A 56,194-nucleotide genomic window follows, 5' to 3' on the forward strand; every position below is an offset into this window, starting at 1 on the left:
GAGAGGTTCTATGATATGACAAGCGATTTTTCCGCCGCCCGAGTGCATTTAGATCGAGCGTATGACTACCTTTGTGGGGATGACCCGATGAGTCAAAGGGGCCGCGAAGCCTTGGACCTGCTAATTGAGGCGGTTGCCGTCGAAGAGTTCAAGCAGCCACGTCAAAGCGCTGAGGTGCTAAGGTTTCCGATCGGGCGCCGCTGCTGAGGTAATCTCCACGGCCGCCATGTAGCCTCGCAGGTGAGGCGCTCATCGCAGGGACTCCGCCCCGTGAGGGCCGGCAACGAACGCATTGGCAAACGGAAAGCCCACTTGCCAGACCAGCGCCCGGCCGGCGTGGCAAGTAGGCCGGCGGTTCCAAGCGGAGACATTGATGCCGGACTATGTCGTGCTTTGCATCGCATTAAGCTGCCATTCTGGAAAGTCGCGTTCCTGCCAACGTTATTGGAGCTCTTTGCGAAGCCGCGGCATTTTCACTAATGGTCAGGCTGTGCTCACTCGCAAAACGAATGGCGCAAAGATATCCGTCAACGTCTTCCAAGGTGGGACGGACTGCATCTTCATTCCAGTGAGCCGCAAGTTCCTGTAGCGATGAAGGTCGTCCTTGTCTTGGGACAAACATGTCTGTGACCCGACGCTTTGCTCTCTCTAGAAAGGCGTCCGAGTTGCCGAGCCGCAACCGCCTTACATGCCACTGAAAGCGCCATCCCGATGCTGACTCGCGCATGTGAATTGAGAAGCGAGATCGAGCCGGCTTCGAGGATGAGCCCAGGCTGAGATCTACGCTCAGCCACGTGCATGATCGCTTACGATGGGCAGTCACGGCGTGGATGATGCCCGCGGTTAGGGGGCGTATCCAAGTAAACCCGCTGGATAGATTGCAGTTCGGAATCCAAGGCACGCCCGCTGCCGGAGTGGTGGTCATGCGGCTTGGCGTAGAGCGAGTCGTTTCTTGTGCTCGCGCAACCGAGGCGGAAGATGCATGGCGCGTTCGAACGTCACCCAGCGCCTTAAACTTGCGGTCTCGGCCGCCGCGGAACGTTACCCGCAACTCGCGCGTCGCTCGACGCACCCGGGATCATGAAACGCCCAGCGCCCTCACCCTCGCCGCCGCCAGTGTCGGCGGCGTGGTCAGCGGAATCCGCAGACGCACCTTGCCGGGATCTCCAGCTCGATCACCGCTGGGGGCGCCGCCGGCACCGAAGCGGCGACAGGCTCATCGGGAACCACGATAACTTCGGCAAAGCCCGTTTCGCGGGCTCTCAGCGTGCGGCGTCACTTATAGGTCAGACTGGTCGCGACATCGTACTGACGCGCTACCGCCGCCACCGTGGACAAGGGCGCGAATGCCGCCGCCAGTATCCGGCACTGATCCTCTTCACTCCAACGACGCCGCCGCTCCGGCCCGGTCAACAACGTCACATGGCTCATGCTGTGCTGCTAACTACGCTGGTAAGGACGACCTTAAGAGCGCAGCCTCGCTACCATGCCATCCTCCCGCAAGGCGGCCTCCGCCGGAGGCGTACTTTTCCAGTGACGCTCCGCTTGCGCCGGTTGAATCGGTCCAGCAGCTCAAGCGAGAAGTGCACGACCCAGCGGTGGACAGTGGAATGGTCGACGTGAATGCCGCGCTCGGCCATCATCTCTTCCAGATCACGCAGGCTGAGATTGTAGGCAAGATACCAGCGAACCCACAGTAGGATCACGGATCGATCAAAATGGCGGCCTTTGTACATGACAAAACCCGGAAAAAAGAGCAAGCGTTATGCAGCAAATGACCTTTCCGAAAAGTTTGCGACAGAACCATAATGGCCGGGTGTTGCTGGGAACAGTTCTTGTTCCGGCCCCTTTTAGAGAAGCTGGCGTTGTGCGAGCCGCTTGAAAATCCGCCCCTTCTGCAACAGCTCGAGATAGCTGCCGCTTTCAGCTATGCGGCCGTCATTGATAACGTAGATCAGGTCGGCGGACTCCAGGGTTGACATCCGCTGAGCGATGGCGACCCGGGTGCACCGGAGGCTGCGCAGATTGTCCATGACGCGACGCTGCGTGACATTGTCGAGCGCGCTGGTGGCCTCGTCCATGATCACGACGCGCGGTTTGCGTGTAACGGCGCGCGCAATCAACAGCCGCTGGCGCTGGCCTCCGGAGAATGTCATGCCGCCCTCGGCGATGGCGGTGTGTAGCCCCATGGGGAGATCCTTGACCACATCATCGAGGGCGGCAATACGCAGTGCTTCCATCGCCTCGTCTTCGGAAAGCGGGAGGCCGGCTGCAATGTTGTCGTAGATTGAGCCTGCTAGCAGGCGGCCGTTTTGCAGCACGACGCCGTATTGACGCCGCATATCCCGGAGATCGACAAAGCGGAGGTCGGTACCGTCGAGATAAATATTGCCCGACTCGGGAACGTCGAAGCCCAGCAAGAGTCGGATGATGGACGACTTGCCAGCGCCGGATGAGCCGACCAAGGCGACAAACCGCTCGGCCGGGATGCGCATCGACAGGCCCTTCAGAACAAGCGGCGCGTCCGGCGCATAACGGAAACGCACGTCGCGCAGCTCGATCTCGCCGCTCACCCGCGAGAACTGGCTGCCCTGACCGATCCGTTCCTCCTTCGCCTCGAGGATCGGACGGACACGCTGGAAGTAGGCTTGCAGTATGACGATGAACAGCGACGCGCGGGTCAGCGACATGACTGCGCTGACGAACTGGCCAAGAGCAACGTTAAAGCTCGCAAACTCGGCGACCGACATCAGCGGCGTATAGGGACGCGGGTCGTTGGTCGAGCGGAAGAAGGCGAACAGGTTTCCGCTGTGCGCACCCAGAACAACCAGCACGACCACGGTCAGCAGCGGTCCGAAGCCAGATCGCAGAATAGAGAGACAATTGCTCAGGATGCTCTGCCGCAGGCTGAGGGTCACCGTGCGCCGGTAGGTGCGGAGCCAAACGAGGAACGCCTCGCGCTCGGCGCCGGCCACCCGCAACTTCGCGATAGCGCCCAGCAGCTGCAGGACAGTGCCCTGCTGCTTTCCCGACAGCTCGAGCGATTCGAAATTGTAGCTCAGGATGCTCTTGCCGATCAGATAGGCAACGCCGGCGAACAGCACCGAGACGAGCACCAGTAGCAAGGTCACGCGCCATTCGAAGTAGAGCATCAGGCCGACACTGAAGATCATCGACACAGCGCCCGAGAAGACCGTCATGATTGATCGGCTGATCAGCTTGCGGGTGACGTTGATGCTATCGGCGCGACTGGCGAGGTCGCCCGCCGTGAAGCCGCGGAAGAATGGCACCGGCAGGTTGAGGAGCTTGATCCACACAGCGGCCTGGATGCGGTTGTCCGCGCGCGCCTCCAATCTCAGGCCGCTCAGCGACTCCACGAGATTTGTGCTGGTCATGCCGAGCGCTAACAACAGCAGCAGGCCGCTGATCACGCCGACTTGGTCGAGTTCGGCATCTGGAATGATGGGGTCCAGCAGCCAGCCGAGGGTCATCGGGGAGGCGAGTGAGAAAAGGCCGGTCAGAACCATCGTAGCGATGATGGCGAGCACGTCGGCACGGCAGTTATGCAGGCCGAAGCGCAGGAGGCGCCAACCGGTTAGCATGCCGTCAGGAAGCGGGATGTAGAAGGCGTAGGCGGTGCGGTTGATCGTTGCGCCGGTCTTGGCATCCACTGCCTGCGGGGCGCCACGGCCGTAACACAGGTAGCGATTGCCGGAGCGGATCAGCGCGCAGGGTGCGGATTCGGGTCCCACGGTCGCTAGCAGTGGGCCGAGGTCGCCTTCCCACCAACGGCCCTCCAAGATCAGTTCCCGATACTGTAGGTGGTTGTCCCGAGCGATCTCGTCGATGGCCCGGGCCAGCGGGGGTGGCGTAATCTTATTGCGACGCCGCGGCAGCGCCGGATGGCCGAGCGCACGTGCCACGCGAGCGGCGATCGTGCCGATCGTCTCGGTTTCCTCACTGCCTTCGACCGCAGTTTTGATGCTTATCAGATCAACGAGGTTGCCCAACTCCGTGGCGAAATCGCCTTCCGCCGCGAGACGTGACGCTTCATGCGCCGCGGAGTTTTGGGCAAGTTCCCCTGCACGGCTGGCGATAGCCGCCCTTACGGCTCTTTCGGCAAGTGCCAAGCCTGGGTCTTGGCTAGATGGCCTGGCCTGCCATGGGGCCAGCAACGCAAGCCAGCCGTTCCGGGCTTGTTCGAGCGCCGGCCGGGCCTCCACGTTAGACGCAAGCTCCCACAGCGCCTTGCGCGTCGTCTCGACGATCTCAGTGTCGGCTGATGGCACGCCAATGAAGCGGAACTCATCGCCGGCCGGCAGGGAATCGATTAGCCCACCCGCCTCGACTGACAGAAACGGGTACCGACCGTATCTGTCCACAAGAAATATTTCGACGGATCCCGAAAGCACGAGCCATATCCGGTCCACTGTCGTGACATCGAGCGTGTTGTTTCCGCCCACAATCCGGCGCTGTCCGGCAATGCCCAGCGCCGATGCGAGCGTCGATCCAGGTGCCTTCCAGCTCAGCGTAATGATCGCATTGAGTTTGGCGCTATTATTGAGGAGGACGTCGACGATGTTCATCCAGCCCTCACAAGGGCGGCATAGACGCCGTTGGCCGCCTTGAGCTTTTCATGCGTGCCTCGTTCCACGATGGTGCCATTCTCGAACACGAAGATCTGATCGCAGTCACGAATGGTACTGAGCCGCTGGGCAACAATAAAGCATGTCATGCCCCTCAGCCGCATGTTATGGTCGATCTGCGCTTCGGTGACGGCATCCAGCGCGGCAGTCGCCTCGTCCAGCACGAGAATCGTTGGGTTGCGGGCCAGGGCGCGGGCAATCTCGAGGCGCTGGCGCTGGCCACCGCTCAGATTGGTGCCCCCCTCGCTCAGCATGCCCTCATATCCGCCGGGACGTCCCAGGATCGTTTCGTGAATACAAGCGTCCCGCGCCCCGCGCACGATCGAACGCGGGGCGGTAGCACGATTGAACAAGGCGAGGTTGTCTTGAATTGTGCTCTCGAACAGGCGGATGTCCTGATCCACCCAAGCGACGTTCGAGGTGAAGACGTCGCGGGGCACCTCGGCAACCGGGTAGTTATCGTAGAGCACGCTTCCCGAGCGCGGGGGGTAGAGACCGAGCAGAAGATGAACCAGGGTCGACTTGCCGCTCCCGCTGCCACCCACGAAGGCGACGCGCTGCCCCGGCTCGACCTTTAGGTTGATGTCGTGCAGTACGGGCAAGTCGAAGGCGCCGTAGGCAAAACTTAGGTCAGCTATCTCGACTCGCCCGGAGAGTTGTCGGGGCGGTTCCGCAACCGGTGCTGCCGCCTTCGCCGGATGCCCCTCGATAAGCGGATCGCTCTTCGCCGCAAGGACGTCCTCGAGCCGCGCCCAGTGGCCCTTTGCCTCCTGAAGCTGAAGGCTGAGGTTGACGATCTGCTGCAAGGGACTCATGAAGCTGCCGAGCAGCATCTGGAACGCCAGTAGACCACCTATGGTCATCTCGCCCCAGATGATCAGGACCGCGCCGAAGCAGAGAACCATTGCCGTCATGATCTGCCCGAGCAGGGTCGGCGCCGCCCCCAGCGACAGGGAAATGCGTTCGCGCGACTGGAACTGGTTCACCGCGTGCGCCTGGTAGCCCGACCAAATACGGAAGAAATCCGACTCGGAGCCCATGGCCTTAATGGTCTCGATCGACTGAAGGCCGGACATCGCGGCGGCGGCTATTTTTGCACTGATATTGAGGATGACCATGTTGCCGTCCTTCAATCTGCGGCGCACAAGTGCGACAGCAGCGACGTTGCAGGCCACCAGCAAAATCGAGACGATGGTGAGTGGGAGGCTGTAGGCCGCCATCACACCTGCATAGACAATCACCATTGCCAACTGGGTGGCCGCTGTCGGCAGGGGACCGGAAACCAGAATGGCAAGCTGATTGGCCGAGTGGGCGCGACTGACGATGTCGCCGTGCTGGCTCTGCGTAAGGAACAGCAGCGGGAGGCGCAGGACGTGCCACAGGAAGCGCGCACCGATCATCACTGCCAATTTCAGCTGTAGACGCATCAGCACGCGCTGTTGCAGCCAAGTGACAGTGGCCTCCAGTGCGACTCCAAACAGCAGCGCCACGATGATGGGAAACAGCCAGGTGTCGAATCGGCGTACTAGGACCTCGTCGACGAACACTTTGATGAGCGCAGGGAGCAGAATCGACGGCAGCGCAAGCATGACGGTTGTGGCCGCCATCACTACGAGCGCGGCTCTTGACCCAGATGTCCAGCCGAACAGGGTCCGCAGCATACCCTGCCTGTAGCCGCCTGGTTTGAAATTGGATCCGCGCTTGAACTCTAGCGCGACGCCCGAATAGTTTTCGTAGAATTCTTGGTGACCGACGATGCGTCGGCCGAGGGCCGGATCGTTGATCCGGATACCGCGACCTAACCGGCCTTCGACGACGACGAAGTGGTCGGCCGACCAGTGGGCGATGAATGGCAGCGCAAGGGAGTTGAGCGCTTCAATCGGGAGCTGCTGCCCGCGCGCCTCTAGGCCATAGTCCCGCGCGGCCTTGACTATATTGCTGGCGCGCGCGCCGTCACGCGAGACGCCGCAGGCTTGGCGCAGTTCGTCCAACGGGACAAAACGGTGGAAATACCCCAGGACCATGGACAGCGCCGCAGCGCCGCAGTCCGCCTCCATCTGCAACACTGTTGGCGTGGCGACAGCCCGCCGCAGCCGCAGGGTGAACTCACGGCTGGTCACAGATGCGCCCATGTCCGCACGATGGGCAGCACAAGAGAGAGAGGGGTGACGCGGTCCACTACAATATTGACGGCGGCGGTCGTGCCGGGCGTCACCTCTGTCAGTGGACGGGCGGCAGATGTCCAGTGTAAGCCGTCCGTTGTATCCGGATCTGCCTCAAGCTCGATCTCGATGCGCACCGGAGCGCCAGCGCCCATCAAGGTGTCGACGAGCGCCTCGTTACCGAGAACGGCCAGCAGGTCGCCCCGGGACACCGGCAGCAGGCTCACTTGGCTGACCTGGCCCTTGATCGACCCGTAGATTTGTTCATCGATGGACGAAGGACTGATAAGTGCATGCATGCCCGCAACCACGCGCTTGCCTTGGTCGATCGGCAAGTAGGCGTGAACGATCATGCGTCTCTCCAAAGTACTGGATTCGACCGTGATCAGGTTGATTCCAGCGGCAACCGTCGCATTGGGGTAGGTTGTGATCTCACTGACCGTGCCGTCGACCGGGCTGCGGATCGCGGAGCCGACCTCGAACTGCACCTGTAGATCACGGTAGCTGGCTTCCGCATCGATCACCTTTATGCGCAGTTCGGTTCGGCTGCGATGAACCAAGTCTTCGAATTCGATCTCCTCAGTCTGTAACTTCTGAATCTGGTCGGTCATTTGACGGATGGAGCGCTGCACGTCGATGAGGCGGCCGAACTCAAGCTGTTCCTGGATGCGGGTGGCAAAACCGCGCTTCACTTCCGTCACAAAGGCCTCGTACAGGCCTTGAATCATCTGGCGGTTCTTCTCTGCATCCGCAAGGCTGGCCTTCAGCGATGAAATCTCTTGGTGGAGAGTCTGCCTGCGCCGCTCCACATCTGCATGGGAAGTCTTATCGTAATTTTCAGACTCCCCGCGTTGCGCTTGGACAGCGATCCGCGCCTGCTCAAGGCGCTCCGCGACCTCGTCGAGCTTAACCGTGACCAGAAGATCGCGGCGGGTGACCGTGTCCCCGGGTTTGACGTGAATTTGCGCGACTGTGCCCCCTGTCCGGGCTACCACGTCGGCAACGACGCTACGATCGAGCAGAATAACGCCTTGACCCTTGGCATGGAAGGCGAGCCGGCCAACAAACCCCCAAGCCACCGCGCCACTTACGCAAAGCGCGAGCGCAACAAACAGAATCCACGTCGACCGCGATGTGAGTTGGATCGCTTGGTTCAAATGCTCAGGATCACGAAGGGCACGTGGGCTCTCTGCGCTCGTCGTCACAGGGTTCAGCATTTTCTCTCCCCAAGCAGCTGAGAACACCAACGGGCTGTCGCCCTGCGGATATGCAATCGCAGCTGTCCTCATTCACGTGGCGGCACTCACAGGCCTGACACGTCGGTCGAAATAGCCTCCCGGAAACGCGGTCGGCGCGGGCATTGGCGTATATGGATTCCAGAGCGGGAGCCCAACCAGCCGCGCATCCAGCCGCACGACCAGCTTGCGAGCGATCATGTCGGCTATCGCCCCGTTAATCTCGGTCTGCATCACATTCGGCGTGCTCAGCCGTTCGCGCAGGCGGGCGTCTGGCATGCCTTCGTCAGCAGCTAAAAGAATTTCGCGCGCCAGGCCTTTGACCCGGTGTTCACGGTCCACTGCTATGGCGCGCGTGTCCTCGACCGTTATCTCGTCGCCGCTGTCGCGCATCGACAGCATCGGCAGCTTCGGCTCGTTCCAGGCTTTCAGCCATGAATCGATACCCTGGGTAACGGCATGCAGCCCCGGACGACGGTTCGCGGCGCGCGCAGCGAAATGGCCGCCGACATCGTTGTCTTCACTGTCGTCGAAGTAGTAAACCAGATTCGCGAGATCGGCCTCCGAGAGCGGATAGACGTAGCGAAAAGAGACGGCTGGGCGCAGCTTCAGCCTATGTTTGTCGGCTGCGCGATGATAGAGGCTGTAGCGCTGGTAGCGCAACCGAACCGCACGTCCTGGCTGGAGATGATGCAGCAACGGCAGCCAGGAGGCTATTTCCGCATACCAGGCGTCGCTCTCGCCGGGGAAGCCCCACAGCATGCTCCAACTGACCCGCACGCCATACTGGCGGCACCATTTCAAGAGCTGAACATTGTGCGCTGACGTCGTTCCCTTGCCCATCAGCTTCAAAGCACGGGTATCCAAGCTCTCGATACCTGGCTGGATCCAGCGGACGCCCGCGGCAGCCAACTTCTCGACTTCATGGCGTTTCAGATTGGCTTTGACTTCGAAGAAGATCGCAAGCTTGTCGGGTAGGGCGGTGAGGCGAGGCAGGGTCTTTTCGAGGTAGTCAATGGCTAGAATGTTGTCCACCGCTTCGATGCGCGACGAGCCGTAGCGCGCCGACATCTCTATCATCTCCTCTGCGGCCTGCCCGGCCGGTTTCTGGCGATAGGTAATCGATCCGCCGTTCAGCCCGCAGAACGTGCAGGGGCTGCGCTGCCCCCACCAGCAGCCGCGAGAGAACTCCATCGGCAGCCCCGGATAGACGCGGTCGGCGTAGAGCGATCGTCCGAGTTCGGCAAAATAGTCAGAGAAATCGGGTAGCGGCAGGTCATGCATGTTTTCGACCACTGCGCGGGGCACCAGGTCGCCCATCGACGTAGCGGGATAGCCGGCCTCGCGATGCCCTGGGCCGAAAACGCCGAATGGCAGGTCAGCCGGCGGAATGGCTCTTCCGTGATTGAGGATGTCGCAACACAGCGCGCCGAGCAGTCCGTCAGCCTCGCCCGACACAACGTAGTCAACCCACGGGAAACGCGCGTGAGTGGTACGCCCCATGACCGATTCGCAGTTTGCGCCACCCATGAGAGTCACTAGGGCCGGTGAGCGACCGCTCAGTCGGCGCAGCAACGCGAGTGAGGGAACATGCTGGGCGAAAGTCGAGGTGCACCCAACCATGGCCGGCCCTTGCTCCAGTATCTTGTCGGCTGTCCAGTCGATGAAGCCGCCGATGAGCGAGCGCAGCTCGAGGAGATGGGCACGACGCTCGGCCAAACCGTTGTGTATCGGATTGCGCTCGAAATACCGGTCGAGGAAGACGTCGTGGTCTGCTTCGTAGTCGGGAAAAGCGATGCCTGCGAACAGCCAGTCAACAAGCGCATCCTCAGGGAGAGAACTCTCAAGCAGATTATGGTCGGCGAGGCCGACGTATTCCAGGAACCAGATGTTGGCATACGCTATCCTGGATCGCAGTCCGGCCCGGGTCAGCGCTGACTTCAGCAGACCAAGCGCCAATGACGGCCGTTCAATTGCCGACATCGGCATGTTGACCAAGACGATCGGCACATCGGCGCTCATGTCATGCCACTCTTTTCATTTTGATCCAGGCATGGGCTGAGCTGGCTCAGCCGTGGTTTCATGCGATGGAGTGCAAGCAAGCCATGCGCGGCTCCATGACCGGAACGGTGAACGTGCTGTTGACCAGTTCGGGAAAAGCGCACCGGAGGCGCGCTATTTCGAGCCACATTGGCCGTATCAAGTCCATTGCCTGAAGACTGGCGCGGATGAACGAGCAGGTCCAGCGCAATGTGTCGGAGTGGAGCCGTTGGGTGGATCGCCCAGCCACGGACCGCTCCGCCCTCGGCATCAACCAGCGCCAGGCTCATGTACGGGTCACTTTCCTCCTCGTAGATGACCGGATAGACGTCGTCATTCACGCCGGGCTCGTCGAAATCCCGGATCATCGCTCGCTGGTCGGCGCCAAGCGACCGCCGGCCGACGATGCGGTAGCGGGCCGGCAAGCGCGCCTCGACAAGCCATGGCGTCTCAAACGTGAGCGGCACGGTCGTGTGGCAGACCAATTTGTTGACCATGGGTCGGGTCCAGTCGTTCTTCACGAAAAAGCATGCGGCGTCCTGCTTGTGCTCGCGGACGCGCAGGAAATGAGCCTAGCCTGAAGCCGAGACCGCGGAACTCCCCTTCGATCGCGTCCAGCATGGAACTGCCAAAGCCCGTTCGGCGGAACATAGGCAGGACGTAGACCGAAAGGAATTCGAACTGCCCGGAAGAGCCTGGCACGGCCAAGGCAAGTCCTGCTGTCACGTCGGTTGTGCGCGCCGCGACGCTGCGGACCGTGGCTGCGAAATGGCTTGTCACCGCAGTCCACACTGCCGGATAGGTAAGATGCCGTACGTCCTTTAGACGGACGTAGCCCAGTATCTCAGGTCGCATCGGCATGGTCGACGCCCGTGCGGGAGGCCGCGTATTTGCCCGCTTCGATGCGGCTCGTCGTCCTCTCGCTGGTCTGCCCGGCGAAGCTGTCGTCGAGGTCCTCTTCGATCACCCCGGCCGCGTATAACTGATCGAGCAGATCGGCGACTGCAAGGGCGCTCGCTCCGTCAGCTATGACGCGCAAGACCAACTCCGACGATGTGCAGTCGCCGCACGCGATGAGATCGCCAACGGAGATCGGAGCGACATCATCATCTATCCGGTGTTCAATGTTGCGTGAGCGGAGATGGAAGTGCCGGTTCCCTGCCTCGTATTGCAGATCTCCGCGGAAGCGGATCGGCAGGTTCGCAGGTGGGCTTTCGAACATATGCTCGTCGATGATGCACTGCAGCCCTTCCCGGAACTCGTCGGGCGTGCTGAAGAAACGTTCGTCGACGATGCGGTAACCGAGAGGCCAGCGTTCGCTACCCGGTACCGGCGTCACCAGTTGTAAACGTCCTTGCCGCATATTTACGAGGAAGCCGGAAACACAGGCGATCGTCGTGTGATCGCGCTCGAGCAACTCAATTGCATCGTCGTTGTTGGCTGCCCTGAGTTTTTCCTTTCGCGCGCGCGCGCGCCCGGCGAAAGCCTTTGCGGTCAGCGCCTCCTTGCCCTGCAGGATGAGTTCGACCCCCATCAGGTCCTCGGGCGAAAAAGCCGCGTGAATCTGATTGAGGTGGTTCGTGCTTAGCACGGAGAAACGATTCGTCACGCCACGGTAGCGTTTGAACAGTTCGAGCACGCGCCTGGTGAGTGCCTGATCCTTGAGCGGGGCGGCCGTGGTCGTTTGTGGCAATGCGCCCGTAATTTCATAGTAGTCGAACAGAAAGCGGTCGTAATCCGGATTATCGATCGGATCTGTGGCCCAGTAGCAGAAACCAGTGCGGGCTGCCGAACCAAACATCTCGCTCGCGACACCGACCACGCCGCGCCAAAGCTCGGCATGCTCCTCGCTATACTCATAATAGCCCTTGAACCGGTCGGCCGATAGGCCGCAGAACCAGCAACCGACGGTGCAGCCTTCACTCAGCTCGAAAGCGATGACCGGGTGCGTGACCGACGGTGCCGATCCGCCCAATTCGCCGTTGCAGCGGCGGATTTGGCGCTCTCGCCACGCATGGAAGCGGGGGTTGACCATCGACATTTCGCCCTCGGCGCGCAGCATGTCGCGATGGCGCAACATCTCGCGCATATACTCGTCCCACATCACAGCCAGCGGCCACGACGCACATTCCGGCTCGAAGCGGTATTTCAGGTAGCTATTGCGCCAGAGCGGCAGCATCTCCATCGGGTCAACTTCGATGCCGTAGCGCTCAGTGACCGTTCGAGGGTTGTCGCCGTTCTCCGAAAGCGCGGTGCGGAACGCCATGTCGCCGACCAGGCGCTCCATGAAGCGCTTGATGTGTGCTAGCGTACGAAGTTGTCCGGGAGTGCGTCGGTCAAAGATCTGTCGGTAGTGTTCGGTTGCAGCGTGCGTCATGACGTTACGGACGGCCTCTTGATGCGGCGTTTCGCAGGCCAGCTGCCAAAAGCGATCCCACGATCGCTTCTCGCGAGTGGCCTGATTTTAAGTTTTCTTCACACGTCTCATCGAGCACGGGTGGATGCGCTCAGACTCTAAAGTGAGCGGTTAGATCAGGACCGCAGCGACGACTACAACGGCTTCGGCTGCCTCTGCGACAGTCGTAGCTGCTTCCGCTGCCTCCACAGCGGTGGTAACGACCACAGCGGTCTGCGCAACCTTGGTCGAGGTCGCAACGTTGGGATCATGCTTGCCGCCGAAAATCGCATCGAGTTGCTTGTCGGTTAACTCGCGTGGGCTTCGCGATTGAATGTAACTCTTAGCCTCATCGAGCGTGAAATTGTAGCCGTGGCTCTTTGCTATAGCCACAATCGATGCGAGACCCGTAGCATTCGGTTTTACCTTTTCGAGCAGATTACCGTCTTTCGCCAGATCGTCGACGAATCGTTCTACCTCAGCTTGCGACATCGTTACCCCCCTGCCTCGGCACGCTGCGCCTGCAGCTCTTAGCCGAAATCTTCAGTCGCGCCGAGCAATTCAGTAATTCTGGACCAATTGCCATCGTCATCTCCGTTGGGTCTGGAGAGACCGTCACAACGGCTTCCCAAAATTGACCGTGCAAGCGACGTACCATCTTGAGGACGTAGCTGCGCTGATACTCAATTCGGGCCGGCGCACCTTTGCGTCGCGCTTCTGCTGGCTGGGTACCGTTTCGCTTCTGTTCGATAGGTGACAATTTGGTCGACAGTATTGTTTGCTCGGGATCGAGACACCACGTGGTCGGCAGCTCGGTACGTCGGTTTACGTCAGCGAAAACCCGCCTGAGAGGAATGTGTTGCAAAGTTCTTGGTAACCAAGCGCACGGCATTGGGCTCCGGTGTTCCCCGAAGAGTTGAGATGTTCAAAGGCCGCCATTTCGACCAATCCGTGATCTTGCTCTGCATTCGCGGGTGTCTGGCCTACGGACTGAGCCTACGCGATCTTCGAGAAATGATGGCGGGCGTGGCATTAGTGTCGGTCATTCGACGATCCATCGCTGGGTCGTTCATTTCGCGCCGCTGCTGATGGAACGCTTTACCGGCGCAAGCGCTCCGTGATCGGCAAATGGGATGCGGACGAGACTTACATCGTAACCGCTGTTCTCAGGCCACGGCCTTGAGCGGCGCGGGGGCATAGGCCCAGGGCAGCAGGTCGTCGAGCTGGCTTTGCGGATGGCCTGCGACGATGCGGGTGATGACGTCGGCGAGGTAGGCGTACGGGTCGACGCCGTTGAGTTTCGCGGTTTCTACGAGCGAGGCGATGGTCGCCCAGTGCTCGCCACCGCCGTCGGAACCGGCGAAGAGCGCATTCTTCCGATTGAGGGCGATTGGCCTGATCGAGCGTTCGACGACGTTGGAGTCGATCTCGACGCGGCCGTCGTCGAGGAAGCGACCAAGTCCGGCCCAGCGCGGGAGCGGGTAGCGGATTGCTTCGGCGAGCTTGCTCTTCTGGCTGACCAGGGTGAGCTTCTCGCGCAGCCATGGCTGGAGGGTATCGATGACGGGGCGGCTTCTCTCCTGGCCGGCGGTGCGCCGCTCTTCGGGCGAGCGTCCCCGTATCTCGCTCTCAATCCTGTAGAGCTCGGCGATGCGCTGGAGCGCCTCCGTGGCGATCGGCGCGGGTCCGGACTGGGCCAGTTCGTAGAACCGGCGACGGACATGCGCCCAGCAGAACGCCAGGCTCACGGCATTGCGCTCGGCCAGCGCCCGGTATCCGGCGTAGCCGTCGACTTGCAGGATTCCGACGAAGCCCTGAAGGTGCCGGAGTGGCTGTTCGGCCTTGCGGTCGGGCGCATAGAGATAGGCGACACCGGGCGGATCGATCCCGCCCCAGGGGCGGTCGTCGCGCGCATAGGCGAACAGCTGGCCCGTCTTGGTGCGGCCGCGCCCGGGATCGAGCACCGGCGCCGTGGTCTCGTCGGCGAAGAGCTTGCCGGACGCCTTCAGCCGCTCGAACAGCCGCTCGTGGATCGGCCGTAGCAGGAAGGCTGCCTTGCCGACCCAGTCGGCGAGCGTGGACCGATCCAGGTTCACGCCCTGCCGGGCATAGATCTGCGCCTGGCGATACAGGGGAAGATGGTCGGCATACTTCGACACCAGCACGTGGGCGACGGTCGCTTCGGTCGGGATGCCCCCCTCGACGAGGCGCTCCGCTGCGGGCGCCTGCACCACGACCTCCTCGCAGCTCCGGCAGGCATACTTCGGTCGGCGCGTGACGATGACACGGAATTGGGCCGGCACGATGTCGAGGCGCTCGGAGCGATCCTCGCCCATGACGTGCAGCATTCCCTTGCAGCACGGGCAGATCTTGTCGGGAATGTCGATGACCTGCTCGATACGCAGCAGGTGCGCGGGCAGTGCACCGCGGTTGGTGCGGCGCTTGCTGGCGCGAGCCTCGCGCTTGGCGGGATCGGCGGTGTCCTCTGCGGCGAAGCCCTCCGCCTCGACCTGCTCGGCCTCTTCCAGGCCCAGCAGCAGCTGGTCGACCGGCAGGCTCTCTGCCCTGCGGCCGAAGCGGTGGCGCTGCAGTTCCTGATGATCTGGCGCAGCCGCTCGTTCTCGGCGCGCTCCGCCGCGAGCATCGCCTGAAGCGCGATCGGATCGTTGGTCTGAGGCTCGGCCGGGTTGCTCACAAGGCCGATTCAATCATGCATTCCAATGCTTTGCCAGCGTCTCTGGCCGCCCATGGAATCAACTTGCCGCGACCGGCGCGCGCGTCTCGCGGGCGTCATGCACGCGCCGCCAATCCAACCCTTCCAGGAGCGCCTGCAATTGCGCCGCCGACAACCTCACCACGCCATCGGTGATGGCAGGCCAGCAGAACTCCCGTCCTCCAGACGCTTCGCCAGCAGGCACACGCCGGTGCCATCGAAGTACACCAGCTTGACCCGGTCGGCGCGCTTGGCCCTGAAGACGTAGACCGCGCCAGAGAACGGATCGGCGCCCATCGTCTCGCGCACCAGCGCCGCCAGGCCCTCGGCCCCCTTGCGGAAGTCCACCGGCTTCGTCGCGACCATCACCTTGACCACACTCGTCGGCCCGATCACGACGGCGCCTTCAGCGCACGGATCACCGCCGCCACCGTCCTGGCGTCGGCGCCACGACCGACCCGCATGGCGACGCCGTCAATCTCCAGCTCGATCACGCCGGCTTCTTGCGCGGCCTTCCGCTTCCGTGTCGATCTCGCGCGCTTCCCCGCCGGTTCGGGCTCCTGTGCCGCGACCACTGCTGGAACAAACAACGGCTCCGGTGCCGGCGCATTCGCCAACGGCACCCGCGCGGACCGGCGCCAGGCGAACAGCTGCTGCGGGGACAATGCATGTCGCCGAGCCACCGCGCTCACGGTCTCGCCAGCATCGTAGCTTTCCGCCACGATCCGCGCCTTCTCCTCCGGCAACCATTCGCGCCGCCGTCCAGAACCCGTGAATATCTCAAGCCGTCGAACCGGCTCCTCGTCCCTGGACTTAAGCGTAAGCTCTGAAATCGTCATGTGTCGAAGCCCTCAAAGGCTCCGAGCATCGTGGCTCACGACCACGCGCGAAAGGTGGCGCCGGGACAGCGCTCACCTTACATCAAGGTCCGCGGGCGATGGATGTACCTCTATCGCGCCATCGACAGCATCGAGTTCTGGTTCAGTGAATACCGGGATTTGCCGGCCGCCAAGCGTTTCTTCACAAAAGCGTTGGCACGCCATGGCCGTCCCGATCACATCGTCATCGACGGCAGTCAGACCAACCGGGAAGCCATTGTTTCCTGCGATGCCACAAGTCGATTGCAGGATTGCTCCCGGCGCCGGTCGAAGCCGATCCGCATCCGCCAAAGCCAATACCGCAATCACCGCATCGAGCAGGATCATCGGCGGATCAAGCGCCGGGTGCGGCCGATGCTCGGTTTCATCGATGCACACCCCGCCGCGGTAACCCTGTCCGGCATCGAGATGGTCCACATGATGCGCAAACGACAGGCGCGGTACGCCTTCAATCCGAACCCGTCTCTCTCCGAGCAGTTCGAAAGCCTCGCTGCCGCATGAGGTTGCCACCACTCTGGCAAATTCTCTGACCAGACAAAACTTGCACCCGCCGGGAACGTCCGAGCCATACTACGTGCTGATCGCGATGGGGATTGGTGCTGTGGCCGCCGAGGAATCGATCCGCTTAAGCCTTGGCCGTTCTACGACGCAAATCGATATGGACGAGGCCGCGATTGCCCTAGCGGAGGCGCTCGAAGAGGTCCGGCATAGGCTTGAGTTCTGTAGCTTTCGCCCCTTCCGCATAGGTATAGATGACGTTGACGATGGTGGAGGTGATGTCGGGATATCGCGCGACTAGATGGGCGGCTGCGGCCGTATAGTCACCGGCCGACAGCTTGTCGACAAGGGCGGCGACCTCCCCTTCTGCGTGTCTTGGGATCTCATAGAGGGTGACAGCAAACTCCTCGTTCAGTTCTGGGTCTTGCGGCGGACACCATGCATCCATTTCGGCATAGTGCCGTTCGATCGCCGACGCCGCGTCCGCGCCACGGACCAACGCCCCATAGTCAACCTCTTGGGACATCATCAGGAACATCTTCGTGCTCGTGAGCATCATCAACTCCATCATCATGCGAAAAAGCGGTAGGAGCGAGGGGGCGAACGCCGTTCGCCCCTCCGGGCAGTTCGATCAGGCGGCCATCTTCACGCCCTCCGGGATCGGGGAGTTCGCGGGCGACCTTGGCAGCCTCGGGGTCGTTGACGTCGATGCCGAAAGCTTGATTATAGTTGCGGAGCCCGGCGTCGTGCTCTTCCTCCGTCATGACGTGCCGCGACCATCCAGCAGATCACGTTCGCCGCGCGCGTCCGGGATTCCGAACCGGCGTCGATCGCGCAGCTGACCTTGATGAGTACGCCCTCCCAAAGCAGTGCGTGCATCGCGCCAGTCGTTCTTATTCGCGCGGCTGACCGCCTCAGTGAGTGGCATGCGGCCCTTTGATCAGTGCTTGCACAAACATTCCTTTATGTCTGCGCCCACGTCAAGTTCTGTTGTGCAACACCATAGTAAATTCATAAATGTTGAAGTGTTGAAATGTCGACAGATCAACACCTTGATTACTTATGTTCCTCTTTTATGTAGAGCTCCCGGGAGTTCTTCTTTCGGTGGTGATGTATGGTCGCAAACAAGCCTCCGTCCCGAAGCGGGCGGCGCCAAATTTCCGGTCATTTCGACCCTGAAGTTGTGAAGGCGCTGAAGCGTCTTGCGCTAGAACGAGATAGCACGCTGCAAGCGCTCCTTGGCGAAGCGATCAATGATTTCCTGTCGAAGAACGCGCTTCCGAGATTGGCCAACGAGACGCCGCTACCGCGTGGTGGGGCGGCTCTGCAACGCAGAGTGACCAAGGGGTGAGGCGCCACGCACGCCAAACTGTCCATCGGGCGATGTCACTTTGTTACAGATGAACGCGTTGAGATCTGCGGCCGCTGATGTCAGCTGACCATGGCCACGGCTTTCCATTGCGCCATTGCAGGCGGTGAATATGGGTAGCCAGAGCGGAGCATTTTGAGCGGGGCAGGACGAAGAGATTGCGAAGAGCCGTGAGAAGATCGAAACGAAGCGTTGCAGTGCTCCTGGCACCGGAAGGCACCGTAAAGTTAACGGACGGCTGATGAAGATGTGGGTACACGGGCCATGTCAGAAGTTGCTCGTGATCCGCTCTACGGAGACCGCATCTCGACGAAGAGAATCATCCTCTGATCGGCGTGCCCCTGACAATTACCAAGGGTGACAAGCCGCGCACGATCTACCCGCCGATCCGCCTGGTCGACCGCATGCAATCCTATATCAACGAGGTTCGCATGCCGCAGGTCCGGGCGTTGCGGCGCCAGCGGCCGGATTATCGGCCGCCGTCGGCGCTCCTCCTCAATCTTCAGGGAAACGCGGTCAGCAAGACACGATTGACGGCGGTTTTTGCAGAGGCGTTCCGGGGGACCGGTGTGACGGGAACTTTGCATCACCTGTGGCACACATTCGCGATGACCATGCTGGTGCGGTTGCAGCGGCAGGCATTGACCACTTGTCAGGTCCGGGCGGCGGAGATCAATGGCGAACTTCGCAACCGGCTGCGGGCGCCTTTCCGACATCCAGAACTGAACGTGCCTCCAATATTCAAGCCCAAAACGCCTCTTCTACGCGCCGCCTGACCCCAGAGAAATTACCGGTCGCACACTCACACGATCTACTGGGCCGGATGGTCGAATTTCTGCGCCGCCAGCCAGCGGGCATGTACTGGGCGCCAATTCTTGCGTCCGCTAAAAACTCGGCCAGGGCGCAGCAGGAACGATAAAAGCTGCTGGCGCTTCTCGCGCAGATCCTCGCCCCACCCGCACGCGCACCAGATCGCGCACCGCTTCATGCACCGCGTCGGGAACCCAGATCCCTTCAGTTCCCCGCCCGAAAGTCGCGCCAGGCTGACCGCATCGCGCCGGTGTTCGTCTTGAAGCGCTCGCCCGGGCGCTTGGGAATCAGCGAGGGTGCTACGACATCGCAGCGGTGACCGCCAACTGGCGAGCCCGTAGCCGATCGGGTCGTAGCAGAAATAGAGGCGAGAATGCTTCTTGCCTGTCCTTCCTTTGCTGGGGCTCGGCTCGGCACTCCCGAGCAACCCCGTTTGCTATACAGCTGCAAAGACTAAGGGTGGGGCCGCCAATCACACCACGGTCATAATGTCTAGGTCCCAAACGGTTCGTAGCGTAGCGGCATGCTGTTTGTGATTTCGGCGGCCTTAGGCGGCAGGAGTGCGATGCCGTCGGCCAACGCAACGGCCGTCAAATTGGCCGAGGTTCCACGTTCAGGCATCTCCAGCACAGGTTCACCCATTTCGGTGCGGCCGGATATGCGGACGGGCACAAACTCGGTTCGGCCTTGCCGCTTTTTGCAGTTGAAGCCAGCCACCGCCGAAAACCATTGCGGCTGGGTCTCCGCGAGGCCAGCCAGCCTTCGCAAGGCAGGCAGGACAATCTGCCGGAAGGCTATCAGCGCCGCGTTGGGATTGCCTGGCAACCCTGCAAAGACTGTTTTCCTGATCCTTCCGACCTTCAGCGGCTTGCCCGGCCGCATCGCGACATTGAGGACGCCAAGGTCGGCACCATGGGCCTGAACAGCCACCACCGCATGGTCTTCCTCGCCTGCCGAGACCCCGCCTGTGGTTACCAGGGCATCACAGGACGTGGCGGCGCGAGCGACAACGTCTGTGAGGAGACCCAGGCTGTCAGGGACCATGCCGAAGTCGACGATCTCCGCCCAAGGACAACCCGCCAGCAACGAGCTCAGCATGATCTGATTGGAATTGTAAATCTGACCGTATTCGAGGGGCTCGCCCGGTTCTTTTAAATCGGTTCCGGTGGAGAGCAGTCCTATCCGGATCTTTCGAAGCACCTGAACGTTGACGATCCCCACCGCTGCCAACAAGGTTAGATCCCTGGCGGACAGGCCCTTGCCCCGCCGTACCAGTTCCGTGCCGGCGCTGACGTCCTCGCCAGCAAAACGGATGTGACGACCACGACGGGGCCGCTTGTCCATCGTGACGGTATCGCTAATTCGCTCGCAGCGCTCTTGCATGACCACGGCATCAAGCCCCCGGGACGGGTGCTCCCGTGAATATCCTGAGTGCAGTTCGTGGGTCGAGGTTCTCAAGAGCGCGCACATCGCCGGCGACCACCCGTTCAGCCAGACGAAATGTCCAAGGCCCTTCCCCGTCGAAATCCGCCGTTCGAACGGCAAACCCGTCCATGGCCGAATTATCGAACGCAGGCAGCGAAATAGGCGAGCATATATCGGCGGCGCAAACCCGTCCCTAATGCACCGACGAGCGAGACTGTTTCCCTATATCGAACAGGTTTGGCGAGCGCGATGGCTTTGGCTACCGCCGTCTCGAACGGGATAGCTTCGCCAATCTGCCCGGCAGAACAGTCGGCTTTCAAAACAGGTTTCACGGAGTGACACACGATCGCTCCCTTCTTTGCGTTGTTCTCGACACGCAAAGGCCAAAGGTTTCTAACCTGACACACTCTTGAGATAGGCGATGACGTTTTTGGCGTCGTCGGGATTCTTGAGGCCAGGGAACCCCATTTTGTTCGCCGGCACTTTCGCCTTGGGATCTGCCAGATATTGCATCAGGTTCGGCTCATCCCATACCAGGCCCGCAGCGCCCACATCCTTCATGGCTTTCGAATAAGAATAGCCAAGGACGGTCCCCGCTGTCCGGCCCACGACGCCTTTCAAGGATGGCCCGACTCTGTTTGCTCCGGTATCAGCGCTGTGGCAGGCGGCGCACTTTTTGAAGACCGCCTTGCCTCCCTCGATATCCTGGGCCCGGGCGACCGGAGGCAGTAACGCCAAAACCATTGTGGCACCGACGAACAGATATTGCACGCAGGAACTCCCCCCTCCTCCCCTTAGACATTGACGGCGGCTGACGTCGACCAGCTTGCTCCAGCGATTCATGCGTTTCTCCCATTTGTCGAAATGTCCTCGAAAACAACTCTGCAACGGGTGTGCCAACCGGAAAGCCGGCGATTTCATTACAAGATGCGAATGGACCCCACCTCCAAGTGCCCACCACGTCCCGAGTTGGACCATGCTGCGCTGCCGACGGTTCACGAAGTCGAACGACCCAAGGTCCCGCTCATTCCTAGCGTTACAGTTGCATATTTATCTATGGTCTGAATCTATGGGTCTCCATGATTCGGAGGTCATGGATGACAGGTGCATCAATCGAAACTACGCTTGAGCTTTGGGCATCATCGCTGCGTGACGTGAAAGCGCGTATGCGCGGACTGTTTACGCAAGAGCGAGTTGCAGCATCTGCGAACCTTTTCCTGGACGGCTTGCTGGGTGACGAGCGGCGTAAGACAGGTTGGATGCGCGCGGAGGCGGCCGGTGATCCCGGCCCGTGGCGGCAACAAGCCATTCTGGGTCGCGGGCGTTGGGACGCGGACGGACTTCGCGACATCGTGCGAGAGTATGTTGTAGAAAACCTCGCCACAGATGATGCGGTCCTGGTCATCGATGAGACGGGCTTCCTCAAGCAGGGCAAGACATCGTGCGGTGTTGCGCGTCAATATACAGGTTCGGCAGGCAAGATAACGAACTGCCAGATCGGTGTGTTCTCCGCCTATGTGTCCGCTCGCGGTCATGCCTTTATCGATCGGGCCCTGTACTTGCCCAAAAGCTGGACCGGAGATCCGGTAAGGCTTGCAGCAACCCATGTTCCTGAGGCTATAGCCTTCGCTACCAAGCCAGGCTTGGCTGTCGATATGATACGGCGTGCGCTGGCAGCCGATGTGCCGTTTTCATGGGTGGCCGCAGATGCGGTGTATGGCGTCGGGGACGTCGAAGGAACCCTGCGGCGAGCCTGCAAAGGCTACGTTCTTGGGGTCAAGTCGGACCACCATTTCGGCTCTTGGTCGGGGAAGCCTCCGCTCGCCGGCACAGCTCAGGAGATCGCCCGTGATCTCGATCCAAGTGCATGGCAGCGTCTTTCCGCCGGTGAGGGCACCAAAGGCGCGCGGCTTCATGACTGGGCCTACTGCGAACTCGCCGATCTCGATGCCGACGAATATAACGAGACGAAATCGGGGCTTTGGACCCGTGGCCTCCTGATCCGGCGCAATATCAGCGACGGCGATCTCGCATTCTTCACCACATGGTGCCCGGCCGGGACGGGCATCCAGACGCTCGTTTCCGGGGAAGGCCATCGCTGGGCGATCGAAGACAGCTTCGAGACCGCCAAGAACGAGCTCGGACTCGATCACAACGAAACCCGGTCATGGCATGGCTGGCATCGCCACGCCTCCCTCGTCATGCTCGCCTTCGCCATGATGGCGGTGATCCGATACCGCGCCAATGACGCGACGCCCCAAAATAGACCGCGGATGCCGACCATCAGGATTTGAACCGCTGGTCTATCCAGGAAGTCCGGCGCATCGCCACCAGACTCGCCCAGCGTCGCATAAGCCCCGCCTACGTCATCGCATGGTCATGCTGGAGGCGCGCCCATCAGGCGGCCGCTCGACGAGCTCATCTGAGAACTAAAATGCAACTGTGATACTAGGCCGGGCCTGCGTTGTGAAGTGCTTGACGTGCAAGACAGAGTCCCTTTGGCCCGGAGGGAGAACAGGGTTGGAGCAGCGATCGCTATCGCCATCAAGGCGACGGATGATTTTAGGAATGTTCTGCGTTGCATGTTGGTACCTCCCTTGGTTCAAGAAATTGCATGGTCTTTCCGAACTCGGCTTTCGATTGGATGGCGGCATGTCACTGGCTGATGTCGCCCGCCACCGGACCAACCCCGGCCGGATGTGCGTTGATGTAAATGGCGTAGAGGGATGCCTGTGCGGTGATGTAGAGGCGGTTGCGCTTAGGACCGCCGAAACAGACACTGGAAACGAGCTCGGGAACCAGGATACGGCCGATCAGGGTTCCGTCCGGTGCATGGACGCGCACCGAGTCGGCGCTGGAGGCCCAGATGTTGCCGTCGCGATCGACGCGAAAACCATCGAAGAGGCCTGCCCCGCACTCGGCGAAGATGCCGCCTGCGCGCGCCAACCGACCATCGGCGGCAAGGTCATAGGCCTTGATCGCGCGCGCCAGGCCGGGCACGTGGCTGGCGCCGCTGTCCGAAACATAGAGGACCGTCTCGTCGGGCGAAAAAGCCAGGCCGTTCGGCTGCACCATGTCGGTGACAACGGCGCTCAGCTCGCCCGAAAGCTCATCAAACCGGTAGACATGCGAGCCACCGATCTCCGCTTTGGCGATCTTGCCCTCGTAGTGGCTTTCGATGCCGTAGACCGGGTCGGTGAACCAGATCGTGCCGTCGGATTTGACCACCACGTCATTGGGTGAATTGAACCGCTTGCCTGCAACGGTTTCGACAAGCGTCTGCCAACGCCCGTCATGCTCGAGCCGGGAGACACAGCGCCCGCCATGCTCGCAAGCACGACGCGGCCTTCGCGGTCGAGTGTGTGGCCGTTCTGGTAGTTACAATGGGTCTCGAAGACGGTGACGGAACCATCGCCTTCGTCGTAGCGCAGCAGCCGATCGTTCGGGATGTCGGACCACAACAGATGCCTTGCGGCGGGGACGTACACCGGTCCTTCCGCCCAACGGCTGCCGAAATGCCGACCGCCAGGATGATGACACCAGTTATCGTGCCCAGACATTGACGCGTCCGGGTTTGATCGTTGTCGAGCCAAGAAGAGGCCGCCGACGAGTGCCGGGAGAAGATATTGGATGCGGGTCCGAGAAGCGCTTCGTGATCATCGTCTTGCCCATGCTGCTGTCGCCGGAAGGCACTCGCGTCCTCGCGGATAGATAAGCCAGCGCCATGCGGCCCGTCATCCCACCGCTGTTCGGCCAAGCGAAACGGCGTCGAGGTCCTCTTCGATCACCCCGGCCGCGTACAACTGGTCCAGTAGATCGGCGACTGCAAGGGCGCTCGCTCCGTCCGTCGCGATCCGCATAATAAGCTCCGAGGCTGTGCAGTTGCCGCACGCGATTAGATCGCCAACGGAGATCGGAGCGACATCATCATCTATCCGATGTTCAATGTTGCGTGAGCGGAGATGGAAGTACCGGTTCCCTGCCTCGTATTGCAGATCTCCGCGGAAGCGGATCGGCAGGTTCGCAGGTGGGCTTTCGAACATATGCTCGTCGATGATGCACTGCAGCCCTTCCCGGAACTCCTCGGGCGTGCTGAAGAAACGTTCATCCACGATGCGGTAGCCGTGAGGCCAGCGTTCGCTACTCGGTACCGGCGTCACCAGTTGTAAACGTCCTTGCCGCATATTTACGAGGAAGCCGGAAACACAAGCGATCGTCGTGGGATAGCCCTCCGCCAAGGCTATTGCATCATCTTTGTTGGCTGCCTGGAGTTTCTCCTTTCGCTCGCGCGCGCGCCCGGCGAAAGCCTTTGCGGTCAGCGCCTCTTTGCCCTGCAGGATGAGTTCGACCCCCATCAGGTCCTCGGGCGAAAACGCCGCGTGGATCTGATTGAGATGGTTCGTGCTCAGCACGGAGAAACGATTCGTCACGCCACCGTAACGTTTGAACAGTTCGAGCACGCGCCTGGTGAGCGCCTGATCCTTGAGCGGGGCCGCCGTCGTCGTTTGTGGCAATGCACCCGTGATTTGATGGTAGTCGAACAGAAAGCGGTCGTAGTCCGGGTTATCGATCGGATCTGTGGCCCAGTAGCAGAAGCCGGTGCGGGCTGCCGAACCAAACATCTCGCTCGCGACACCGACCACACCGCGCCAAACCCCGGCATGCTCCTCGCTATACTCATAATAGCCCTTGAACCGGTCGGCCGACAAGCCGCAGAACCAGCAACCGACGGTGCAGCCTTCACTCAGCTCGAAAGCGATGATGGGGTGCGTGACCGACGGTGCCAATTCGCCCAATTCGTCGTTGCAGCGGCGGATTTGGCGCTCTCGCCAGGCATGGAAGCGAGGGTTCACCATCGACATTTCGCCCTCGGCGCGCAGCATGTCGCGATGGCGCAACATCTCGCGCATATACTCGTCCCACATCATCGCCAGCGGCCACGGGGCAGACTCCGGCTTGAAGCGATGCTTCACGTAGTCTCCGCACCAGAGCGGCAGCATCTCCATTGGGTCAACTTCAATGCCGTAGCGCTCTGTTACCGATCGAGGGGCGTCGAGGTTCTCCGAAAGGGCCGTGCGGAATTTCCTATCACCGACCAGCCGCTCCATGAAGCGCTTGATATGAGGCAACGTTCGCCGTTCCTGCGGCGTGCGCTGGTCAAAGATTTGTTGCCAGTGTTCGCGAGGGTACGGGTGAGCCCTTGAAGCGGCCCGTTGTACGCCTGATAGCATGATCGCATCCTCGACCGCGATTTGCTTTGATGTTACATTAGACCGGCTCGTACGAGCCAATGCGGTTATGTTGCGACCACAACAACAATTACGACAATTAATACGACCGCAGCGAAGCCAGTTCTTCCTCCGAGTTGCGCAGGGCTCATGGATACATCAGCGGAATTAGCCAACGCGGTGGTCTGTACAAAGCTGGTTAAGGCCGGAACGCTCGAACCGCGCTTGCGGCCTGCAATCGCGCCGAGCTTCTTCGTACTGGACTTCTGTCTGCTGTTGGATCGGATGTAGCTTTTAACCTCGTCAAGCGTGATGTTGTAGTTGAGGCTCTTTCCAATCGCTACGATCGAAGCGAGCCCTCCAACGCGCCGTTTGGCGTTTTCAAGCGGACTGCCTTTTTTTCCTAAATCGTTGACGAATCGCTCTAAGTCAGTTTTCCGCATAATGAATTCGCGCTCTTGCTTAAGTTGCTCGCTCTCACAAGCGATCGGATGATGCTTCCGTGAACAAGCAAGCGCCGTACCAACCTCAAAATTCTGATTTGCGCGTTCTCTGACCGTACGCATTGTCAACTTGCCGACCTTTTGGGTTGGGAATCGACAATTGGCCCGCTCCGTGCGATGCGGGTGAGGATCTCCCCAAACTTGGCCTGCCGTGATAGTGGGTGGTCGAAATCAAGACGCAAATCCGCCAGCGTTTGTCGACATCCTGGCCCCCACCAAGGCATCCTGCGCATCGTTCTCGATCGCATCCGCAACATAGCCCGACGGGCGCCGGACGCCCCGAAAACGAACCCGCTGACCTTTCAATCCGCAAATCCCGCCTTCCATCACAACGGATGATCGCCGGCGCCCATGAGGCTTGTGAAAAGCACCGCAAGGGCAACCAACATCGCCGCTTCAGGCGCCAAAAAACTCATCGCCGTGCATCAAGGGGGCTAGGCGCCACTCGAGAACTTTCGGCGGGCGCAACGTGACCAAACTCATTGTCTTGCCGGAGGCTGCCAAAGTGAAAGACGTATTAGGCCCTCACGCTCGGAACGGAACGGGACCGATCTACGATGTTTCGCGATAGCGGCCCTTCTCGACCCACAAGTCGCGCAATCCCTCGAGCATTGCCTCGCGCGGAAGCGGTTTCGGCCGCCGCTCGTCCAGGCGCTTCCGCGCCCTGATCAAGAATGCGCAGCGAAATGATCCGTGGTAAGATCGTCGTGCCAACCCTTTCGGGGTTGCGGAACGGGCGGCTCTGAAGCTTGGTCGTCTTCTGGTTATTGACGTAACGCCCGATGCAGAGCTCGTTGGTCAAAACGCCGAACAGTGTCACCGATGTTCAAAGTCGGCCGAGATCGCCCGGAATATTCTTCCGTCGAAGGTCGCCCAAGAGGCGCAACTCGACGGCCGCTGATGCGATCGGGGTCGAATCGACCGGCAGTCCCGCGCCCCATAGGGGTTAACTTAGGGGTAGACTGGTGGAATCGAGATGCGAGTCCTCAGCCAGTATGCGAACGAATGATTCGATCGAAGCCGACTGGCAGGCTCTGTTATCTTGTCGCAATCGCTAGACTTGACGCGACGGCGCGAGCGACGGGAGCGCTGGTGTCCTCGCAATGTTGCGGACAAGGCGCTCCGCCGCGAAGACATGCGCCTCGATAAGATCAAAGATTGGCATGAGAGCGGATGTCCCAAACCCGACCTGATCGGCCAGCGTCGAGGTCGAAAGCTCGATGCCCTTGCATTTGAACCTTGTGCTTTGTCGGTTGAGCGGCTTGTGCATTCCCAATTTGCCGAAGAGGATCGTCGCCAGCAGATAAGGGCCGATGAAGCCGCGTGGGCGTGGCATGGACGGTGCCGGCGGCTGGCTGATCGCCTCGCAGTCACGGGCGTCGGTACCGTCTCGATCACTTTGAACCGGCGCGGGATCTCTTCCAGTGTCTTGGTAACGTCCTCGCCCAGTTTCGACAGGCGCGAGCCCCGTAGCATGCACAGGTGGTCGCAGGATCAATGATAACACGCTCTCGCTCGATGTCCTCCGGCCAGCGCTTTCGTACCGGCCGTTTGCGCGTGAACGAACGCACGCTCGGGGTCTGGCAGCAGCAGCCTGCGCGGCAACTCTTCCGTGGCAGCCACGACCAGCTCTTCGAGCTGCAATTCCATCTGGTCGATCAGTCGCGCCGTACGCTCGGATTCTGGCCGCGCAGTTCGGGCCTCAGCTTTTCGCCAGTTCCAGGCGGGCGATTAGGGCCTCGCTGTCCGACAACATGGCCTGCGCATTGGCGGCTTCCGCCACCGCAATGTCCCTGTCATCAATCCGCGCTACGCCACGAGCATTGTTGGGCAGATGCGGCTGGATCACACCCCACTCGAAGTCGCTCAATTCGTATCGACGCATTCAAGCCTCCAAAGGAAGCCTTGAATCAGAACCCGTCACAAAACGGAAATCCAGCTTATGAGTTTGCGACCTAGTCGAAGAAAGGACCACCGCAAGATGGGGCCTTGCAGAAGTAGCTGCCCGTGGCGTTGAATGAATCAACAAAGCAGGATGTCCGACAGAGGTGCAACTTGCTGCAGCGGGCGCAGTCCGGATCAACGACCTTCGGGTTCGCGGTCCGCGCACGAAGGACAGCAAACGCTTCACTGTCCCAGATTGCTTTGAGTCCCGCGCTGAACACGTTACCGTAGGTAAAGGCCTTCACCCCATGCATCTTGTCACAAACTGAGACGTCACCGCTCGGAAATATCGACATCCCCATATTGATGCCACCGCAGGGATACCACTCGCTGTCGTTCCACTTTCCCTTTGCATCCTTCGGCGTATGCACAGTGCAGACTTGTGCATACTGCTCTCGCTTTCGCTCGATCCGATTTCTTATCCGGGCCAGGTCCTTGGAGGTCACCTTGCGAGCGCGATTGGCAGGAGACTTGATGGCCCCACTCTCCATGTAGGAGATGCCGACTTCCGCGACACCCAAATCCACCAGAAGATCTATAGTCTCTTCTACTGTGTTCTGGGTCATTGGTGTCACCACACTCTTGACCACCACCCGAATCCCCGCCGCCCGCAAAAACCGAATCGCGTCGATCACCTTTGGAAAGTGCCCGCGAGACCGCGTAACCTGATCGTGTAACTGCGGTGAAGGCACGTCTAGGCTGATCGTCATTTCTTCCATGCCCGCAGCTGCCAACCGAAGGGCAATGTCCGGACAAGTTCCGATCACCGTGCCGTTGCTGGTCATGGCCGGAAGCATGCCCAGCGAGAGGGTGCGCTCCACTACCTCAAGCCAGCCGTCGAAAAGCGTTGGCTCACCACCTGTAAGCCCGACAAATACGACTCCCCAATCCGCCGCCTCGTGCAGCAGTTCGAGGCACTTGCTCAGGGTCCAGCGTCTGTCGCTCCTCTGGTGGCGATACTGGTAACAATACGAACAGCTGAAATTGCAGTTGAAAGTGAGAGTGAAACTGATTCCCGCAGGAACGGGCCACTTTCCGAAGGTGGCGCGTTCTATGGCGGGGGTATCGGCCGGGTAGAGGAATTTCTGTGGACTAAATCGCTCGGTTGGATTTGGTTTGGCTTCGAACGTGAGAAACTGCCGATAAAGTCTAAGCAGCTGATCTACTTGGGACTTTGCTTCAACATTCGTAAGCCCAAATGTCTGCCCATAGATATAGGCGATTTCGGAGGTGAGGAGTGTTCTGTCGCACAGCGACAGAAAGAACGCGTGAGAGGGATCGACCATGCGAATCTGTGATGGATGGCGAGCATGAACCAAGGCATAGCCATGCATTGGCTTGAGTCGTACCGACTTTTTGAGTTGGGGCAGCAATTCGATATGGCCCATGGTCGGATATCCGGATTTCAAAGCACAGCTGCGCTTTTAAGAAAGCAAGAAAGTAGCTGGCCGACGACAATGCCGGCCAGTGCACCACTTAAAGAGGCTGGACCTGAATGCAGGTAGACAGGACGTTCCAGCAGCCGGGAAGACAGGCGGCTGCTTCAACCCCGTCTGTCAGCCGCTGCGCCCGCGCCTCGGCTCGCGAAGCCTCATCACGAAGCTGAGCAGCCAAGCTCCGCAGAACGTCTGGTTGATGTAGATATCCTGGTTTTTTTTCCTTCGGCATAGGTCAATCTCCTTTGGTTGATCGCAACCCTCAAAGGCTTGCGGCAGATGACCCGCAACGGGCGCACCATGTTGAGGATGTAGCCGCCAATCTCGCCCAGCGAATCGCTATATGCCTTTTTTGCTGGGGTTTTTGATAGGAGGTCGGAGTGTGCTTGATGAATGCACCTAAAATTCCGAGGAGACAAAATTGTTAGGTATCGGACAAATTGTCCTTGATCGAACGGATCGGGTAGATCCGGTCAGGGTGCATTTGAGTGGCCGGAGCACAGATCTGCGCAGCACGGATATCCCCGCTACGCGCCGGAAGTGCTCGACATGATCACGCTGGAAGATGTGGTCGAGGACATGTCGATCCGCGAATTCGCCTATCGCACCGACATGTTTGGCACATCAGGCACGTTTGACGCGCCGCGAAAGATCGATCCGACCGAGACCGCAGCCCTGCTTCACTGGAAAGCTGGACCGGTGGAATAGAGCCCAGCCTATCGTCCATGGTTCTGGCGCGACATCTGGCCGATCATTTTCCGTGCCGATGAATTCTCCTACTTCGCCAACATCCTCCAGCAGTCGAACTTTCCGCACAACCAGTCCAGCCGGGGGGCGTTCGATGCCTATCGCCTCTGCATCCTGCCGCGCATCGCACCACGTGCGCTGGCGCAGAAGGAACTTCGCGCCAAGGATCATGTCGGCGGACGGTTGCTCGAGGCGGCAGTGGAACCTAGCCTGATGCTGCTCGATGCAACGCAGGCGCCGGGCGCGGTAGAGATGCCGTGGTTGGCGATGCCGCCGCCGCGCTCAGGCGGGCAGCAGCGGCGTTTAGCGCGGCTGTATGCCCGCCCCAGGATGATGAAACTCCCGCAGGCCTATATTGTGCGCTGGAAACAGGTTTTCAGCGAGAACGACACAGCGGCGGACACCGCCTATGCGGCAGCGCGCAACGCGTTCCATACAGCGGTCACGGACGTTATCGAAGGCATCGCCGCTGCCGCCGCACCGCCCAAGAAGCGAATGCTCGCGCTTGCCCGGTCGTCTTCGAGGCAGGAGCCGGCCCAGCCGGATCGCACCACTGATCCGGACGAGCCGATTGCGGCAGCGATGCGCCGGCTGGCGTTCAGCTCGACGCCAATCCAGCGACTCGGACGTATCAGCTGCCGCTGATGCCGCTGCTTGCCGGCGACAATCCGATCACCAACAAGACGGTAAGCAAGTTCCTGCGTCTGATCGGCACGCAGCTCTTCCTGCTCAAGCAATGGGCGGCGGGCATCTTCATCGACGAGGTGGATGCAGGCTTCGCGCCGGCCATCGACCCGTGGCAGCCCTACAAGGACTGGAACGTGCCGGGTTGCCTCGGTCTGGACCAGGGCGTGCTCTCGAACGGACTCAGCGGTGCCTTCTGCCCGGGTGGCGAGGTGACGTGGATCATTCGCAACCCAGCGATCTGGCGCGAACCCTATCGCATCAAGGCCGACCCCGAATGGTACAGCTTCGCGCTCACCGCCGCGCAGGAGAATGCCAATCGGTGGGGAGCGGGCGTCAGCGAGGACGGCCATATCGCCTATGCCCCCGACCCGCTGTCGCTCGGCAGCGATCTCGATGTCGGATTGCAGCCCGGTGATCTGACCAAGCTCAGCGGGCTGCCATGGCAGGCTGATTTCAACGAATGCTCCACCCAGACGATCGACGTCACATACGAGGAATGGAACGTCCTTTATCCCGACAGCGTCGGCAACACGCTGATGGAGCGCGAGCGGCGCGTGTGGGAGACTTTGTGGTGGCCTGCGCATCGGCCGATGCAGGCCTATTATACCGTCGGCAAGGACTTCCAGTTCCGCAACTGGGCGCGCGGCATTCCGCAGACGCTTGCCGGCGACATCAAGATGGTGACCGAATGGTCGAAGCTCGGCTCCGTCGTCTGCAATCCGGCGGGCCGGCTCGATCAGCCCTCGCCCGGAAGCAAATACATCTGCGTCGAAGATTCGGGAGAATGACGATGAGCAATCCCTTTGTCGGCAACTGGGCCTATCGCAGCTTCCTAAACGATCCCGATATCAGCAAGGCGGCCAACGATTTGCTATTCGGCGAAGGCACGCTGGCCATCGTCGAGCAATCCGCAATCGAGCTTTCAGGCACGATCGGCGGGCCGGGATGGTCGCTCGATCTGCGCGGCAGCTTCGGTTACGGCTTGCCGATGCAGGTGCGCTTTCAGGGCAAGGGCGTGGTCGGCGGCGAAGAGTGGATGTACGACTATATCGGCTGGCTGGTGCCCGTCTGGCCGACAGCACCGACCTGCTGGAAGTGCCGGCGATCGTCGGATCGGTGGTGCGCACGATCCCGCATTCGGGGCGACGGCGGCAGCACCAACCCGGGAGGGGTGATGGCATCCTTCTATGCCGTGCGAGCAGGCTGATTTCGTCGTCATTGGTGGCGGGCCGGCGGGTGCGGCGGCGGCGTTGACGTTGCGTCGGCACGCGCCTGACCGGCGCGTCGTCCTGTTCGAGGCAGGCCGGCACCACCTGATAAAACCGGGGAGGTGTTGCCGGCGGTGGCGCGTGGGCTGCTGCGCCAGCTCGGCGTTTGAACACCCTTCCTCGAGAGAGCTTTTTTGGCGAGCCGCGCGGTCCTTTCGGCATGGGCCGGCGAGGCGCAGGACGAGCGGCACAGCATATCTCCGCCCAGGGCGCCGGCTGGCAACTCGACCGATCGGCTTCTGGTGCAGGCGGCAGCGGCGGCAGGCGCGCAGGTGCGAGTTGGGTGTGAGGTGCGTTCGGCGGAGCGTGAGGGCCAAGGCCGGCGGCTCAACCTCGCCGACGGGGACATTGTCGCCGGCGCCGTGATCTGGGCGACCGGCCGCAGCTGGCGGCTGGCGCGATCCTTCGGCGCGAAGCTTCGTGTGCACGGCCACCTCGCCGCATACACCCGCTTCTTCGACCGCGCGCCGGGCGCTTGCCGCATGGTCATCGAGGCCCGGCCCGAGGGCTGGTGGTACAGCGCCGACTTGCCTGGCGGACGCCGGATGGTGGCGTGCCTGACCGATCCCACTGGGCAGCGAACTGCGCGATCCGCAATCCTGGTACGGCGCACTGGCGGCGACGCAATTAATCGCCCCGCTCCTACCCCCAGGCGCACGCGAAACCTCGGCGTCGATCAGATCGGCAGGAACGGCCACGATCGATCCGGCCACGGGTGAGCGCTGGGTGGCGGCGGGCGACTGCCTGCTCGCCGCCACCCGTTGTCGTCGCGCGGCATCATGCATGCGCTGCGCTCGGGCATCCTCGCCGCCTATGCCGCGTCGGACATGGCCGACGGACGCGATGACCTCGCCCGCGCGCGCTATGGGATGATCGCCGCGCAAGGCCTTGCCGACTACACGCCCGCGCTTGCTGCCCACTACGCCGCCGCCGCGCGATGGGAGACAGCTTTCTGGCAGCGGCGTCGGCCTCAACTGAAGAACGCGCGGCATGTGAAGAGCGCGGCGAATAAATTCATCACGCCCGTCGAAACCTTTCTTTGGTATACGACGGACCATAATGGAAATGCTCGCCGCGCAATCAGGCTCGATCGCTGCCCTGTCCTTGCAACTGGCACGACGGCGATTGTGGAGCAAAACGTGCCGCCTAGCCTGCTCGCTCATGTCCGCTTTTGCCGCACGGATAGGGTATGCCGAACGACCAAGCTGACGCGCTAGGCGGACCTATGACTTCGGAACCGAGCATCAGTTTTCGGGCACTAAAACGCGCTGAATCTGGCACGCTTGACGATCGGCAGTCCATTCTCTGTCTTCCCGACAATAAGATGGGTGGCCCCTGGAGGCAAAGAACCGTCGGGATTGGCCTGTACGGCTTCGCCCCGTTCGATCATACCTCGCACGAACGCTGCTTTCTCGGAGTCGTTCGGGACTATAAGATCGGCCTTCCTTTTAGACGGCACCTTCGCTCTCTCTATGATTTCGCACGATCATATTGTCTAGCTTATCATAGGCATCCACAATCGCAATCGAATAGCAGCCTATCCAAGCGCGCGCCGCCGGGGGTCGTTACCAGCCGATGTGACTTTAGCTTACGTCCGTGATCCAGCCGAGCCTCAGGCAAGACCACATCGTCATAGTCCACACGACCTCGGCTAAACAGATCGTCGACGAACATCTGAGCCGCGGTCGCTGCGCTGAGAGGTTGTACCGGCGACAAGTCACCGGCGGCGCTTAATGCGACAAAATGGTCTCTCTGTGATGGCGTCCTGACGAAGAGCACCCCGTTGATCCCGTAGTCAACTGCCGGCAACGCTGTCTCGGCCAGGTCTTCCTGTGCGGCAGCAGCGGCAGGGCCAGCAGCTCGCGCGGTTGGGACAGAGGCAATGCTCGCTGCGGAGTGCAGAGAGAGGATCAGACGACGCACGTAGATTGCTTTGATGATCGGCGGATATCTAGCATCCACCGGGCCAGCTGCGATCACCATATTCGCGGCCACTTGGGCGTACCAGTTGGACACCACCGGCGAAGCTTTGATCGCGCTTATGAGAATGCCGGCCAGATCGCTTGCGACTGAGAGCAATTCAGCCTCCGTCGGCATCGTGGGATCTTGCGCCTTGGCGGAAAGGGCCGTGCCGAGCGACTCGAAGAACGCGCCTGTAAAAACGCGCGAAAACGAGTGTGGCTCCGAGGAAAGCTGTGCTGCCGGGGCCGAATTGGGGAGCGTGCTCGGGTCTTGGTACGCAAAGGAATTCACCGCATTCCGCAGGCAGTCCGCATCTACAGCGTCCGGATGCTGCGCGCGGATGGCAGCGCCGATCTGTTCGGCGAGGCGAGAAAGCCGCGAATTCCTGTAAAGGCGGCCGCCGGTATCATGCAGTATGCTGATGCGAAGCGACGGTAGCTGGATGGCCGACAAGATCGCGCTGATGTCGGCGAACGATTCATGGAATGCCGCGACTTCCTGGCTGCCTACGTCCCACAACTCCGGCTTGAAGGAATCCAGTACCGCGTGTCCCATCTCGTGGCAAACTACATCGGGGCTCTCTCCCGAATAAACGGTACCTGTTCGAGAGGGGCTGTGGAAGAAGTTAAGGGCCTCGCGATCGTAGTAGGCATTGAGATCGTCTCCTTCGTCGAGGATGACCTTTAGGGTCGCGCCGACCTGCCACTTCGTCAGCGGAACGCGCACCGACCAGAAGTCCGCGCCCCGTCGCAACGCTTCCGCTGCGGTCCAATACCTGAAATCGGCCGCTCCGGGAGGGTATACGCCCGGCTTTGGAGCAGGCTCGGGAAACCCAAAAGCAAGAGGCTTCTTGGAAAGGTCTGGAATGGGTCGGCTAACCAGTATCCCCGTTCCGGGATCGTCCTCCCAAACGGAAACCGATTTGCTTCCCTCCGCTTTGGCGTTCTTCGCCGAACCTTTCGCCTTCGCCACTGTCGTCTCCTCTTTGGTTTCGATTGAATGGAACTTCGAACTGCTCGCCACAGGCGGCGCCAAATCGGGGTTGTCCGCCCTCGAGCGTCGGAGAGCGTTCTACGTCGCAGTTAGGTGGCAACGCGAACACGCTCCGGCAGCGATCTGGCTACAAGACGCGATGGAGCATCAACCGTGCCGCGCCGCCTCGATCGCGGCGACGCCGATTTTCAGGGCCATCCATGACATCAAACGCGCGCTTTGCTTCTGCGCCACCAGCCGCAAAGGAGGGGCAGCGCAACCTGAGACGGTGCCGTATGGCTTCGGTGCTCGGCCCTTGACCAATTGGCGGCGATGTACAGGGATCTGAGAGCTTAATGTCGACCGCGCCTGCTACGGCTGATGGAGGGGAGAGCACTTGAACGACAACCATCCGAAGGGATCGAGACGATTTTTCGCAACGGTACAATCACCGTCGGGGGGATCTTGCTTGCCTTTTCGCCCGGCTTCGTCACGCATTGGGCTGCTAACCCAGGCCATGGCGATTCTACGATCTGTTCACCGTTGTGCCGATCCTCTTCGGCATCGCGTTTCAGCTCGACATGAGTTCGCTGCGCGGACACACCTACGAACGCGCCAACTGCATCTTCACGGCGAGCCTTATCCTGACCGCGTGCGGCGTGGGGCTGGCCATCCTGCTGATTTCTACGCGATGTCGGCGAAGGGCGCGCTGCCCGGCGCTTGAGGGGCCTGTGACTGCGCTTTGGCGCTGCCGCTCATGGGCCGACGCCACGTCAGGTCCGGAGGCCCAGCGCTTCTTCCCAAGCGGCGCCGATGTTAAATTAGAGCGTTTCGGCTTGCCGGAATTGGAATCTCGGTGGCTACCCCCTCATGGCTTTTGGTGTGCCAGGAAGACCGATGCGCGGGTGTGGGTGGACCAAGGCGTTGCATCAGGACGAGGGTCGACAGGGTCCGCGGCGCATTGCCGAACTGAAGCGCGACCTCATAGTGACCGCACCAATGGGCGCCGTCGGCGTTTCGAAGCCGGACATGAATTTCGCAATGCGAAGTTCAGCCTGGCGCGTCTCGAGGAATGCATCGCCGAAATACCTTGACCCTTTGGTATGGAAGGCGAGCCCGCCAACAAACCCCCAAGCCATCGCGCCAGCTACACAAAGTGCGAGCGCAACAAGCAGACTCCACGTTAACCGCGATGTGAGTTGCATCGCTTGGTTCGAATGCTCAAGACCACGACGAGCATATGGCTCTCTGCGCTCGTTGCCATAGTGTTCAGTATTTTATCTGACCAAGCAGTTCAGACAGGAACGGGGCTTTCGCCCTGCGAATATGCAAATCGCGGTTGTCCTCATGTACGTGGCGGAACTCACGGGCGTGACACGTCGGTCGAAATAGCCTCCTGGAAACGCGGTCGGCGCGGGCATTGGCATATATGAAGCGGGAGCCCAATCAGCCGCGCATCCAGCCGCACGACCAGCTTGCGAGCGACCATCTCGGCTATCGCCCCGTCAGTTTCGGTCTGCATCACATTCGCCGTGCTCAGCCGTTCGCGCAGGCCGGTATCCATCACGTGCAATGTCGTGGCTCAGGCTGTCTATATCGTCCCTCTTGGCCTCAAACGCGGAGCGGCGCAACGGGTACACTCGGATAGACGCATCGAGGTCGGAAACGAGTTGCCAAAGTTTTGACGGCGTGAACTGCTGAGGCGGAACATCGTCCGGCAGCACCACGCAAGCGTCAATGATGCGTAAGCAACAGCCGAGCCTCGCCTTGCCGCGTGATTGGCCTCGTGCCAGACCTCTCTGCGCCTCCCATTCGGCCATTGCAACAAGACCCTGACATTTATCAACGTTTTCTATCCGCACAGGAGCGCGATGACGGCCGCACTCCCATTTCCTTGAGCAGCCGGCCCGCCGCGTCAATCTTGTCCATGGTCCACAGCATGAAGCGACTGTCGACATGGATGGCGCGGTCGCGGTCCGCGTCGGGAGCCCAGTCCGAGATCACGCCCTCGAGTGTGCCGTCGAAAGCGAGACCCACGAACTCGCCACGCCCGTTCAGCGTCGCCGAGCCGCTGTTGCCGTTGGTGATGTCGACGGTGGACATGAAGTCGACCGGCAACGTGCCCAGCATTGGCGCGACATATGGGCCATAGTCCTTGGCCCGAATCGCGGCAACTACGGCATCCGGCGCATCGAACTCACCTTTGCCAGTGTGCTTCGCTAGAAGTCCCTCGGCCGTGGTGAAGGGCGTCCAGATCTGCCCGTCGCGCGTGCGTCCTGTCACCTTACCCCAGGTGATGCGCAGCGATCCATTGGCGTCGGGATACACGGACCGGCCGATCGACTGCCGATAGGCACGCAGGCCCTGCATATAAGTCGCCCGGGCTGCCTGCGTGCGGCCGGCGCGGTCCTTGGCCGCGCGCTCCGTAGCTATATCGCCGGGGTATAGTGCGACCGCCAGCTTGATGAAAGGATCGTCCGACAGCTCGAAAGCAGCCGCGGGCTTGTCGAGCCAGCCGAGCCGCGTGGCCGTGTCAGCGAGTTTGGTGTCTGCATAAAGTCGGTCAAGGCCGATTTGGTCCAAAGCGGTCTCGAACGCAGTATCGCGGTCCTTTTCGTTCAGCCGGCGATATTCATCGAGCGCGGCCTCGAAGAGGTTGCGATCGATGTCGGGCAGATAACGGCGTTCGATCTGCATCAGTTGATCCACGGTCTGGTTACGGTCGCGATCCTGAAATCCGCTTTCACGGTCTTCGTCAGACTTCTCGCGCTCCTTGGCCCAGCGATAGAGACCGCGCGCGGATGAGAGGATTTGCGCGCGGTCCAGCAGCGCCTGCCGCAGCTCCTCAAGTGAGGCCCGGCTATTCTCGGCCACTATGGCGTCCAGTTCGCGGATTGCTGCTCCATAGCGCGCCTGCCGGGCAGGATCGTCAGCGACCCAGTCGCGATAAGCTTTCTCCTCGGCGGCCTTGCGCGCCTCGAGCCCAATTGCATCGGCCCCGGCGAGATCGCCCGCCAGCTTTTTCTCGTAGTTTTCCGCGCCTTGCAGGATGGAGGCGTAGCGGATCTGCGCCTCGCGATTGCCTGTCGTGGCTTGCCTGATCTGGGCGGCATAGTCCGACAGCAAACGCTGCAGCAGCGGTTCGTAGTGCGCGAAATTGAACCGGACTTCGTCGGCGGTGCGCAACCGATTGGTGGACCCCGGAAAGCCGGCGACCATGACGAAATCGCCTTCCTTGACCCCGTCACGGGCTATGGGCAGCCAGATCTTCGGCCGGTAAGGAACATTGTCGCGCGCATATGGACGGGCGGAACCATCAGGAGCGACATAGGCGCGATAAAAGCCGAAGTCGCCTGTGTGACGCGGCCACATCCAATTGTCCGTCTCGCCCCCGAAGTTACCGATGCCAAGCGCGGGCGCATAGACAAGGCGCACGTCTTGAATTTCGAGTTTCTGCTCCAGATAGTAGGAGGCGCCGCCATAATAGGCCCATACCTCGCAGCGGCGATTGGGCTGTTCTTCACATGCGGCGATCAGCGTTTTGCGGTTTGTGTCGAGCCGCTCATAGCGGGCAAAGCCGTTCAGCTTGTCCGAGACGCCGTTGAGCATGTCGGCGGTCACATCCCGCATATGCTCGATCACATAGATGCGGCTGCCAGGCGCCGCAGGCAATTCTTCGTCCACGCTCTTCGCCAGAAAGCCGTTTGTGAGATAGTCCTGACCCTCCTTGCTGTGGTATTGGATGGATCCGAACACACAGTGGTGATTGGTTGCGACTAGCCCTTGTGGACTGACGAAGGAGGCAGAACATCCGCCAAGTGATACGATCGCGTTGAGCGGGCCAACGTCCAGACGGCCCAGCTGTGCGGGGTCGATCCGGAGCCCATCCGCGCGCATGGCCGCGCCCACTTCCGCAGTCTGGCCCGGCATCCACATACCTTCGTGCGCCCACGCAGCGCTGACCGTCCAGAGCAAGGCGATGGCAGTTGCCTTGGCCAACCGTTTCAAATTCGAGTTCATGCTGGTTGTCCCTCTAATCCGCTTCCTGTTTTCTGCAGACCGGAATCGATACAATCGGGACGGCCGGCATCCGCCCGCGCCCGTCGGCTGCCACTCCGAGTGGACCGTTAACGCAAGAATCCGGATGACGCCCACCTCTCTTTTGGGTGGCCTGCATGTTTGCGAATCGTTCGCCGCACCAACCGTGCCAAAGGAATAAAGCTTTCAATTACAATGTGGTGGTGAGCCGCCCCATCTGTGTCCGATCTCCGACATCGTCGTAAACCCGACACTGTCGTCCTAAGTGATCGTCTGCGGCGGAAACGATCACGCTTATAGCTGACGGTCGCGGTGTTCATGCCGTCGCGTTTAGCCGGCCGGCGCAAGCTTGAGAGTCACCCGAGATCAACCTGGCAAACGTTTCCTCTGGCGAGAACGGCCAGTTGAGCGCATGCCGATGCCTTCCTCCTGCACTAACCGCTTCAGCACCGAGAAAAGGTTGGCCGTCTCGCCGGCGGTTGGGTTGGCCGTCGGCTCGTCAAGAAGCAGCACTTCCGCTCCAGTTGAAAGTGCACGAGCGAGCTCGACGATCTGGCCCTCGTGGAGGGACAGTTTGCGTGCCGGCAAATCGATGATCTCTTCGCCGATCGCATCGGTCAGCCGGAGCGCACCAAGGGCGATTTCGCGCATGCGCCGACGGCTGATTTGCGACCAGCCCGACCTTGCATGCACGATGCCGATGTTTTCCGCGACCGACAGCTCGGGCAGCAGCCCCAGCACCTGATGCACCACAGCAATGATCGGGCTGGTGTGGCCGGCCTTCGACGAGGCGAAGCTAATATAGCCGGCATCGCATGAGGTCAGTCCCGTCCACGCGAACTCGGGCGCTCTTTGCCTGTTCGCCATCATCGGTGGCCCGCGGGATGCAAACGGCAACAATCCCGATGCGATCGCATTGATTTCGCAGTATGGCAATACAGACCCGGAACCGCCAAATCGGCCCCTGCCGGCTATCATGCGACGACCAGCGGCAACAACTATCCCCATGAATTCAACTGGGGGAGTTCTATGCTGTCAGTCTACTGTTTGAGGATCCGCCCTGGCGAATATTCCAAAGACTGAGGACGCACCTCCCACAGTGACACTACAGTCGACCAACAATGCTTGGATCGAGAAGCCACATCTTGCCGGAAGGAAGGGCTCGCAAGAACTTTCATGCCGTGCCAGAACACGGTATCAATCGAGCCGATCGGCGTGCCGTCCACGACCCGACCATGGGATGGTTGCCTGAGAGGCACAAAGTGCGGGAAATCGGAGAGCTCATGGGACTTGTGACGCTGGAGCATTTCGCCGTTTGCGTCGGCAGCGCGTTCGACCTCGACATGGGGGAGAGTTCGCTGCCCATGACGCTGTCAGAGGCGCGGCCGCTGCCGGAAAGCGGATTTCCCGGAATTCGGCGATCGCCCTTTTCCCTGATGTTTCGAAGCGGCTCACCGATCGTCCTACCGCAAAAGCTCTACAAGCTGAAGAATGCGACGTTGGGCAGCCTCGAAATGTTCCTTGTCCCTGTCGCCAGGGACAAGGAAGGCATTGTCTATCAGGCAATCTTCAATTGACAGTGCATCCGGTCGACCGGACAAGCAAGGCCGGTCAGGCCGTAGACCACTCCATTCCGATATGGGTATCGGTAGCATCGACTTCCTGAAACTGAAGGCGGCGGTAGAGAGCCTGTGCGCGGATGTTGCGTCGCTCGACATGCAGGAATACCCCCGATGCCCCGGAGGTTTGCGCCTGGCGTTGCATTGCCTTCAGCAGGGCGATCCCTCGGCCACGCTTGCGCCATTCCGGCAAAAAACCGATGTCGATGATATGCCAACGCTCGGCGCTGGTATCGACATAGAGCCGTCCGATCGGCTTGCCCTTGTCCTGAAGGATCAGGAAATCGGCGTTTGAAAACACGCTGACATAGTGGCGGTGCTGGAGGGCGAATTGCCCGTCGATGAAAGCCCGCTTCATCTCCTGCAGCCAAGGCACGGGTTCCATTTCCTCCATGCGGAATGACCAGTAGAGCCGGCGCAGAAATGGAATGTCCGCGAGCGTCGCCCTGCGGGACGCGCCACGTGGAAAGCTCAGCCGGGAGCTTTCGCCGGCAGGAAACGTCGGCAACGCTTCTGCTTTGCTGGAGGCCATCAACCGAAGGACGGAAAGACCCCCGACATCGCTATACTGTAATTCACCGCGAGGTAAGGCTGGCGATTCTCGTGCGGCTGACTGTTCCCGGTAGCGCCGAGCATGGTGGACAGGAATTGCGCGTTCGCCTGCGCATTGGCCACAAAAGGACTGGTGCTTCCGGGCGGGGCCAATGAATTGCCGGCAGAGGGCGAACCCGTTTTCTTGGCCAGATCCGGCTGGTTGTATATGGTGAACTGATGCGCGTGCGCCGGCATTTGTGCAACCGTCAGCGTCTCGCTGGTTGCGCCAAACGTCTCGCCGATGGTGCGGCTTGAAAGCCCGGGGCCCCTGCCCTGGTTGCAGCCGGCGCGGTTGGTGAAGTTGGGCAGTTGAAAGGTGGTTGTGCCATTGCCGCCGTAGTTGGTGCCAAGCAAAGAGAACAGCGCCGAATTTTGCTGGATCGGAACAACGGCGCCATTGCAGGAAGCCCACCCGCGCGGAGCGAAGCTGAACCCGAAAACCTGTATCTCACCGAGGAAGGGCTCAGTCATTGGAATGTCCTTGCGATCTGGATGGCGAACCGGTTTCTATAAACAATCCCGTGCGCGGGCTCAGCCCTGCGATGGGTAAATTCCCGCCCATGCAATGCAGAACTGCACTGTCAGCGTCGGCATCGTGTTGTCGTGAGCCGTGTTCCCGCCGATAGTCTGCGTCGATTGAGGGGCGGTGACATAAGGCGTAGCGCCGGCAATATCGGTCACATACATGGTGTCGTTTGAGATGGCACCAAGTTCGGCCGCCGTGTTGACCGATTTGCCATCGGCGCTCGACGTGGTCGCGGTCATCGAATGATTGTGCTGCGGCATCTGCTGAGGGAGCAGGGTGACGTCCTCGTTGCCGGCCGCCTGGCCCAGGACATAGCTCGATAGGCCAGACCCTGTGCCCTGATGGATGGGCACACGACCGGAAAGATTGGGCACGGCGAACGTGGACTGGCCATCGCCGCCATAGGTGGTGCCGATCAGTGTAAACAACACGTCATATTCCGAGATGGGATACACCCCTCCGTCGCAGGCGAACCAACCGTTCGGCACGCGCGAAAAACCGAACATGCGGATTTCTCCGACAAAGGGCGTGCTCATCGATGGACCTCCTCAGGGCAGTGATTTGGCGGGCAATTGTGTGCTGGCGGCGTCAACTGCGTGACGGAAAAATCCCGCTCATCGCGATGTTGTAGTTGATGGTCTCGTAAGGCTGAATGTTCGGGTGCGACTGGTTGCCGCCGACATAGGTGACGGTGGGAGCCGACAAGGGAACCGCGCGGCCATTCGGTGCGGCATAGATGGCGTTTGTGGTGGCGCCATAGAGCGCGCCGCTGGGATTGCGCGCCGCACCCGCTGCCGTGGTCGCATTACCCACATGGTTATGGGCCGGCAGTTGCTGAGACAGCAGCGTGACGTTTTCAACCCCGCCCGTTTCACCCCACTGATAGGCCGTCGGGTTCCAGTTCGGATCGGCGGATGGGCCAAATCCGACCGGGGTGCGGCACTGCAGATTGGGCAGGCCGAAGGTCGTGGTGCCGTTGCCGCCGTAGGTGGTGCCGAGCAGCGAAAACAGCGCCTGGTTCTGAGCGATGCCGATTATCGAGCCGTTGCAAAAGGCGAAGCCCTTTGGCGCGAACCCGAATCCCGTCATCATGATCTGGCCGAGAAAAAATTCTGCCATTAGCATTCCCTAATATTAGACATCTTGGTTTCTTGAATTCATCATTGCTCATAAAGCACGGATTCTGCAAGGGGAGTCTTTCACCTGAGGTAGACATGGTGAAGACTATATGATTTACTTTGCATTAGAATCCGAAGAAGCTGACCAAGCTAGGATTCTAAGACGGCTTAAAGATTTTATGGGGTCGATATTTTGCGCCTCGGCACTAAAACGTACCGATTGGCGGCATTGGGGGCGTGCATTGGATCGGACTGCAAAGTATTGCGCCGGGCGTTCGGATGCGCTTGCCAGCAGCTTCCTGCTATGGGTTGCCATGCTTGCATTTGTTGGCATGGCTGCCTTGGCGCCATCCCTGGCACAGGCCGCTCCATCCGACGGCTGCCCCCTCCCCATTACGTTTACGGTGGCGTCTGGCGGCTTCCATCAGATCGACGCGTCGTCATGCGATGCTTTCGGAACAAACCCGCAGGACCGAGTGGTGCAGCCCGCACACGGCACCGTCACCATCAACAACGCGTCTGCTGGGCTCCTGACCTATGTCAACAATGGCGACGGCGCCCTGTCCGACAGTTTCACCTTTGAAGATGCTTCTGCGGGCGTCGTCACGGTCAATGTGACTGTCTCCCCTGCCAGCTCGCCCATCACCGTTACCCCCGCAAGCCTGCCGACACCGGCAGTCGGCGTTTTCTACGACCAGACAATTTCCTCCAGCGGTGGCGTGGGGCCCTATACCTATACGCCGGGGGGCGGCAGCTTGCCCCCGGGACTCAGCCTTGCAACAAACGGCAGGATTTCCGGCACGCCAACGGGCTCGGGCCCTTACAATTACACCGTGCATGTGGTGGATTCCACCGCCGGCACGCCTTTGACGACTGACAAAAGCTACAGTTTGAGTGTCCCTGGACCCACGCTGGCCGTTTCGCCGACCAACCCGCCCGCAGGCTCCGTAGGCTTTGCATACAGCCAGCAACTCAGCACCAGCGGCGGCACCGCGCCCTATACTTACAGCGTCGAGATTGGTCCCCCGCCGGCTGGATTGAGCTTGTCTTCCAGCGGCCTGATCTCCGGAACGCCGAGCGTTCAGGGCACCGTCACATTCAAGGTCAAGTCGCAGGACAGCACAACGATCTCGACCGGGGGCGTCTGGTTCGTCCCCCAGGACATAACCGTCGTCATCAATGCCGCGCCGACCATCGTCGTTAATCCGGCCACTCTGCCTGGCGGCGCAGCGGTCGGATCGACCTACAGCACGACCATTTCCGGCAGCGGTGGAACAGGCCCTTATACATTCGCCGTCACCGCGGGATCGCTTCCGGCCGGTCTGAGTTTGAACACGACAACAGGCGCACTTTCGGGCACGCCAACAGCCGGCGGCACATTCAATTTCACCGTCCAGGCAGCCGATAGCAGCACCGTGCCCGGGCCATTCAGCGGCACACGTGCCTATACGCTGGTTGTTGCCGCGCCGACCGTCAGCCTACCGACGACCACACTTGCCAACGGCACGGTCGGCGCGGCCTATTCGGCCTCGCTCAATCCCGCGACCGGTGGCACCGCGCCCTACGCATATGCAGTGACGGCCGGCGCCCTTCCGCCAGGCATATCGCTGTCCGGCGCGGGTGCGTTTTCGGGAACGCCGACCGCAGAGGGAATTTATAACTTCTCTGTAACCGCGACTGACAGCAGCACGGGAACCGGCCCCTATTCAAGCGCGCCCCGCGCCTACGGCATCCAGATCGTCAACATTCCGCCGGTTGCCAATCCCGTGTCGGCCACGGTCGCCTATAACAGCAGCGCCAATCCAATCACGCTTAACATCACCGCCGGAACGCCGACATCGGTTGCGCTCGCCACAGCGCCTGCCCACGGCGCGGCAATGGCCAGCGGCACATCGATAACCTACACCCCCACTGCCGGATACGCCGGTCCAGACTCGTTCACCTATACGGCAACGAATACGGCCGGAATGTCCGCACCGGCGACAGTAACCGTCACGATCAGCAATCCGACGATCGTGGTCGCGGCATCCGGGGCTTTGGCCGCCCAAGTCGGCGTTACGTATTCACAGACCTTCACCGCATCCGGTGGTGCTGCGCCGTACACACTGTCGGTAAGTGGCTTGCCGGCGGGCCTTTCCGCCACAGGGACGACGACCAACAGCGTGACCGTTTCCGGGACGCCGACAGAAGCGGGCAGCTTCGGCCTCAATGTCACAGGCACTGACAGCAGCACCGGAAATGGCCCCTTCGCGATTGCACAGCCGTTCACACTCACCGTCAGCGCCCCAACGCTTGTCATGGCGCCGGCACCCGGATCTATTCCCGTTCCCTATGGTGCGCCGTTCAGCCAGCAGTTCTCGGCCTCGGGCGGCACAGGTCCGTACAGCTTCGGCATCACCGCCGGCGCGCTTCCGCCAGGCGTCTCGTTCAATTCGGCTGGGCTGCTCTCCGGAACGGCCACGGCACCCGGCACCTACAATTTCACGCTCCAGGCACAAGACAGCAGCACCGGCGCCGGAGCGCCTTTTGCAGTCACGGCGTCCTACGCATTGGTGGTCGGGCCGCCCACCGTCATTGTCGGCCCTGCAATACTGAGTAATGCTACGGCTGCTTCGCCCTACTCCGCCACGGTGACCGCCTCCGGAGGTGTGGCGCCCTATACTTTCTCGTTGACGTCCGGCGCGCTGCCGGCCGGTATGTCGTTCAATTCGGCCGGTACCTTCTCGGGCACGCCTACCCAATCGGGCACTTTCTCGCTCACGGTCCAGGCAAGCGATGCTCACGGCCAGACAGGGATCCATGCCTATAGCTTAACGATCGACCTGCCGGCCGTGACCATATCGCCCACCAGCATCCCAGGCGGCACGGCCGGAATCGCCTATAGCCGACCGCTCGCGGCGAGCGGCGGCAACGGCCCCTACACCTATGCGCTCACCGCGGGCGGATTGCCGGCAGGCGTAACCATCGCGGGCGGAGCAATAGCCGGAACGCCGACTGTTGCCGGCACCTTCAACTTCACTGTGACGGCGACCGACAGCACGGCGGGCACGGCGGCAAGTGGGTCCCAGGCCTATACGTTGGTGGTTGCAGTGCCGACCATAGGGCTGGCACCAGCCAGCCTCCCTGCCGGTCAATATAACGTCGCTTACAGCCAGGCACTCACAGCCAATGGGGGCACCAGCCCTTACAGTTTTGCGGTGACGACAGGCGCGCTGCCGGCCGGGATAACACTTTCTTCGACGGGAACGCTTTCTGGCACACCGACGGTTGTCGGCCCGTTCAACATCACCGTTACGGCGACAGACAATCTTGGTTTCACCGGCACGGCAAACTATACGCTTGTGATTGGCAACAACCCGCCGGTTGCCAACCCGGAGACGGCCGAAACGCTTGAGGGCCAAGCCGTGACCATCCACGTCACGGACAACGATACCGGCACCATCGCTTCCATTTCGGTCGCCACCGCGCCAGCGCACGGCACCGCGTCGGTCAGCGGCACTGACATCATTTATACCCCGGGAGCGTCCTTTAACGGGTCGGACACACTGACGTACACGGCGACCGGACCAGGCGGAACCTCAGCGCCTGCCACCGTCACGATCAACGTCAGGCCTGTACCCGTCCCTGTCGCGCAGCACGTCACGACAGTGTCGGGCAAGGCAGTCGTGGTCGACCTTGCCAAGGATGCGGTTGGCGGGCCGTTTACCTCTGCGGGCCTTGTTTCGGTGCCTCCCCCTTCATCTGGAGCGACCGTGCTGAACGGGTTCCAACTCACCTTCACCCCGACAGCGACATACCAGGGTACGGCCACAGTGACCTTCACTTTGAGCAATGCCTATGCGACGTCGGCGGTGACAGCGATCACCATCGAGGTCGTCGAGCGTCCCGATCCGACGCTGGACAGCGAGGTCATGGGCATTCTCAACGCCGAGACCGCCGCGACACGCCGTTTCGCCACCTCGCAGATCGGCAATTTCCAGCAGCGTCTGGAAGGCCTTCATGACAGCGACGATGGCCAGGAACCGACCGACAGCCTGGCCTTTGTCCAAGGCATAGTGCTCTCGTTCGACGACACCTGCAGTGACCAGGAGCGGGCAGCAAAGGGAGAATCCTGTGAGCGCGGCCAGACGTCTGACCCGAACTGGCCCTTCAAATCGTCTCTCGACGACACCGCTACGTCGGGCACGCCCGGAAGCTTCGGCTCCGGCAGCTTCGGCCATAGCAAGGTAACCATCTGGACCGGAGGCTCGATCAATATCGGTGAGCGTGACGGCGACGACGGCTACAAGTTCGAGACCACAGGCCTAAGCGCCGGCGTCGACTATCGCCTCAACCGCGCTTTCGCGATCGGTCTGGGCATGGGTTACGGCCGCGATGTCAGCGACATTGGTGACAATGGCAGCCGCAGCACCGGTAAGGCCTACACAGCGGGACTCTATGCCAGCTATCATCCCGGCCAGGACTACTTCATCGACGGTCTGGTCGGATATCAGTGGCTGTCGTTCGACTCGAAGCGTTATCTGACATCCGGCGGCGGCTTTGCCAACGGCGAGCGCGATGGTAGCCAATGGTTCGCCTCGGTTTCGGCCGGCAAGAAGTTCGAGATCCAGGAATGGCAGATTTCGCCCTATGCGCGTCTCGACGTGGCGAAGGCGACGCTGGATGCCTTCGCCGAAAGTGGCGATCCCTCCTCGGCCCTGCACTATGGCGAGCAGGACATCAGTACCACCACCGGCAATCTCGGCCTGACGCTCGCCTACAGGTTCGCCGCTGACTTCGGCGTGGTTTCACCGCAGGTGAGGCTAGAGTACCAGCACGACTTCCAGGGCGAGAGCGCGATCACCATGAACTACGCCGACATGTTCGGCGGGCCGATCTATCACACCTCGATCGACGGGCTCGGCAAGGACCGCTTCATGCTCGGCCTCGGCGTGAATGTGCAGACGGTGCAGGACTTCAACGTGCGGCTGGAATATCGCGGCCTGTTCGGCAGCGATGGCGATACCGACAACGGGTTCCTGGTCAACCTGGGCAAGAACTTCTAATCCAGCCGCCACGAGACCTGTGGCGCCCGTTTGGTGCTTGTTCTTCGCGGCCCAAACGTAGGCGAGGAGCTTGCTCGGGGGAAGACGCCCTGCGAAGCGGACATCGGCGTAAACGCCAGCTGGATACGAAATTGGTGATCGTGCCGCGCTGCAGAGCCGCCGATCGCGGCTGAACTTCTACAAGTAAATGAAATTGCAATAAAATCTTAATGAGCCGTATAAGCAACCCTGCACATGGCCATTAAGTAACTTTCACCTTTTACATTCAATCCATCTGGACAATTCTCACGATCTGGGTCACTATGCTTGCGGATTGAAATCTAGAGCCAATTTGAGGGAGGCCCCATGTCACGTGCTGGATCGATGGTGCGCGCGCGAATCTTCGCGGGTGTTTTCGTTAGTGGCCTGGGACCAATGGCGGCATCGTCAGCGGCAGCCGAGATCCTCAATCCACCCTTGTTGCAGGACGAACGCGCGCCGATCGCCAAGCCTATCCTGACGGAGGCAGCACCGGCCGCGCCCCTGCCCGGCAACACGGCACCGGTGCGCGGCGACCGGCTGCTCGACCTCAAGATCAACTATATCGACAATCAGATCTACAACCCGTCGACGGGCGGCTACGACAAGGTTCATCTGCGCGGCTACACGGGCAAGGGTGTCGATCCCGGTGCGCCCTATGTCTCGCCGACCATCGAGGCCGTTCCCGGCGACACGGTGCGCATCATCCTCGACAACCAGCTGCCGGCAGGCCCGCAGCCCGGCGACCCCGGCTGCATGACGGGCGGCCAGATGCCCGACATTCCGCACTGCTTCAACGGCACCAACCTGCACACCCATGGCCTGTGGGTAAGCCCGACCGGCAACAGCGACAATGTGCTGTTGTCAATCAACCCGCAAACCAAGTTCACCTACGAGTACAATATCCCGTCGGACCACCCCTCCGGCACGTTCTGGTATCACACGCACCGCCACGGCTCGACCGCGTTGCAGGTGTCGAGCGGCATGGCCGGCGCGTTGATCATTCGCGGCGGTCGCCCGCCGACGCCAACCGCCCATGGCGACATCGATACGCTGATCCCGACCTCGGCAGTTCCGGAGCGGGTGCTGGTGATGCAGCAGATTCAGTATGCCTGCCGCGGCCCGGCCGCGAAGCAAGGCGACCTCGGCCCGATCAAGCAGGATATTAACGGCCGCTATTTCTGCGACCCCGGCGATGTCGGCGGCATCGAAGGCTACGACCAGTTCGGCCCGGGCACCTGGCCGGCATCGGGTCGTTATACCTCGCTCAACGGCAAGGTGTTCAACCCCACCGACCCTATGAAGGCGACGCAGGGTCAGATCGAGCGCTGGCGCATCATCCATGCCGGCGTGCGCGACACGATCAGCCTGCAGTTCTTCAAGGTGCTCGACGGCAAGTTGAAGCCTGGGGTGAAGACCCTGCTCAGGGCCGAGACCACCGCCGCCTTCATCAAAGATACCTGCGACACCGAGCCAGTGCCTTATGCGCTGGTCGCCGCCGATGGCCTGACAATGGCGGCTGCGCAAATGACCAAGCTGGCGACGCTCCAGCCCGGCTACCGCTTCGACGCGCTGGTCGTCTTTCCGGAAGCCGGGCGCTACTGCGTGATCGATTCCTCGGCGCCCAAATCGGGCGTGGTCAACGGGCTGGATGTGAGCCCACAACTGCTCGGCCTGATCGACGTTGCGCCGGGCAAGCCGGTCGACAATGTCGAGTCCTATGTTAAGAGCATACTGGTTGCACTGGCCGAGACCAACATGCCCGCCGACGTCAAGGCGGCAGTGGTGTCCGATCTCAAGGCTGGCATAAAGTTCACCAGCTTCACACCGCACCCCGACGTCACGGACGAGGAGGTCAAGGGCAACGGCACGCAGGAACTGACCTTCTTCATCGATACAACAGGGCCGGACGTAAAGTTCGAGGTTGGCAACACCCTCAACACCGCCGACACCAAACCCTATGATCCGACCCGCATCGACCGCCAGCTGCCGCTCGGCAAGGCGCAGGTGTGGACGCTGCAATCGCATTTCGTCAGCCATCCGTTCCACATCCACGTCAATCCGTTCCAGATCGTCTCAATCACCGACCCCCTCGGCAAGGACGTCAGCGCGCCTGGAGCGATAGACGACATCGCCGGGACACCCGACCCGCAATATCCGGGCCTCAAGGGCGTGTGGAAAGACACGCTGTGGATCAAGAGCCTGATCCCGCAAAACCTGCCCACGGGTTTTTCAGGCATCTACACGATCACGCTGCGCACCCGCTACGAGCGCTATATCGGCGAGTATGTGCTCCACTGCCATATCCTAGACCACGAGGATCAGGGCATGATGCAGAACGTTGCCGTGGTGCTGCCCGGTGAGGTGGGTGACGCCGTGCAGGGCGACGCCATGCAGATGCATGGGATGCCGATGGGTGGCCACGATGCCCACAAGTAAGGCGCAGGCGTCCGAACCCGATGCGGCGTTTACGTGGAGCGACGTGGAGGCGATCCTCACCGCTGCGGGCGGCAAAGCTGGACCAGGCAGCCTGACCGGGGTGACGCTGCCGGATTTCCTGACGCTTGAGCTCCAGGGCATGCCGCTGATCGCGCCGCTTTCAACAACGTGTTGCGGCAAGAGCGACGCCGAGGGGCGCGGTGCGCGCTCAGCGCTGGTCCGCGGCTTGCGCGGACTGCCGCCCTTCGACGGCAAGCAGCTCCCCCGCCTGCCCTGGGGCGGCAAGCCGATCGCTTATGACGATATCGACCGGATCGAGACCTGGATCGACGAAGGCTGTCCCGGAGAGCTGATCGGATCAGTCGCGCTTGCCGGCGAGGTCAGTGTGGCCACCGAGGCACGCGTCGAGGTAAAGGGGCTTTCCGGCCCGATCTTCGGCCCGGCATCTGATCCCGCGGCATGGCGCTATGCCAAGGGAGAATTGCGACAGCGCATGGACGTCGATGTGCTCGACGACGCGCAGAAAGAGCGGCTGCGCCATGCATTTCGCGAGCTGTACAAGCTCAACAAGTGGGTCGGCGACAAGCGCAGCTACAACAACCTGGCGCTGATCCACCAGAACCACTGCCAGCATGGCTGGGAGCGATTCCTGCCGTGGCACCGCGTGTATCTCTATGAATTCGAGCAGGCCTTGCAGGATTTCTGCCCCGACGTGACCATGCCGTGGTGGGATTTCCCCGCATCGCGCTACAAGCCTGAAGACCCGGCCAACGGCGCAATCCTTCCCGATGCCTTCAAGGGCTTTCTGACGGAAGACTCGGCACGTTTCCTGCGCGATAAGGGTTTTCCGGCCAAGATCGACACGCTGGTCGGCCAGTTCTGGGCCAATCCGACCCAAGTTTACGACGCGGTGAGCACAGCCTGCGGCAAGGAATATGTGGCGGGCGAAAACCGCAAACGGCTGATCGACGCGCTGCTCGAGGCCAATCCGCTCTGGTATCCGCTGCGCTATTCCAGCCAGTTCGGCAACGGTTCGATCAACACCGTCATCCATTACCATTACCCGGCGCAGGAGGACATTGACGAGATCCTGTCGCTGCGCACCTTCCGCGACTTCGGCGGCGGCAGCCTTTATGTCGACAGCTTCGGCTTCCTAGACCAGAACCCGCACAACACCATGCATATCTGGACCGGTGGCATGAACCCGGCGTTCAAGACCGACGCTCCCGCCGATCGCAACAGCGCGGTGCGTGTTGCCGGCCGAAAATTCCACCAGCGTGACGATCTCTATTCCGAGCCGCAGTTCGGCGACATGTTCTCGAACCTGACGGCGTCCTACGATCCGATCTTCTGGCCAGTGCATGCCAACATCGACCGGCTCTGGTCGCGTTGGCAGCAGGAGCATCCCGACGGCCTGCCGGCGGACCTCGATTCCGCGCTGACGCCGTGGAGCTATGCGGTGCGCGACACGCTCGAAATGAGCCGTTTCGGCTATGAATATGTGCGCGGCGGATGCCTGATGCCGGTCGGCCTGACCAACCCGGTGGGGCGCTTTGTCTCGGCGCCGATCGCGGTGCCCGAAGCGACCAAGGGCTTCCGCTCGGCCGAGGTGCGGCTGCATCGCGTGCCGCAACTGCCGCGCTCCTGCTTCATTCGCGTATTTCTCAACACGCCGGATGCCGATGCCACGACACCACTCAACCTGCCTGGATACGCGGGCTATGCCGCCGTGTTCGGCCATGGCGAATGTTATGGCGGACCCGGACATTGCGAGGTGCCGCCAACGGAAAACCGCAAGTTCGATTTGCGCGAGCGCAGCATGAACACGCCGCGCAACCACCGCATCGACGTGACGCGCGCGGCAAGACGCTTGATCGCGGCCGGCGCCACCAGCCTCACCGTCAGCCTGGTGGTGATCGGCGCTTCCTACGAGGAAGACCGCGAGCTGTTGCGGCTCGACGGGGTCTCGCTCAATTTTCTCGACTAACCCACGGCCGGCACTGGCACCAAGGGGAAATCAATATGGCCGACCCAACGATCTATCGCATTCATCCCGCTGTCGGCATTGCCCGCCTCGGTGACAGCCCCGATGCCTTTTGCATCGCGCCGGAAAAGCCGGCGCAGATGCCGATCGAATGCGACGTCAACGGCAACGCCGCTAAGGGCGATGCGCCGATCAAGCACTTCAAGGACGATAAGGGCCGCATCAAGCGTCAGGCGGCACGCTTCCAAATCTTCGTCTATAACGAGGCCAACCCTGACGGCGTCCCGCTCAAGATCGGCGACCATGTCGAGGGCGGTGGCAATCGCGGAAAGCTTGTCGACATCCAGTGGCGCGTTCAGCTCGCCAACAAGAAGGCGGCCTGGTTCACCTTCGACGGGCTGCGAGGGGAGGCCGGCTATCCCGATGGCGCGCCGCTGCGCAACGCCGGCATCACCGATCCGGTCGAACGGCAGAAGCTGATCATCGACGCGGGCCCGCAAACGGTCGACAGCACCTCGCGGCGCAAGGCAAGCTTCGGGCGCGATACCAACCTGGCCTATGCCGTCACCTTCCCGCCAACCGGGATGGCGCCCAACGCGATCGACACGCTGGGCGAGATGATCACGGACGACGACGGGCGGCTGCTGGTGCTTGGCGGGCATGGGAACAGCGGCTCGTTCCTCTCAGGCTTCGGCCATCCGCGCATCGAGACCTATGCCAACAGCGACGGCTGGTTCGACGACATTTCGGACGGGCCGGTGATGGCGCGGCTGATGATGATGGAAGAGCGCGTCCAGGCGCTGCGCTACATCGACGTCGAATATCCGGCCTGGGCGCTGGTCGGCTATCCCCGCTACGCGCCGGAAGTGCTCGACATGATCACGCTGGATGACGTGATCGAGGACATGTCGATCCGCGAATTCGCCTATCGCACCGACTTGTATGGCACCGCAGGAACTTTCAGCGCACCGCAGAAGATCGACCCCACCGATACGCCGGCCTTGCTACATTGGAAGGCCGGACCGGTGGAGTGGAACCCGGCCTACCGGCCGTGGTTCTGGCGCGACGTCTGGCCGATCATTTTCCGCGCCGACGAATTCTCGTACTTCGCCAACATACTCCAGCAATCGAATTTTCCCCACAACCAGTCGAGCCGGGGCACATTCGACCCCTACCGATTGTGCATTCCGCCGCGGGTTGCGCCCCGCGCGCTGGCGCAGAAGGAAGGGCGCGCAAGAGACGATCATGTCGGCGGGCGACTGCTTGAAGCTGCGGTCGAACCAAGCCTGATGCTGCTTGACGCCACGCATGCGCCGGGCGCTGCGAAGGATGCCGTGGTCGGCGAAGCCGGGGCCTCGCTTAAGGCGGCAGCAGCGGCTTTCACCGCCGCGGTCTGTCGGCCCGGCGAGGGCGAGGCAGCGCGGGCCTACGCCGCGCGCTGGCAAGCGGCTTTCGCCGAGAACGATGCCGTAGCCGACCCAGCCTATGAAGCCGCCCGCAACGCATTCGACGCGGCCGTCGGCGATGTGATCGAACACATTAGCGTCGCAGCCGCGCCGCCCAAGAAGCGGATGCTCACCCTCGCCCGATCCTCGTCGCGGCAAGAGCCCGCCGAACCCGATCGCACCACCGACCCGGACGAGCCGATCGAAGCCGCACTGCGCCGGCTTGCGTTTGAGTACCGCTCCGGCCAGTTGCTGGACCGCGCGCTTGCCGCGGCAACCAAAGACGCGACGACCGATCCGGGCCGCTCCGCGCGGCAATACCTGTTCGACCTCTTGCGCAAGCCCGGCGAGGAAAACCTATTTCGGCTCGAGGCCAATCCGGCGACGCGCACCTACCACCTACCGCTGATGCCGCTATTGGCCGGCGATAACCCGATCACCAACAAGACGGTGCGCAAGTTCCTGCGGCTAACCGACACGCAGCTCTTCCTGCTCAGGCAATGGGCGGCGGGTATCTTCATCGACGAGGTGGATGCAGGCTTCGCACCGGCCATCGACCCGTGGCAGCCCTACAAGGACTGGAATGTGCCGGGCGGCCGCGGTCTGGACCAGGGCGTGCTCTCGAACGGTCTCGGCGGCGCCTTCTGCCCGGGCGGCGAGGTGACGTGGATCATTCGCAACCCTGCGATCTGGCGCGAGCCCTATCGCATCAAAGCCGACCCCGAATGGTATAGCTTCGCGCTGACCGCCGCGCAGGAGAATGCCAATCGCTGGGGCGCGGGCACCAGCGAGGAAGGCTACATCGCCTATGCCTCCGACCCGCTGTCGCAAGGCAGCGATTTCGATATCGGTCTGCAGCCCGGCGACCTGACCAAGCTCAGCGGCCTGCCCTGGCAGGCCGACTTCAACGAATGTTCCACCCAGACGATCGACGTTACCTATGAGGAGTGGAACGTGCTTTATCCCGATAGCGTAGGTGACACGTTGCTGGAGCGCGAGCGGCGGGTATGGGAGACGCTGTGGTGGCCTGCGCACCGGCCGATGCAAGTCTATTATCCGGTCGGCACCGACTTCCAGTTCCGCAATTGGGCACGCGGTATTCCGCAGACGCTTGCCGGCGACCTCAAGATGGTCACCGAGTGGTCGAAGCTCGGATTCATGATCCGAAATCCTGCCGGCGGTCTCGACCAACCCTCACCCGGTGTCAAATACATCTGCGTCGAAGATTCGGGAGAATGACGATGAGCAATCCCTTTGTCGGCAACTGGACCTATCGCAGCTTCCTCAACGATCCGGACATCAGCAAAGCGGCCAACGACCTGCTCTTCGGAGAAGGCACGCTGGCCATTTCCGAGAAATCGCAAACCGAGCTGTCGGGAACGATCGGCGGGCCAGGTTGGTCGCTCGATCTGCGTGGCGGCTTCGGCTACGGCTCGCCTATGCAAGTCCGGTTCCAGGGCAAGGGCGTGGTCGGCGGCGAAGAATGGATCTACGACTATATAGGCTGGCTCGTACCGGTCTGGCCGAACAGCACGGACCGGCTGGAGGTTCCGGCTATCGTTGGCTCTGTGGTGCGCACCATCCCGCATTCAGGCGATGGCGGCAGCACCAACCCGGCAGGGGTGGTGGCTTCCTTCTATGCCGTCCGAGCAAGCTGACTTTGTCGTGATCGGTGGCGGTCCTGCGGGTGCGGCGGCGGCGCTGACGTTGCGTCGGCACGCACCCGCGCGGAGCGTGCTGTTGCTGGAAGCAGGAAGGCATGATCGGCCAAAGCCGGGAGAGGTGCTGCCGGCAGTAGCGAATGGGCTGCTGCGTCAGCTTGGTGTCTGGACGCCGTTCGCCGAGGCCGGCTTCGTTGAAAATCGTGCGCTTGTTTCGGTGTGGGCCAATGAAGTTCCCAGCGAGCGGCACGGCATGTTTTCCGCTCAAGGTGCCGGCTGGCAGCTCGAGCGGACGCGATTCGACCGGCTGATGGTACAGGCGGCCAAGGCGGCAGGTGTGGACACGCGGTTTGGCTCGGCCGTGGGTTCGGCAGTACGCGACGATCAAGGCTGGCTGCTCAAGCTGGCCGATGAAGATATCGTTGCCCGCGCCGTGGTTTGGGCGACCGGCCGCAGCTGGCGGCTGGCGCGATGTTTCGGCGCCAAGCTCACGGTGCACGGACACCTTGCCGCCTATACACGCTTTTTCGACCGCGCGCCGGGCGGTTGCCGCATGGTTGTCGAGGCGCGTCCCGAGGGCTGGTGGTACAGCGCCGACCTGCCGGACGAGCGCCGTGTGGTCGCGTGCCTCACCGATCCGGATCTGGGCAGCGAACTGCGCGAAGCCGGACATTGGTACCGCGCTTTAGCCGCAACGCAGTCCGTCGCGCCGCTCGTGCCGCCCAACGCAATCGAGACCGCCAGCATGATCAAGGCGGCGGGAACCGCAACGATCGCTCCGGCCGCCGG

43 protein-coding genes and 12 pseudogenes are annotated in these 56,194 nt (G+C 61.3%); 20 read left to right on the forward strand and 35 right to left on the reverse strand.

What is annotated here, in order from left to right; translation table 11 throughout:
- The first annotated feature begins 15 nt into the window (after positions 1–15).
- The gene (locus NKJ26_RS26620; protein WP_023727257.1) at positions 16–207 is read left to right on the forward strand and encodes a hypothetical protein; all 192 of its coding nucleotides are present in this window, start codon (positions 16–18) and stop codon (positions 205–207) included.
- Positions 208–403: 196 nt separating this feature from the next.
- Here the strand turns inward: NKJ26_RS26620 and NKJ26_RS26625 are convergent, their stop codons facing one another.
- From NKJ26_RS26625 to NKJ26_RS26675, 11 genes and pseudogenes are all read right to left on the reverse strand, one after another.
- Positions 404–925: an isopentenyl transferase family protein gene (locus NKJ26_RS26625; RefSeq protein WP_352698253.1), complete on the reverse strand. Its 522-nt coding sequence runs from the start codon at positions 923–925 to the stop codon at positions 404–406.
- Between the two features lie 350 nt (positions 926–1,275).
- Positions 1,276–1,431, reverse strand: coding sequence for a transposase (locus NKJ26_RS26630; RefSeq protein WP_352698255.1), 156 nt, complete (start codon positions 1,429–1,431; stop codon positions 1,276–1,278).
- Between the two features lie 95 nt (positions 1,432–1,526).
- Positions 1,527–1,736 (reverse strand): annotated as a pseudogene (locus NKJ26_RS26635) (IS6 family transposase); the annotation flags it as partial.
- Positions 1,737–1,850: 114 nt separating this feature from the next.
- The gene (locus NKJ26_RS26640) at positions 1,851–4,586 is read right to left on the reverse strand and encodes an ATP-binding cassette domain-containing protein (RefSeq protein ID WP_352698257.1); all 2,736 of its coding nucleotides are present in this window, start codon (positions 4,584–4,586) and stop codon (positions 1,851–1,853) included.
- A complete protein-coding gene (locus tag NKJ26_RS26645; protein ID WP_352606065.1) occupies positions 4,583–6,766 on the reverse strand; it encodes an NHLP family bacteriocin export ABC transporter peptidase/permease/ATPase subunit in 2,184 nt (727 codons plus the stop codon). Before NKJ26_RS26645 ends, NKJ26_RS26640 begins: the two co-directional genes overlap by 4 nt.
- A complete protein-coding gene (locus NKJ26_RS26650) occupies positions 6,763–8,025 on the reverse strand; it encodes an NHLP bacteriocin system secretion protein (RefSeq protein ID WP_352606067.1) in 1,263 nt (420 codons plus the stop codon). Before NKJ26_RS26650 ends, NKJ26_RS26645 begins: the two co-directional genes overlap by 4 nt.
- 72 nt (positions 8,026–8,097) lie before the next feature.
- Entirely contained in the window at positions 8,098–10,065 is a 1,968-nt protein-coding gene (locus NKJ26_RS26655) for a RiPP maturation radical SAM C-methyltransferase (protein ID WP_352606069.1), read from the reverse strand.
- A complete protein-coding gene (locus tag NKJ26_RS26660; protein WP_352698259.1) occupies positions 10,062–10,580 on the reverse strand; it encodes a hypothetical protein in 519 nt (172 codons plus the stop codon). The genes NKJ26_RS26655 and NKJ26_RS26660 overlap by 4 nt, the downstream gene beginning before the upstream one ends.
- Positions 10,534–10,944: a GNAT family N-acetyltransferase gene (locus NKJ26_RS26665; protein ID WP_352606073.1), complete on the reverse strand. Its 411-nt coding sequence runs from the start codon at positions 10,942–10,944 to the stop codon at positions 10,534–10,536. The genes NKJ26_RS26660 and NKJ26_RS26665 overlap by 47 nt, the downstream gene beginning before the upstream one ends.
- Positions 10,928–12,460 (reverse strand): radical SAM family RiPP maturation amino acid epimerase, encoded by a 1,533-nt coding sequence (locus NKJ26_RS26670; RefSeq protein WP_352606075.1) that lies wholly within the window; start codon positions 12,458–12,460, stop codon positions 10,928–10,930. The genes NKJ26_RS26665 and NKJ26_RS26670 overlap by 17 nt, the downstream gene beginning before the upstream one ends.
- A 150-nt stretch (positions 12,461–12,610) precedes the next feature.
- Positions 12,611–12,970: a Nif11-like leader peptide family natural product precursor gene (locus NKJ26_RS26675; protein WP_352606077.1), complete on the reverse strand. Its 360-nt coding sequence runs from the start codon at positions 12,968–12,970 to the stop codon at positions 12,611–12,613.
- A gap of 429 nt (positions 12,971–13,399) precedes the next feature.
- Here NKJ26_RS26675 and NKJ26_RS26680 point away from each other — a divergent pair.
- Positions 13,400–13,631 (forward strand): annotated as a pseudogene (locus NKJ26_RS26680) (IS6 family transposase); the annotation flags it as partial.
- 13 nt (positions 13,632–13,644) lie between these two features.
- Here the strand turns inward: NKJ26_RS26680 and tnpC are convergent.
- The 3 genes and pseudogenes from tnpC to tnpA all read right to left on the reverse strand — a co-directional run bounded on the left by tnpC (position 13,645) and on the right by tnpA (position 16,030).
- Positions 13,645–15,122, reverse strand: a pseudogene (gene tnpC, locus NKJ26_RS26685) (IS66 family transposase).
- A gap of 109 nt (positions 15,123–15,231) precedes the next feature.
- Positions 15,232–15,557: pseudogene (tnpB, locus tag NKJ26_RS26690) on the reverse strand (IS66 family insertion sequence element accessory protein TnpB).
- 26 nt (positions 15,558–15,583) lie between these two features.
- A complete protein-coding gene (tnpA, locus tag NKJ26_RS26695) occupies positions 15,584–16,030 on the reverse strand; it encodes an IS66-like element accessory protein TnpA (RefSeq protein ID WP_352606079.1) in 447 nt (148 codons plus the stop codon).
- Positions 16,031–16,108: 78 nt separating this feature from the next.
- Here tnpA and NKJ26_RS26700 point away from each other — a divergent pair.
- Positions 16,109–16,570: pseudogene (locus NKJ26_RS26700) on the forward strand (DDE-type integrase/transposase/recombinase); the annotation flags it as partial.
- 178 nt (positions 16,571–16,748) lie between these two features.
- Here NKJ26_RS26700 and NKJ26_RS26705 read toward each other — a convergent pair.
- Both NKJ26_RS26705 and NKJ26_RS26710 read right to left on the reverse strand, forming a co-directional pair.
- Positions 16,749–17,123 (reverse strand): hypothetical protein, encoded by a 375-nt coding sequence (locus tag NKJ26_RS26705; RefSeq protein ID WP_352698262.1) that lies wholly within the window; start codon positions 17,121–17,123, stop codon positions 16,749–16,751.
- Positions 17,077–17,331, reverse strand: coding sequence for a hypothetical protein (locus tag NKJ26_RS26710; protein WP_352606083.1), 255 nt, complete (start codon positions 17,329–17,331; stop codon positions 17,077–17,079). The genes NKJ26_RS26705 and NKJ26_RS26710 overlap by 47 nt, the downstream gene beginning before the upstream one ends.
- Positions 17,332–17,681: 350 nt before the next feature.
- Here NKJ26_RS26710 and NKJ26_RS26715 point away from each other — a divergent pair, with 350 nt between their 5' ends.
- The gene (locus tag NKJ26_RS26715; RefSeq protein ID WP_352606085.1) at positions 17,682–17,918 is read left to right on the forward strand and encodes a ribbon-helix-helix domain-containing protein; all 237 of its coding nucleotides are present in this window, start codon (positions 17,682–17,684) and stop codon (positions 17,916–17,918) included.
- An 80-nt stretch (positions 17,919–17,998) separates the two neighbouring features.
- Here the strand turns inward: NKJ26_RS26715 and NKJ26_RS33635 are convergent.
- Positions 17,999–18,134, reverse strand: a pseudogene (locus NKJ26_RS33635) (IS6 family transposase); the annotation flags it as partial.
- Between the two features lie 206 nt (positions 18,135–18,340).
- Between NKJ26_RS33635 and NKJ26_RS26720 the strand changes: the two are divergent.
- Entirely contained in the window at positions 18,341–18,712 is a 372-nt protein-coding gene (locus tag NKJ26_RS26720; RefSeq protein WP_352606087.1) for a hypothetical protein, read from the forward strand.
- 38 nt (positions 18,713–18,750) lie between these two features.
- On the opposite strand, the pseudogene NKJ26_RS33640 reads toward NKJ26_RS26720, so the two are convergent.
- The 4 genes and pseudogenes from NKJ26_RS33640 to NKJ26_RS26735 all read right to left on the reverse strand — a co-directional run.
- A pseudogene (locus tag NKJ26_RS33640) lies at positions 18,751–19,173 on the reverse strand (IS110 family transposase); the annotation flags it as partial.
- Between the two features lie 65 nt (positions 19,174–19,238).
- Entirely contained in the window at positions 19,239–19,967 is a 729-nt protein-coding gene (locus tag NKJ26_RS26725; protein ID WP_352606142.1) for a molybdopterin molybdotransferase MoeA, read from the reverse strand.
- Between the two features lie 54 nt (positions 19,968–20,021).
- Positions 20,022–20,343 (reverse strand): annotated as a pseudogene (locus NKJ26_RS26730) (molybdopterin molybdotransferase MoeA); the annotation flags it as partial.
- Between the two features lie 221 nt (positions 20,344–20,564).
- Positions 20,565–21,014, reverse strand: coding sequence for a c-type cytochrome (locus NKJ26_RS26735; protein ID WP_502903204.1), 450 nt, complete (start codon positions 21,012–21,014; stop codon positions 20,565–20,567).
- A 236-nt stretch (positions 21,015–21,250) separates the two neighbouring features.
- Between NKJ26_RS26735 and NKJ26_RS26740 the strand changes: the two genes are divergently transcribed.
- Entirely contained in the window at positions 21,251–22,465 is a 1,215-nt protein-coding gene (locus NKJ26_RS26740; protein ID WP_352606091.1) for an IS701 family transposase, read from the forward strand.
- Between the two features lie 361 nt (positions 22,466–22,826).
- Here NKJ26_RS26740 and NKJ26_RS26745 read toward each other — a convergent pair.
- The 6 genes and pseudogenes from NKJ26_RS26745 to NKJ26_RS26770 form a co-directional block, all read right to left on the reverse strand.
- Positions 22,827–23,731, reverse strand: a pseudogene (locus tag NKJ26_RS26745) (SMP-30/gluconolactonase/LRE family protein).
- Between the two features lie 174 nt (positions 23,732–23,905).
- A complete protein-coding gene (locus tag NKJ26_RS26750; protein ID WP_352698263.1) occupies positions 23,906–25,402 on the reverse strand; it encodes a radical SAM family RiPP maturation amino acid epimerase in 1,497 nt (498 codons plus the stop codon).
- Positions 25,403–25,467: 65 nt separating this feature from the next.
- Complete coding sequence (locus NKJ26_RS26755; RefSeq protein ID WP_352698265.1) at positions 25,468–25,965, reverse strand: hypothetical protein; 498 nt, start codon at positions 25,963–25,965, stop codon at positions 25,468–25,470.
- A gap of 1,051 nt (positions 25,966–27,016) precedes the next feature.
- A pseudogene (locus tag NKJ26_RS26760) lies at positions 27,017–27,691 on the reverse strand (IS66 family transposase); the annotation flags it as partial.
- A pseudogene (locus NKJ26_RS26765) lies at positions 27,689–27,787 on the reverse strand (IS5/IS1182 family transposase); the annotation flags it as partial. The pseudogenes NKJ26_RS26760 and NKJ26_RS26765, both read right to left, overlap by 3 nt.
- Positions 27,788–27,857: 70 nt before the next feature.
- Positions 27,858–29,234, reverse strand: a complete 1,377-nt coding sequence (locus tag NKJ26_RS26770; RefSeq protein ID WP_352698267.1) for a radical SAM/SPASM domain-containing protein — start codon at positions 29,232–29,234, stop codon at positions 27,858–27,860.
- 597 nt (positions 29,235–29,831) lie between these two features.
- Between NKJ26_RS26770 and NKJ26_RS26775 the strand changes: the two genes are divergently transcribed.
- The 7 genes and pseudogenes from NKJ26_RS26775 (at position 29,832) to NKJ26_RS26805 (ending at position 33,201) form a co-directional block, all read left to right on the forward strand.
- Positions 29,832–29,990: a hypothetical protein gene (locus NKJ26_RS26775; protein ID WP_352698268.1), complete on the forward strand. Its 159-nt coding sequence runs from the start codon at positions 29,832–29,834 to the stop codon at positions 29,988–29,990.
- Positions 29,991–30,242: 252 nt separating this feature from the next.
- Entirely contained in the window at positions 30,243–30,674 is a 432-nt protein-coding gene (locus NKJ26_RS26780; protein ID WP_352698270.1) for a hypothetical protein, read from the forward strand.
- The gene (locus NKJ26_RS26785) at positions 30,674–31,504 is read left to right on the forward strand and encodes a LodA/GoxA family CTQ-dependent oxidase (RefSeq protein ID WP_352698272.1); all 831 of its coding nucleotides are present in this window, start codon (positions 30,674–30,676) and stop codon (positions 31,502–31,504) included. Before NKJ26_RS26780 ends, NKJ26_RS26785 begins: the two co-directional genes overlap by 1 nt.
- Before the next feature lie 2 nt (positions 31,505–31,506).
- Positions 31,507–31,923: a hypothetical protein gene (locus tag NKJ26_RS26790; RefSeq protein ID WP_352698274.1), complete on the forward strand. Its 417-nt coding sequence runs from the start codon at positions 31,507–31,509 to the stop codon at positions 31,921–31,923.
- Positions 31,904–32,011: pseudogene (locus NKJ26_RS26795) on the forward strand (FAD-dependent oxidoreductase); the annotation flags it as partial. The gene NKJ26_RS26790 and the pseudogene NKJ26_RS26795, both read left to right, overlap by 20 nt.
- 107 nt (positions 32,012–32,118) lie before the next feature.
- Positions 32,119–32,703, forward strand: a complete 585-nt coding sequence (locus tag NKJ26_RS26800; RefSeq protein ID WP_352698300.1) for an NAD(P)/FAD-dependent oxidoreductase — start codon at positions 32,119–32,121, stop codon at positions 32,701–32,703.
- A 60-nt stretch (positions 32,704–32,763) separates the two neighbouring features.
- Positions 32,764–33,201, forward strand: a complete 438-nt coding sequence (locus NKJ26_RS26805; RefSeq protein WP_352698276.1) for a hypothetical protein — start codon at positions 32,764–32,766, stop codon at positions 33,199–33,201.
- Positions 33,202–33,487: 286 nt separating this feature from the next.
- Here NKJ26_RS26805 and NKJ26_RS26810 read toward each other — a convergent pair whose 3' ends face one another.
- From NKJ26_RS26810 to NKJ26_RS26825, 4 genes are all read right to left on the reverse strand, one after another.
- A complete protein-coding gene (locus NKJ26_RS26810; protein ID WP_352698278.1) occupies positions 33,488–34,918 on the reverse strand; it encodes a gluzincin family metallopeptidase in 1,431 nt (476 codons plus the stop codon).
- A gap of 1,363 nt (positions 34,919–36,281) precedes the next feature.
- A complete protein-coding gene (locus tag NKJ26_RS26815) occupies positions 36,282–36,482 on the reverse strand; it encodes a hypothetical protein (RefSeq protein ID WP_352698280.1) in 201 nt (66 codons plus the stop codon).
- Between the two features lie 278 nt (positions 36,483–36,760).
- Positions 36,761–39,073, reverse strand: a complete 2,313-nt coding sequence (locus NKJ26_RS26820; protein WP_352698281.1) for a S46 family peptidase — start codon at positions 39,071–39,073, stop codon at positions 36,761–36,763.
- Positions 39,074–39,322: 249 nt separating this feature from the next.
- Complete coding sequence (locus NKJ26_RS26825; protein ID WP_352698283.1) at positions 39,323–39,964, reverse strand: ATP-binding cassette domain-containing protein; 642 nt, start codon at positions 39,962–39,964, stop codon at positions 39,323–39,325.
- Positions 39,965–40,239: 275 nt separating this feature from the next.
- Between NKJ26_RS26825 and NKJ26_RS26830 the strand changes: the two genes are divergently transcribed.
- Positions 40,240–40,533 (forward strand): DUF6916 family protein, encoded by a 294-nt coding sequence (locus tag NKJ26_RS26830; protein WP_352606119.1) that lies wholly within the window; start codon positions 40,240–40,242, stop codon positions 40,531–40,533.
- A gap of 34 nt (positions 40,534–40,567) precedes the next feature.
- On the opposite strand, the gene NKJ26_RS26835 is transcribed toward NKJ26_RS26830, so the two are convergent.
- From NKJ26_RS26835 to NKJ26_RS26850, 4 genes are read right to left on the reverse strand one after another with little or no spacing between them, the layout of a single operon-like run.
- Positions 40,568–41,083, reverse strand: coding sequence for a GNAT family N-acetyltransferase (locus NKJ26_RS26835; protein WP_352606120.1), 516 nt, complete (start codon positions 41,081–41,083; stop codon positions 40,568–40,570).
- Positions 41,084–41,106: 23 nt separating this feature from the next.
- Positions 41,107–41,640, reverse strand: a complete 534-nt coding sequence (locus tag NKJ26_RS26840; protein WP_352606122.1) for a phage tail protein — start codon at positions 41,638–41,640, stop codon at positions 41,107–41,109.
- A 60-nt stretch (positions 41,641–41,700) separates the two neighbouring features.
- Positions 41,701–42,231, reverse strand: coding sequence for a phage tail protein (locus NKJ26_RS26845; RefSeq protein ID WP_352695726.1), 531 nt, complete (start codon positions 42,229–42,231; stop codon positions 41,701–41,703).
- A gap of 52 nt (positions 42,232–42,283) precedes the next feature.
- Positions 42,284–42,814 (reverse strand): phage tail protein, encoded by a 531-nt coding sequence (locus tag NKJ26_RS26850; protein ID WP_352606126.1) that lies wholly within the window; start codon positions 42,812–42,814, stop codon positions 42,284–42,286.
- Positions 42,815–43,055: 241 nt separating this feature from the next.
- Between NKJ26_RS26850 and NKJ26_RS26855 the strand changes: the two genes are divergently transcribed.
- The 6 genes from NKJ26_RS26855 to NKJ26_RS26880 form a co-directional block, all read left to right on the forward strand.
- Positions 43,056–47,858 (forward strand): putative Ig domain-containing protein, encoded by a 4,803-nt coding sequence (locus NKJ26_RS26855; RefSeq protein WP_352698286.1) that lies wholly within the window; start codon positions 43,056–43,058, stop codon positions 47,856–47,858.
- 345 nt (positions 47,859–48,203) lie between these two features.
- The gene (locus NKJ26_RS26860) at positions 48,204–50,315 is read left to right on the forward strand and encodes a multicopper oxidase family protein (protein WP_352698288.1); all 2,112 of its coding nucleotides are present in this window, start codon (positions 48,204–48,206) and stop codon (positions 50,313–50,315) included.
- Entirely contained in the window at positions 50,302–52,302 is a 2,001-nt protein-coding gene (locus NKJ26_RS26865) for a tyrosinase family protein (protein ID WP_352698290.1), read from the forward strand. The genes NKJ26_RS26860 and NKJ26_RS26865 overlap by 14 nt, the downstream gene beginning before the upstream one ends.
- 35 nt (positions 52,303–52,337) lie before the next feature.
- The gene (locus NKJ26_RS26870) at positions 52,338–54,983 is read left to right on the forward strand and encodes a LodA/GoxA family CTQ-dependent oxidase (RefSeq protein ID WP_352698292.1); all 2,646 of its coding nucleotides are present in this window, start codon (positions 52,338–52,340) and stop codon (positions 54,981–54,983) included.
- Between the two features lie 2 nt (positions 54,984–54,985).
- Positions 54,986–55,402 carry a hypothetical protein gene (locus NKJ26_RS26875; RefSeq protein ID WP_352698294.1) on the forward strand — a complete coding sequence of 139 codons (417 nt, stop codon included), beginning with the start codon at positions 54,986–54,988 and terminating at the stop codon, positions 55,400–55,402.
- A partial coding sequence (locus NKJ26_RS26880) for an NAD(P)/FAD-dependent oxidoreductase (protein WP_352698296.1) occupies positions 55,383–56,194 on the forward strand: 812 nt, incomplete at its 3' end. The genes NKJ26_RS26875 and NKJ26_RS26880, both read left to right, overlap by 20 nt.

This window comes from Mesorhizobium sp. M0152 (genome assembly GCF_040322415.1).
Classification (GTDB): domain Bacteria; phylum Pseudomonadota; class Alphaproteobacteria; order Rhizobiales; family Rhizobiaceae; genus Mesorhizobium.

Coding starts and splice junctions, on each gene's coding strand:
- NKJ26_RS26665 (WP_352606073.1), bottom strand. CDS start 10,944: ATGCCGATGCGACCTGAGATACTGGGCTACGTCCGTCTAAAGGACGTA.
- NKJ26_RS26790 (WP_352698274.1), top strand. CDS start 31,507: ATGAGCAATCCCTTTGTCGGCAACTGGGCCTATCGCAGCTTCCTAAAC.
- NKJ26_RS26660 (WP_352698259.1), bottom strand. CDS start 10,580: ATGGTCAACAAATTGGTCTGCCACACGACCGTGCCGCTCACGTTTGAG.
- NKJ26_RS26655 (WP_352606069.1), bottom strand. CDS start 10,065: ATGAGCGCCGATGTGCCGATCGTCTTGGTCAACATGCCGATGTCGGCA.
- NKJ26_RS26780 (WP_352698270.1), top strand. CDS start 30,243: ATGCTGCTCGATGCAACGCAGGCGCCGGGCGCGGTAGAGATGCCGTGG.
- NKJ26_RS26825 (WP_352698283.1), bottom strand. CDS start 39,964: ATGGGGATAGTTGTTGCCGCTGGTCGTCGCATGATAGCCGGCAGGGGC.
- NKJ26_RS26830 (WP_352606119.1), top strand. CDS start 40,240: ATGGGACTTGTGACGCTGGAGCATTTCGCCGTTTGCGTCGGCAGCGCG.
- NKJ26_RS26670 (WP_352606075.1), bottom strand. CDS start 12,460: ATGACGCACGCTGCAACCGAACACTACCGACAGATCTTTGACCGACGC.
- NKJ26_RS26870 (WP_352698292.1), top strand. CDS start 52,338: ATGGCCGACCCAACGATCTATCGCATTCATCCCGCTGTCGGCATTGCC.
- NKJ26_RS26640 (WP_352698257.1), bottom strand. CDS start 4,586: ATGAACATCGTCGACGTCCTCCTCAATAATAGCGCCAAACTCAATGCG.
- NKJ26_RS26805 (WP_352698276.1), top strand. CDS start 32,764: ATGCATGCGCTGCGCTCGGGCATCCTCGCCGCCTATGCCGCGTCGGAC.
- NKJ26_RS26750 (WP_352698263.1), bottom strand. CDS start 25,402: ATGCTATCAGGCGTACAACGGGCCGCTTCAAGGGCTCACCCGTACCCT.
- NKJ26_RS26850 (WP_352606126.1), bottom strand. CDS start 42,814: ATGGCAGAATTTTTTCTCGGCCAGATCATGATGACGGGATTCGGGTTC.
- NKJ26_RS26875 (WP_352698294.1), top strand. CDS start 54,986: ATGAGCAATCCCTTTGTCGGCAACTGGACCTATCGCAGCTTCCTCAAC.
- NKJ26_RS26785 (WP_352698272.1), top strand. CDS start 30,674: ATGCCGCTGCTTGCCGGCGACAATCCGATCACCAACAAGACGGTAAGC.
- NKJ26_RS26840 (WP_352606122.1), bottom strand. CDS start 41,640: ATGACTGAGCCCTTCCTCGGTGAGATACAGGTTTTCGGGTTCAGCTTC.
- NKJ26_RS26705 (WP_352698262.1), bottom strand. CDS start 17,123: ATGCTCACGAGCACGAAGATGTTCCTGATGATGTCCCAAGAGGTTGAC.
- NKJ26_RS26630 (WP_352698255.1), bottom strand. CDS start 1,431: ATGAGCCATGTGACGTTGTTGACCGGGCCGGAGCGGCGGCGTCGTTGG.
- NKJ26_RS26625 (WP_352698253.1), bottom strand. CDS start 925: ATGACCACCACTCCGGCAGCGGGCGTGCCTTGGATTCCGAACTGCAAT.
- NKJ26_RS26715 (WP_352606085.1), top strand. CDS start 17,682: ATGGTCGCAAACAAGCCTCCGTCCCGAAGCGGGCGGCGCCAAATTTCC.
- NKJ26_RS26815 (WP_352698280.1), bottom strand. CDS start 36,482: ATGGATACCGGCCTGCGCGAACGGCTGAGCACGGCGAATGTGATGCAG.
- NKJ26_RS26710 (WP_352606083.1), bottom strand. CDS start 17,331: ATGACGGAGGAAGAGCACGACGCCGGGCTCCGCAACTATAATCAAGCT.
- NKJ26_RS26755 (WP_352698265.1), bottom strand. CDS start 25,965: ATGCGTACGGTCAGAGAACGCGCAAATCAGAATTTTGAGGTTGGTACG.
- NKJ26_RS26675 (WP_352606077.1), bottom strand. CDS start 12,970: ATGTCGCAAGCTGAGGTAGAACGATTCGTCGACGATCTGGCGAAAGAC.
- NKJ26_RS26620 (WP_023727257.1), top strand. CDS start 16: ATGACAAGCGATTTTTCCGCCGCCCGAGTGCATTTAGATCGAGCGTAT.
- NKJ26_RS26845 (WP_352695726.1), bottom strand. CDS start 42,231: ATGAGCACGCCCTTTGTCGGAGAAATCCGCATGTTCGGTTTTTCGCGC.
- NKJ26_RS26860 (WP_352698288.1), top strand. CDS start 48,204: ATGTCACGTGCTGGATCGATGGTGCGCGCGCGAATCTTCGCGGGTGTT.
- NKJ26_RS26735 (WP_502903204.1), bottom strand. CDS start 21,014: ATGAATCGCTGGAGCAAGCTGGTCGACGTCAGCCGCCGTCAATGTCTA.
- NKJ26_RS26720 (WP_352606087.1), top strand. CDS start 18,341: ATGCAATCCTATATCAACGAGGTTCGCATGCCGCAGGTCCGGGCGTTG.
- tnpA (WP_352606079.1), bottom strand. CDS start 16,030: ATGACGATTTCAGAGCTTACGCTTAAGTCCAGGGACGAGGAGCCGGTT.
- NKJ26_RS26865 (WP_352698290.1), top strand. CDS start 50,302: ATGCCCACAAGTAAGGCGCAGGCGTCCGAACCCGATGCGGCGTTTACG.
- NKJ26_RS26650 (WP_352606067.1), bottom strand. CDS start 8,025: ATGCTGAACCCTGTGACGACGAGCGCAGAGAGCCCACGTGCCCTTCGT.
- NKJ26_RS26775 (WP_352698268.1), top strand. CDS start 29,832: ATGATCACGCTGGAAGATGTGGTCGAGGACATGTCGATCCGCGAATTC.
- NKJ26_RS26770 (WP_352698267.1), bottom strand. CDS start 29,234: ATGGGCCATATCGAATTGCTGCCCCAACTCAAAAAGTCGGTACGACTC.
- NKJ26_RS26740 (WP_352606091.1), top strand. CDS start 21,251: ATGATTCGGAGGTCATGGATGACAGGTGCATCAATCGAAACTACGCTT.